Consider the following 57291-nt stretch of genomic DNA (forward strand, 5'->3'; position numbering starts at 1 on the left):
TGGGTGTGAAAAATCCGGTTCGGGAAGATGTCGTTTTTTAGTTAACCCATCGGACTACGCTCGCACGCGAAAAAACCACACACACAGCGGGCCTCCACTGCGCAAAAAAATACTTCTTGTAACTACCGTTGTAGGAAATGGGTTGTTGGTTATTGCGAAAATTCCTATTCGTTCATTTGGCTATGCCAGTGTATTGCTTTCAGCACGCACTCCACCGTCTTATTCGTCGTCGTCCAATCTTCTCTTTGCTCAGCACTTCTGCCGAGAGGGAAGGCAACTCAAACCGATGACGATAAGGAAGTGGCAAATGAATGCACCTGTGCACCCCTTGTATACCAACGAAGTTTCTCCTGAATTTCTCCGCAGTCTTGACGCCCCAAATTTCACTGAAGAGCGACTTGCGCACTTTTGCGACGAAGCTTTGGCAGTTGTTCGCCAGGGGCAGGCATACATGGAAGCTCATCCCGCTCACGCCATTTACCGAATCGCGACTGAGGGCAGTCAAACCCGCGATGGCGGGGTGATCAAGCAGGGAGTTGCTCACCTGGAGTTCACATTAGAGAGCGGCCAGAAAGTACGGGCGGCACAGAAAGGCGACTACGTCGTGTACGCCGATGGGCGTACGGCGCAGATCGTCACGGGCGCGGGACAAGGAAATAGCGATGTGGCGCTGGTCGGCAGTCGTCTTTGCAATGGAGACGAGATCATCAACACCTTGCAAGGCGGTTGTTTGTTGGTGGGACGTGAAGGTGTAGCGATGGCCGAGGATTTTCTGCCCTCCATCAAGCAGGAAGAACATCAATGAACGAGGGACATTTCATTGGTCTGGATGACAAGACTACCTGTGGTGGCAAAGTCCTGGATGGTCATACCGGCGTCATGATGTTCGGTATCGCCCATGCCCGCGAAGGTGATCGAGTCAGCTGTGGCAAGGATGGCAAGACTTACAAGATCGTGGGTGGCATTTCGTACATGATCAGTCATGGCAAAGCCTTGGCGGGCACGCTGGACAGTCATAGCGATTGCCCCTGCAAAGCCCGGCTGATCCCTTCGATGGTCACGGCGACCTATCGCAGCGCCAATTCTGCACCGCGAACGGGCAGGAGCGTTGTGCAACCCGTTTCCAGTGCGGCAACCAGTCAACCGGCCGCGCCACGCCAGCCTGGTTTCGCCCCTTCGAACCCTCCAGCGCCTGCGATATTCGCCCGCGCGGAACCTCAAGAACCGGGCTTCTATGTGGTGCCCAAAAGCATGACCCGCGAGGCCATGGAGGCCACACTGTTCGCCACACCCGATGCCGTCGTGATGCGCAAGTTTCGAGCGCTCAATCCTGAGCGAGGCGATATCAAGGCCGGTTCGCTGATCGTGCTCGGCGACCCGAACAACCACTCCTGCACCTATCAGGAAGCGCAACTGATGCAGGCCGCGCAGCAGGTCAAGTTGGCCCTCGATCCCCTGACGCCGGACGAAGCCGAATTCATGTTCCGCCACGGTGCTGAAATCGCCAGTTTTACCGGCCGTACCTCGACCTGGCTTGGCGTCAGCGCGGTGGTGATGGAAAAACACCTGACCCGATTGCGCGACACCCTGCAAGCCATGGAGCGCCTGCATCAGGACAGCTATCGTCAGCATGGCCACCTGCGGTCGCCGCAGTTCTTCGCCGAGCGCCAGCGGCTGCTCGCCCAACTCGATGCTCATCTGCTGAACTCCACTCGCCTGCGTGGCCAGACTACCTTGGGCGATCACCCGAAGCTGAAGACGGCGCTCGGCATTTCCAGTCGCAGCCTGGTGCACCATTGGGACAAGGCCGGGGCGCCGGGGCAGATACCAGGGTATTCCACTCATGTGAATGCAATCAGTCGGGCTGCCAAGTACATGAGCACCGGTGGTTACATCGGGATTGGCATTGGCGGAGTTTCGTCGTTGCTGGCTATTCAGGAGGTTTGTGTTGGTGACTCTGGAACTGCGTGCGAGAAGGTCAGGTTTACGGAGGGAGGAAAGTTTGTTGGGTCCACCTTTGGTGGCGTTGCGGGTGCAGAGATAGGTAAATATGTCAGTGGACCTATCTGTCTGGCACTTGGAGTATCTACCGGAGTTGGAGGAGTTGTCTGCGTCGCGACCTTGATAGGTGCTGGAGCATGGGTGGGTACGACTTATATGGGGGATGGAGGTGAGTTAATGGGTGAAATTTTATACGAGAAAACCCATCCATGATGGGAAAGGGTTTTTGGATGTCTTGGCTAGCTTTTTGGCTTCTAGCCGGTCCGATCTTGCTGGCCATTGCGAGCACTGCATACAGTCTGTACCTCAGATGGCGTTACCTTGATGCCATGCTGGAGGCCTTAAAAAATAGTCGTTATGTCCACACCTGGGGGCCAGGTTTGCGGCAGCAGGGGTGGTTTGGGGGCCTCTTGCTAATAGCAAAAATCGCCGGGATGGTGACTATGCCAAGGGTTTCAATCCGCATTGGCGAGCTGGACCCCGAGGATATTAAAAACTTTCCCCCACATCTAAAGCGTCTTTTGAAAATCAAAGCGGTAATGCTGGTAGGCATTGCTGTTTGGGGATTCATTGCGTATGGGCTGATGAAGTTGGAGTGATATTTGGGGCTATCACCTCAAGCTTAAAACAGCCCTCGGCATTTCCCGTCATAGCCAAATGGACCTCTGTGACAAGGCCGGGACACTGGGCAAGATAAGTTAAAGCAGGACTGCGAAATTCGAACGGCACCGGAAGGTGCCGTTTTTTCACCGCTATGAAAAATCAACGCCCCCTAAAGATGGCTCACTCCATTTCCGGACTCAACGTCCCCAACCACGCCACCAACCCCACAATCAAAAACGCCGCGGCCATTTCCACCACCACACTGCGCCGAAGCGCATGGGCTGCCACGCGATACTGGCCCTCCCGCAACGACCGCTCCAGCAAGGGACCAAGATGAAAGCGGTTCAGCGCCGCCAACGCCAGCATCCCGGCAAACAACAGCACTTTGATCGCCAGCAGAACTCCGTACTGGCTGAGTAAAACCTCATCGAGTTTCGGCCCGACGATGAACAGGTAGTTCACCACGCCCGTGACGGTGATGATCAGAACGACCAGCGCGCCGACAAGCTCAAATCGCCTGACTGCGCGAGCCAACAAGCGTATGTGTGCTTCGGTTTGCAGGGCCCGGGGTTGCGCCATCAACGCAAACGCCAGCAGCGCACCGAGCCAGGCGCCGGCGGCCAACAGGTGCAGGATGTCCGTTGTAAAGTGCCAGAAACGGCGGCTGCCTTCGTCCATGGCACCATGCCCGCTCCAGGCCAGGCTGGCGAGGGCGATGCCGCCGGCCGTGGCAGCGATCACCAGGTTGATGCCGGGGGCGCGAGGGTTGAGCATCAACGCCAAACCCGCGACTGCTAACGCAATCATCCGCACGGCCCAGGCCAACCCCATGTCTGTCTCGGACAGCATCATTTCGAGGTGAGGGCGCAACTCGGTGACGTCTGATTCGCCGCTCATGGCGCGGACCATCAGCACCATGCCGGCGATGGACAGCAGTGCGCCGAGCCCGACTGTTGCCGTCGACAATCGGTGAAAGGGCAACACGGTGCCGGATAGCCGTTCCTGCCCCTTGAGGCTGTAGAGCCCGAACAGCGCCACGCCAAACAACAGCATCAAATCCACATACAACACAAACCGCAGCACGACGTTGGCCGAGTCGCTCATCGATCATTTCACTTTGAAGGTGACGTTGCCGGTGATCGGGTGGGTGTCCGACGACACCGCACGCCATTCGACCTTGTAGGTGCCGGCAGCCAGGGGGGCTGTCGGGGTGATGAACATGGTTTTCGGATCGCTGCCGCCGCTGACCTTGGCCTTGACCGGCATCGGGGCGTGGGCCATGCCGGCCATTTCGGTCATCAGCAGTTTGGCGCCGGAAAACTGGGTGACGAGGTTTTCCGAAAAGTGCAGTTCGATCTTCTCGGGTGGCGCACCTTCCGCGCCATCCGCTGGGGTGGAGGCGAGCAGTTTGGGGTGTGCCTGAGCGAGGGTGCTCATGAGCAGGCCGCTGAGCAACGCGATAACGACGGCGGTGGGTTTGATGATGCGCATGCAAGGTCCTTTACCGCTTGAAGCGGTTGTTGTTGATTTTAGGTGAGTCTGTTCAGAACCACATCCGAATACCGAGCACCAGGCGGGTTTCGCTGCGGTCCTCGTCTTCGTCGTTGGCGTAGTCGGCGGTGTTGCCGTAGGTGCGGTTCCAGGTCACGCCGAGGTAGGGCGCGAATTCCCGGCGGATTTCGTAGCGCAGGCGCAAACCCGCCTCGGTGTTGGACAGCCCCGAGCCGATGCCCCGTTGCGGATCGTTTTTGCCGTAGGCGTTGAGTTCGACGGTCGGCTGCAGGATCAGCCGATTGGTCAGCAGGATGTCGTAGTCGCCTTCCAGCCGCACGGCGCTCTGACCGCCTTCGCCGATGAAGGCCGTGGCTTCGGCCTCGAAGTTGTACAGCGCCATGCCCTGCACGCCGAACGCGGCCCAGGTTTGCGGGGCGCCGGGTTTGAAGTCCTGGCGCACGCCGCTGACGACGTCCCACCACGGGGAAATGGCGTGGCCCCACAGGGCCTGGATTTCCGCGTCCTCGGTCACGCCGTTGGTGCGTTCGCCTTCGGAGCGCAGCCACAGGCGATCAATGTCGCCACCGACCCAACCGGACAAATTCCAGGCCAGGGTGCTGCCGTCATCGGCGTCCTGCCATTCCAGTTTGTCGGCGAGGAAGAATGAATTGAGCGTGCTGTCATGTACGTGGTGGCCGGCGGGATCGGCATACACCGCCGCGCGATCGGCGTCGGTCAGCACCGGGATCGGCGTACGGCTTTCGCTGGGGGCGGCGGGCTGCATCTGGCCCTCGTCCATGGTTTGCATCTGATTGTCGTCCATGCCCTGCATCTGGCTGTGGTTCATCTGGCTGTGATCCATGCCTTGCATGTCATCGCTGGCGGCCATCGCCGTCGAGGTCGCGAGGGCCAAAAAAAACGGGGTGAATCGAATCATTGGGTGCACCTCATTCTTCCACGCGAACTTCACGGAACATGCCCATTTCCATGTGGTACAGGAGATGGCAGTGGTAGGCCCAGCGGCCGAGCGCATCGGCAGTGACCCGATAGGTGCGCCGGGAGCCCGGTGGCATGTCGATGGTGTGTTTGCGCACCATGAACTGGCCGTTCTCGTCTTCGAGGTCGCTCCACATGCCGTGCAGGTGGATGGGGTGCATCATCATTGTGTCGTTGACCAGCACGATTCGCAGGCGCTCGCCGTATTTGAGGCGCAGGGGCTCTGCATCGGAGAACTTCACACCGTTGAACGACCAGGCGAATTTTTCCATGTGGCCGGTCAGGTGCAGCTCTATGGTGCGGCCGGGTTCGCGGCCGTCCGGGTCTTCGAAGGTGCTGCGCAGGTCGGAGTAGGTGAGCACGCGGCGCCCGTTGTTGCGCAGGCCCATGCCGGGATCGTCGAGTTTCGGTGAGGTGGACATGGCTTGCATGTCCACCAGCGGGTTGTCGGTTTCCGAGGCCGGGTGGGACTGCATGCCGGGCATGTTGCTGTGATCCATGCCTGCCATGCTGCCGTGGTCCATGCCGCCCATGCCCATGTCCTCCATGGTCACCAGGGGGCGCGGATCCAGTGGCGGCAGTGGCGCAACCTGTCCCGCTTTCAGCGCCAGGGTGCCCCGTGCGTAGCCGGTGCGATCCATTGCCTGGGCGAACAGGGTGTAGGCCGCTTCGGTCGGCTCGACGATAACGTCGAAGGTTTCCGCCACGGCAATGCGAAACTCGTCGACGCTCACCGGTTTGACGTGCAGGCCATCGGCGGCGACCACGGTCATTTTCAGGCCGGGGATGCGCACGTCGAAGTAGCTCATGGCCGAGCCGTTGATGAAGCGCAGCCGCAGCTTTTCCCCCGGGCGGAACACCCCGGTCCAGTTCGAATCCGGCGCCTGGCCGTTCAACAGGTAGGTGTAAGTGGCGCCGCCGACGTCCGCCAGGTCGGTGGGGTTCATCTTCATCTCGGCCCACATCTTGCGGTCGGCGACGGTCGGCCCCCAGCCTTTTTCGCTGACGTCGTGGATGAAGTCGCCCACGGTGCGTTTGTTGAAGTTGTAGTAATCGGACTGTTTTTTCAGGGTCTTCATCAGGCCGACCGGGTCTTCATCGGTCCAGTCGCTGAGCATCACCACGTAGTCGCGGTCGTACTGGAACGGCTCCGGGTCCTTGGCGTCGATCACCAGCGGGCCGTAGACCCCGGATTGTTCCTGGAACCCCGAATGGCTGTGATACCAGTAGGTACCGTTCTGGCGCACGGTGAACTGGTAGACGTACATGCCGCCGGGCTCGATGCCCTTGAAGCTCAGCCCCGGCACGCCGTCCATGTTCGCCGGCAGCAAGATGCCGTGCCAGTGAATGGAGGTGTTGTCCTTGAGTCTGTTGCGCACCCGCAGCGTCACCGTATCGCCTTCACGCCAGCGCAACAGCGGGCCGGGGATGCCGCCGTTGATGGTCATCGCGGTGCGCGGGCTGCCGCTGAAGTTGACCGGGGATTCACCGATGAACAGCTCGAAATCATTACCGGCCAGCACCTGGGGTTCGCCGGGGCTGCTGATCGCCCAGACCGGCGTGCGCCATAACCCGAGGCCGCCGAAGAGCCCGCCGATGGCCAGGCCTTTGACGAAGGTGCGTCTTGAAGTGTGGGAGTGCATGCCGTGTGTTCCGCCCGTCAGCCTGTTGAACTTGTCGACTAGTCTAGCGGGCGGTGCTTTCAGCAGGCTGAGGCGAAGATTACAGTTTTGACAGGTTGGGCGTCGTTTTCTGGCTTGAAGTGGACTTTTCCCTCGAGGCCACGGTGTCGCCGCCGCAGTTGATGTAGGACGACGACTTCAGCCAGCGTTGGTCCGGGTAGTAGGAAAACAGCAACTGCCCGTCCTTCATCGAATCAATCAGCCGATGGGCAATCGCCGGTCTGACGGCGGGGCAACCCAGGCTGCGGCCGATACGGCCATTGGCGCGGGCCAGCACCGGGCTGACATAGGGCGCGCCGTGAATGACGATGGCCCGGTCAAAGGCGTTGTCGTTGAAGCCGGGCTCCAGGCCTTCCATGCGCAACGAGTAACCGTTCTGGCCGAGGTAGCTTTGCTGGGTGCGGAACAGGCCGAGGCTGGTGGCGTGGCTTTCGTTGCGGTTGGAAAACAGCGTGGCCATGTTTTCACCGCTGTTGCGACCATGGGCGACGAGTTCGTGAAACAGCAACTTGCGCCGCTTAAGATCGAAGACCCACAGGCGTTGTTCGGTCGAGGGCAGGGAGTAATCGATCACCGCCAGTCGTTGGGCGGGGGCGACACCCTGGGCGCGGCTGCATTGGGTGGCGCGAACGGCCAGGGCAATCACTTTGGCGTCGGCGCCGGGTGCTGCTTTGACCAGCGCGTTTTCAAGCGAATCGGCGTAGGCTGACGTTACTGAAAGGCACGTCAGTAAAATGGCAAATAAAAGGCCAAAGCGGTTTAGCGCCATAGTCGGGTCTCATCATGATAATTTCGAGTCTAGCAGCGAGTGGAAAGCTAGCCGTTTGAAACGGAGGATTAAGGATTATCCATGGTGCAATTAACAAGGTCATTCGTCATAAGCCGCATATTTTTTATGGGCTTTCTGATCAGCGGTGCGGCGTTTGGGCAAACTTCGCCGATTGAGCCGGTATCTGCGCCGAGCAGCACAATCGATGCCGCGGCGCCCGACGACGCGGTCGGCCAAGCGATTCAGGCGACGCTCGAACCGCTGCGCTCGGCCTTTCCGCCGTTGCTCACCTCCAGGCGCCATCAGCGTGTGGATGTCAGCCGGGTGGTGCTGGATTTCTATATGCATCGCAACTATCGCGCCGCGTGGACGGACGATCGTGACGTGGCGCAATTGCTCAAGAGCCTCGAAGACACCCGGATCGACGGCCTGAACCCATCGGATTTCCGCATAGCCGAACTGGCCCAGGCCCATGAATCGCTGGTGGCGGCCATGCCATCCACGGCGCAACGGGCGATGTTCGACATGGCGGCGACCCGCACCTTCATCACCGCGCTGCTGCAACTGCGACGGGGCAAGGTCGATCCGTCGCGGCTGGACATTCACTGGAATTTCGAACCTGCCGGCGGCGATGCCCACGAAGACATTAACAATCTGTTTGCCGCCCTCGATGCCCACGACGTGGCGCGTGCATTCGCCGATGCACCGCCTCAGGAAGAGATTTACCGCAATTTGCGTGAAGGCCTGGCCCGGTTGCGTCAGGTCCAGGATGCGGGCGGCTGGCCGAAAGTCACCGAAGGTCAATCGCTCAAGCCCGGTATGGACGGGGTGGCGGTCTCACAACTGCGTGCGCGCCTGGTGGCGGGCGGTTACCTGGACCCGCACCTGTCGAAAAAAGCCGGCTACGACGATAAGGTCATTGCCGCGGTGAAGAAATATCAGGCCGAGCAATACCTGGGGGCCGATGGCGTGGCGGGGGCGGCGACGCTGGCGGCACTGAACGTGCCGGTCGCGGCGCGGATCGATCAGGTGCGGGTCAACATGGAGCGCGCCCGGTGGCTGTTGTACAAGCTTCAGGGCACCTTCGTGATCGTCGATATCGCCGGCTATAAGGTGGCGATGTACCGCGACGGTCTGCCGATCTGGCGTTCGCGGGTGCAAGTCGGTAAACCGGTGCGCAGTACGCCGGTATTCCAGGCCGAAATCACCTACATCACGTTCAACCCGACCTGGACCGTGCCGCCGACCATTCTCAAGCAGGACGTGATTCCAAAAGTCCAGAACGATCCGGGCTATCTGGCGGCCAACCGGATTCGCGTGCTTGATCGCGAAGGCAATGTGCTCGATCCGTCGAGTGTCGACTGGAGCAACCCGCGGGGCATCCACCTGCGTCAGGATGCTGGCCCCGACAGTTCGCTGGGGCAGGTGGTCATCCGTTTCCCCAACGACTATGCGATTTACCTGCATGACACGCCGCACCGCGAACTGTTTGCCAAAACGGTCCGGGCCACCAGTTCAGGCTGCATCCGCGTGGAAAACCCGCTGCAACTGGTCGAGTTGTTGTTCAACGACCCGGTGCGCTGGAACAGCGCCGGCATCCAGAAGCAATTGGCCAATGGCCGGACCGAGAACGTCCTGCTGCCGGTGAAAGTGCCAGTGTTGTTGGCTTACTGGACCGTGGACTTGAGCAATGACGGGCGGGTGACGTTCAAGCCCGACATTTATGATTACGATGCCCGGGTACTGCAGGGCTTGAGTCAGCCTACGAAGTTGCCGGCCCTGGACTTGCGTCGTGCAGAGATACCGCTGGTGGTGACGGGGCAGAACCAACAGTAACGAATAACACCGGGCATTGTGGATTTGCGGTGGGTGCCCTTTTTACAGCGCCAACCCTTGTTGCACCACCACAAGCAGATCGGTTTCAGTCAGCGCCACCGCATCTGCCTGCGCGGTGGCTTGCTCGATCGTTTGTAGCCACCAGTGTGTTTCACCGTGTTCATCCACGGTGCGCAACAGGGCGAGTTCATTGCCTGCGGTGTGGATTTCGACCCGCCCCTCGCCATCGGTGGTGAAGCGTGCAACCGGGTCAAAGGTAATGCTGTGCTCGTTGCCGGTGATCACCAACTGGTCGATGGCGTAGTCGTAAGCGTCGCCACCGGGGTGACTCTCGAACACGTGGGTGGGGTTGCGCCGCAGGACCAGGCCCGCTTCGGTCAAGGGCAGCAGCCAGGTTTCTATCCGCTGATACAGTTCGTAGACCAGGCCCGGCCAGCCATCGATCGCCTGATCCGCGCTGGTCAGCCGTGTCTGTTTCAATTTTGCAGCGAGCTCGTCTGCTTTGTTCATGTCGATTCCCTGTATTGAGGTCTGTCTAATCGTAGCTCGTTGATGCGCAGGCAGTGTTTGCCCTGGGTCATGTTCGCAGCTCAGGCAGGGCAGGCGTGATACCGCTGGGCAAGTGGCCACCCATTTGTCCTGGATAACCCCGTAAACTACGCCCCACGAAGACTGAGGGCTTTGGGTTGTTGCCCATGCCTTGCCCCCGACAGGATGAATTTTTGCCCACGCGCTTTAACGACCTGGACCACACCCCTGGCATCGCATTGAAACGCATACCGCTGCGCAAGGCCGCGGTATTGTTCATTGCGACGGTGTGCCTGTGCCTGTGCGGTTTGCTCTACCTGCAACTGGAACAGTCCCGTCGCCACGACCTGAGCCTTGCGCAAGTGGCGTCTTCGAACCTGACGCGGGCCATGGCGCAGCAAGCCGAAGATACCTTCATGAAGGCCGACCTGGTGCTGACCAGCCTGGTGGACTGGATTCAGGTCGATGGTTTCGGCCCGGACCAGCGGCCACGCTTGCAGCAGACCTTCGCCCGGCGGGTGCTGGCGCTGGATCAATTGCACGGCATCCTGCTGTTCGACCAGAAGGGCCAGTGGGTGGTGACCTCGTTTGAAAACCTGCCCCGGGGTCCCGGCGTCGCCGATCGCGAGTACTTCAAGTATCACCAGCAGAACGTATCGTCGGTGGCGCATATCGGCCCGGCCATCCGCAGTCGGGAAAACGGCGAGTGGATCATTCCGGTTTCCAGGCGGGTCAACGACAGGAACGGGCACTTCCAGGGCGTATTGCTGGCCGGCATCAAGATGTCGTACTTCGACCAGTTCTTCAAAAGCTTCAGCCTCGACGACAACGGCTCGATGTTTCTCGGCCTGACCGATGGCACGTTGTTGGCGCGCCGGCCTTTTGTAGAGGCGCAGATCGGCGTTTCGCTGGCCCAGAGCGAGATCTTCCAGAAGTTCCTGCCGCTGGCCACCTCCGGCAATGCGATGTTCGCGTCCACCATTGATGGTGTGACGCGCATGTACGGTTACCGACAGCTGGAGGGCTATCCGCTGGTGGTCGCTGCTGCGTCGTCCACGGAGTCTATTCTCGCGGGCTGGTACGACACGGCGTTTCGCTCCAGTCTCATCGTTGCCGTGGTGCTGCTGGGTGTGGGGCTGTTCGGGTGGGTGTTCCTGCATCAGGTGCGTGTTGGCGAGCGGGTCGAGTCGGATTTGCGCAGGGCCCAGCAAGCGCTGGAACTGATCGCCACCCACGACAGCCTGACCGGGCTGGCCAACCGCCGACTGTTCGAGCGGGCGCTGGACGTCGAGTTTGGGCGCGGCGCCCGGCAGGCCAGCCCGTTGAGCCTGATCATGCTCGATATCGATTACTTCAAGCGTTACAACGACACCTACGGCCACGTGGTGGGGGATCACTGCCTGGCCGAAGTGGCGCGCGCGCTGAAAAGTTGCTGCCAGCGCAAGGCCGATCTGGCGGTGCGTTACGGCGGCGAAGAGTTTGCGGTGCTGCTGCCGGACACCGACATCCATGGCGCCATGACGATTGCCGAGCATATCCGCCGCAGCGTCATCGACAGGCACATCAGTCACACCGGCTCGCCCAACGGCTACGTGACGGTCAGCCTCGGTTGCTATTCGTTTGTGCCGTCGGGGCGTGACAGCATGGATGTGTTTGTCGAGCGGGCGGATGCGGCGCTGTATCAGGCCAAGCATTCGGGGCGAAACCGCGTGGCAACCTTGTCGATGGCCGGTGGTGTCGAGGCGTTGATGCGCTCCGACCGCTGAAGTGCCGTTGCTGCCGATGGTCTGTCTCCCGGACCAGGCTCGATTGATCGTATAGAGTTCGGTTAGCGCTGCCGAACCCGCCGGCGGTCAAGCCGATGCAAGCCTCGGGCGACCAAGACCCTCAACGACTGCAGGTCATTGGCGGCTTTGGCCTGTCCAGCTACCCGTTCCGCCGCCAGCTCCGCCGGTTCCGCCACCGGGCGCACCGGTGCCACCGCCCGCGCCACTGCCCGGACCATTGACGCCGGTAGTGCCGCTTGAGGAGCTGGGGCCGCGACTGCTGCTGTTTCCCGAGGGGGCACTGGGGCGGTTGTTGTCTGGCAGCAGGGTTGAATTGCGGGTTGCGCCGGGTGCCGTACCGGGCGTGCCAAGGCTATCGCCGGACGCCGCAAAGGTGGCCAGGGACGTTGCCGACAAGCATCCGGCCAAGAGCAACGAAGTCATTCTGATGTTCATCATGGTCGTCTCCCGGAGTGAGTCGTTACCTGATGTTGGTGTGACGGGGCACGCGGTTGGTGCTGACCGGATGACGAGCGGCTGTCTCAGCGCCGGCCATCATCTTCCAGCTTACGCTCAAGGGTCTACGCCCCCGAGATTGGTGACGCAACCTCCGAAACGTGCTGCTGTCACACGTCAGGCATCTCGCCCTCAGGAGTGTCCATTCATGAAGAAACTGCGGATTGCCACGTTCAACGTCAATGGCCTGCGCGCACGGCTGCCGAATCTGCTGGCCTGGCTTGAGCGGGAAAAACCGGACATCGCCTGCCTGCAGGAGTTGAAGGCGGTGGACAGCGCATTCCCGGCGGCTGAACTTGAGGCGGCCGGCTACGGCGCCATCTGGCAGGGGCAGGCGTCCTGGAACGGCGTGGCGATCCTGGCGCGGGATGCGCAGCCGCTGGAAAGCCGACGCGGATTGCCCGGCGATGACAGCGACAACCACAGTCGTTATCTGGAAGCCGCTGTCCACGGGGTTCTGGTGGGTTGTCTGTATCTGCCCAACGGCAACCCGCAACCGGGGCCGAAATTCGAGTACAAGCTGGCGTGGTTCGAACGGCTTATCCGTCATGCGCAGACACTTCAAGGCAGCGAACATCCGGTGGTGCTGGCGGGCGACTACAACGTGGTGCCCACCGACCTGGACATCTACAACCCGCGCTCCTGGCTCAAGGACGCCTTGCTGCAACCGGAAAGTCGCGAGTGCTACCAGCGGTTGCTGGACCAGGGCTGGACCGATTCGTTGCGGCACTTGCATCCGCAGGACCGGCTCTACACGTTCTGGGATTATTTTCGCCAGCATTGGCAGAAAAACTCGGGGCTGCGCATTGATCATCTGCTGCTCAACCCGGCCCTGAGTCCGTATCTGCAAGACGCCGGGGTGGATGCGTGGGTGCGCAACGAGCCCCATGCCAGCGACCACGCGCCGACCTGGATTCAATTGGGCTCGCACAAGCGGCGTTGAGTTTTTTCATGCCGGGTGATTGGCTAAATCAATTGTCGGCGACAGTGCTTGATCCCGTATACATAGCGGCCACTGGCGGAACAATCCGCCGCTTGCGTGCAAAAGGATTGAACGATGAGCGAGCCACGCCTGACCGACCTTGTCTTGTATCTGCGACGCCTGGGCTTCGATGCACCTCCGGCACCGACCCTGGAAACCTTGCGCCAGCTGCAATTGCGCCATACCGGCGTTTTCCCGTTTGAAAACCTCACCACGTTATCCGGCGAACCGGTGCTGATCGACTTGCCGTCCATCGAGCAGAAGGTCTTGCACGATGGTCGTGGCGGGTACTGCTACGAACTCAACAACCTGTTCCTGGCCTTGCTTCAGGATTTGGGTTTTGACGCCCGTGCCATCAGCGGCCGGGTGGTGATGGGCCAGCCGGAGGGTGCCTGGACGGCCCGGACCCATCGCCTGAGCCTGGTCATCATCAATGACGTGCGCTACATCACCGACGTCGGCTTCGGCGGCATGGTGCCGACCGCGCCCCTGCTGCTTGATACTCGCGCCGAACAACCCACCCCGCACGAGTCGTATCGCATCGACCTGCACGTCGATGGTTTTACCCTGCGCGCCAACGTCGCGGGCGAATGGCGAGCGATGTACATCTTCGACCTGCAACGCCAGGAAGACATCGATTTCGCTGTGGGCAACTGGTACGTCTCGACCCACCCCGAGTCGACTTTCGTCAAGCAGTTGATGGTGGCGCGCACCGGGGAGGGATGGCGGCGCACGCTCAACAACGGCAGCTTCGCGATTCACCGGATTGACCATGACAGCGAGCGGCGGGAGGTGACGGATGTTCAGGAACTGATTGGCCTGCTGGGCAGCGAGTTCGGCATTCGCGTATCGGAACAGGCGCAATTGGCGCGGACGCTGGAACGATTGATCACTGCACCCCGGTAGCTGGCTGATCCTGGATATCACCAAGGGCTGATCCGATTGATCGGCCCTTGGTGTTTCAGGGCCGGAGTCCCGGCTCCATCACCCGCTGGATTTCGCGCAAGGCCTCTGCCAGTTTCTGCTCCAGGCCCTTGAGTTCGGCAGGGGTCAGGGGTTGCTTCAGGTGCGCGCGCTTGCCTTCGTTGAGCAAGGCTCGGCGCAAGGTATTGTTGATCGCCGTCTGGTAGCCGTACCCCTCGTTTTCCGCCAGAGCCCGGGCGGCTTCGATGACAGCGTCATCGAGCATGATGGTTATGCGGGTCTTGCCTTTGGCGGGCACCACGGCCCCGCGCCTGGCGTTGCTGAAATCGTATTCGTCTTTCATCGGTCATGCCTCCAGGTACTGGCGGCGCTCGCTTTTGGTGGCGACGCGCGCGGAAATAATTCGAACGAAATCCGGATCGCGGTGGGTATACACGACAACCAGCAAACGGCCTTTGGCATCCAGCCCCAGGGTGATCCAGCGTTGTTCATCATGGTGGTTGTCCTCGATGGTCAGCGCTCGTTCGTCATGGAATACCGGTTCAGTCTCTGCGAGGCTGATGCCTTGGTGCTTGAGTTTGTTGGCTGCGTTCTTTGCCTTGTGGAACTGAATTTCGAATGGCTTCATTATGCATACTTTATATGTATATAGAAGGGGCAGACCTTACCGATGGTCGCCAGGAATTCAAAAGACTAGTCAGCACCCGGTGGTGGGCGGCGAGGGATGTATTTCGAGGTTTTTGGCGGGGCCGGGAAGGTGGGGATCGGGCGGAAATGGACAAGTATCCATTTTGTGACCGACAAGTTGTATACAACTCTATAGACATTTGTCCTATGTCTTGCATACAGTGTGCGCATAACAAAAACCAGGGAACCCCCTACCATGAAAACGCCCCATGTTTCACACCAACGGCCCGAGGACGAAAACCTAGGGATCGGCGCGAATATGGCTTATGGCCTGCAACATGTTCTGACCATGTATGGCGGTATCGTCGCTGTGCCATTGATCATCGGCCAGGCGGCCGGGCTCTCGCCAGCGGACATCGGTTTGTTGATTGCTGCTTCATTGTTTGCGGGGGGGCTGGCAACGCTGCTGCAAACCCTGGGTCTACCGTTTTTTGGTTGTCAATTGCCGCTGGTGCAGGGCGTATCTTTCTCTGGCGTCGCGACCATGGTGGCGATTGTCAGCAGTGGCGGGGAGGGCGGGTTTCAATCGGTGCTGGGGGCGGTGATAGCGGCGTCCCTGATCGGGTTACTGATAACCCCGGTGTTCTCGCGTATCACCAAGTTCTTCCCGCCGCTGGTGACCGGCATCGTGATTACCACCATCGGCCTGACGCTGATGCCGGTAGCCGCGCGCTGGGCAATGGGCGGCAACAGCCATGCGCCGGACTTCGGCAGCATGGCGAACATCGGTCTGGCGGCGGTAACGCTGGTGCTGGTGCTGTTGCTGAGCAAAATCGGCAGCGCGACCATCTCCCGCCTGTCGATTCTGCTGGCCATGGTCGTCGGTACGGTGATCGCGGTGTTCCTCGGTATGGCGGATTTCTCCTCCGTGACCCAGGGCCCGATGTTCGGCTTCCCGACGCCGTTCCACTTCGGCATGCCGACCTTCCACTTCGCTGCGATCCTGTCGATGTGCATCGTGGTGATGGTGACGCTGGTGGAGACCTCGGCGGACATTCTTGCCGTCGGCGAAATCATCGGCACCAAGGTTGACTCCAAGCGCCTGGGCAACGGCCTGCGCGCCGACATGCTGTCGAGCATGTTCGCGCCGATCTTCGGTTCCTTCACCCAGAGCGCCTTCGCCCAGAACGTCGGCCTGGTGGCGGTCACCGGCATCAAGAGCCGCTACGTGGTGGCCACTGGCGGTCTGTTCCTGGTGCTCCTCGGCCTGCTGCCGTTCATGGGCCGGGTCATCGCCGCCGTACCGACCTCCGTACTGGGTGGCGCCGGCATCGTGCTGTTCGGCACCGTCGCGGCCAGCGGCATTCGGACCTTGTCCAAGGTCGACTACCGCAACAACGTCAACCTGATCATCGTTGCCACCTCGATCGGCTTCGGCATGATCCCGATCGCGGCACCGAGCTTCTACGATCAATTCCCGAGCTGGTTCGCAACCATTTTCCATTCGGGCATCAGTTCGTCGGCGATCATGGCCATCGTGCTGAACCTGACCTTCAACCACCTCACCGCCGGTAACTCCGACCAGCAATCGGTGTTTGCGGCCGGTACCGAGCGAGTGCTGCGTTATCAGGATCTGGCGGCGTTGCGTGAAGGGGACTACTTCAGCGACGGTAAACTGCACGATTGCGACGGCAAGGAGATTCCGGTGGTTGAGGTGGGCCACGAGCATGGCGAGCCACGGGCGGCGCACGTGAAAAGCAGTGAGCATGTCTGACGCTCACGGCGACTGAAAGGGCCGATCTGTTGAATAGACAGATCGGCTTTTTGCTGTCGGTTTGTGACTATAAAACTAATCGGTCACAAGTTGTCAGTCTTTGATAGGGTGAGTAAGCTGTACTCATGAATCAGCCATCAAAATCTTCCTCTTCGCCTAGCCTCCGTGGCCCGGCCGATCACGACATTCGAGACCAGATTGTCGCAGCGGCCAATGAACATTTCAGTCAGTACGGCTACGGCAAAACCACGGTTTCCGACCTGGCTAAGGCCATCGGGTTTTCAAAGGCCTACATCTACAAATTTTTTGATTCCAAGCAGGCGATCGGTGAAGCCATCTGCGCAAATTGTCTGGCAGAAATCGTCGCGGCTGTGGAGCAGGCAATCAATGTAGAAGACCTGTCGCCGACGGAGCGCTTTCGACGCTTGGTCAAGACGGTGATCGCCACAGGTGTGAATCTGTTCTTCAACGACCGAAAACTGTATGACATTGCAGCGTTCGCGGCGTCGGAAAGCTGGCCCAGTACGCAGGCTTATGACGCGCAGATCAAACGCTTCGTGGCGCAAATCGTGCGAGAGGGGCGAGAGATTGGCGAATTTGAACGCAAGACTCCGCTGGATGAGACAGTAGAAGCGATACATCTCGCGCTGCGACCATTCGTCAACCCTTTACTGCTGCAGTACAACCTCGATTTCGTCGAGGAGGCGCCCACGCTCACCTCCAATCTCATCTTGCGTAGCCTCATGCCTTGACCTTCGGCTAAAGGTTTACGACATACCCGGGTAAGCACCAGATCATCAAAACGGCTTTTAACTTTGCCCTTCTTCCCATCCATCGAAGGGCATTTTATTTATCTGTTTTGTGATTATTTATTGAGTTGGTCACTTCGCTCCTATCAGGTCATCGTGTCGCAACAGGCTGGGCTTCAGGAGGTTGCCAGCCACCACCTAGCGACTTGAATGCCGCAACCGCCGCTCGTGCCGATTCCGTTCGTGCTTGAGCTCGGGCATCAGAAGCCTGCAGCAACGTCTCGTCAGCGTGCAGGACATCGATCAGGCTGGCCGTGCCTTTCTCATAGGCAATGAACGACGATTGGCGAGCCTGTGTCAGAGACGCCTCTCCAACAGTGAGGGTGGTTGCTTGAGCTTCCCGATTCACCAGTGAGGAGAGCGCGTTCTCGACATCCTCGGTGGCACGCAGTACGGACTGACGGTAAGCGGCCAGGGTTTCGGTCTCCTGTCCCTTGGCTTGGTCGATTTGGGCGTTTATGCGACCGAAGTCGAAGAGTCTCCAGCGCAGTCCCAATACGCCCGCCGACTGGCTGGCGCCGCCGGTAAAAAGGTTGCCTGCGGAGACAGCCGTGGCACTACCCAGCAATGCGCCAAGGGAGAATTTCGGGTAGTACTCAGCAATCGCCTCTCCGATGCGTGCGTTTGAGGCTGCAAGATGGCGCTCAGCCACAATGAGATCTGGCCTGCGGCGCAGCAAATCGGCCGGCGTTCCCATTGCCTTTATCTGCGGCGCTACCGGAATGCTCCCCGCACTTGCCAATTGCGTGCGGTGAGTGCCTGGCGGCGTGCCGAGCATGACATCCAGCGCATTCATCGCAGCATCCAGTCCGGTCTGCAGGGCCGGCACTGTTGCTTGGACCTGCGATAGCGCCCCCTCGGTCTGGCGAACCTGATAGTTGGCGGCGAGCCCCTTGCTGTAGAGCAATTGGACTTTCTCTAACAAATCCTGCTGCGTTTTGACTTGCCTATTCGCAATGTCCAGCCGGGTCTGCAGTCCGCGGATAGTGATGTAGATATCAGCGGTCTGCGCGGCGATGGCCAATCTTGTGGCAGCGACGCCCGCCTGGGAAGCCTGGTACTCGGCAAGAGCAGCCTCGTGTCCGCGGCGCAATCCGCCAAAGACATCTGCTTCCCAGCTGGCATCGAGGTTGGCCTCGTAGGAACTTGCGTACCGATCATTGCCAGGTGTTGAGTTCAACACCTGGCCGAGCGGCGTCTCGATTGACTGGTAGGAGCGCGCGGCCTGTGCGCTGATGTTCCCTGAGGGGAGTAAAGCGGCATTTGCAGCACCTAGTCCGGCCCGCGCCTGTGTGACTCGCGCCGATGCCTGCGCCAGGTCCAGATTCTGCTCAAGCGCCTTGGAGATGAAGTCGGTGAGCACTGGATCACCAAAGCCTTCCCACCAGGCTACAAGGCTGGCCGGCGTCGCTCCACGCCGCTGCTCGACAGAAGACTGACCCAAGTAACGATCCGAAAGCGGAGCGTCTGGACGATGGTAGTCCGGACCGACCGCGCAACCTGCCAATAAGCCGGCGCTGACCAAAAGAGCGATGGGGCGGAGGGGAGGCATTGAGATTCCTTCAATAGAGGATATTTGTGACCATATTACGCAATAGTCACAACCTGTCAATTGAGGTGATTTGAGCGAATTTTGGGTTTTCTCGTTGGTGGCTCCGTTTATGTGTTGAGCTTGAGACGCTGAATGTTTCATGGTTTGTGACCATTGACACTTATGGTCACTAGACTGAGAATGGGGCACTCGTCCTATTTTCAAGTAAGGGAACCTATGCGCCGGCTTCGACCTTTCCCCATTGCCGCTTGCTTGTTACCTCTCGTCCTGACGGCATGCGGCGACTCATCCACCGTTGAAGATCCACGCACGCATGCTCCTCTGGTCAGGTCCGCAGCGGTTCAGGGTTCCTCCGACGCCTCACGTTCTTTCACGGGGGTCGTGGCTGCCCGCGTCCAGGGCGATCTGGGTTTTCGGGTATCAGGCAAGGTGCTTGAGCGTCTGGTTGACACCGGTCAGACCGTTAAACGTGGTCAGCCACTCATGCGCCTTGACCCAATCGACCTGGGGTTGCAGGCGCGAGCACAGCAAGAGTCAGTCATGGCCGCTCGGGCCCGAGCCAAACAGACAGCAGATGACGAGGCGCGATACCGCAGTCTGGTTGCCGCAGGCGCTATTTCTGCATCGGCCTACGACCAGATCAAAGCCGCGGCGGATACCGCAAAGGCGCAGCTTAGCGCCGCCCAAGCGCAGGCTGATGTAGCCCGTAATGCTTCTGGTTATGCGGTGCTGTTTGCGGATTCCGACGGCGTTGTGGTGGAGACGCTCGCCGAGCCCGGACAAGTTGTCGGCCCGGGGCAGCCCGTGGTTCGATTGGCGCGGGCAGGGCAGCGCGAAGCGATCGTGCACCTGCCCGAGACGTTGCGCCCCGCAGCAGGATCCACCGCGCAGGCGACGCTTTATGGCAATGCCACGGATGCTGTTACAGCGAAGCTGAGATTGCTTTCTGACTCGGCCGACCGAATGACACGTACCTTCGAGGCGCGGTATGTGCTTGAGGGCGCGCTGGCCAATGCACCGATAGGTTCGACCGTCACGCTTCGGATCGCTGAAGGCGCCACGCAAGGGCAGGGGCTGCAAGTACCGATCGCTGCTGTCTATGACCCAGGCCAAGGCACTGGCGTGTGGGTCATCGCCGGTACACCGGCGAAGGTGGCCTGGCGACCTGTACAAATCCTGGGTTTGAGCGACGATACCGTGCGAGTCGCGGGCGACCTTAAAGTCGGCGAGCAGATCGTAGCGTTAGGTGCACATCTGTTGCGCGAAGGTGAAGAGGTGAGATTGCCTCAACAGTACGACGAAAAAGTTGCCGGGGGTCGTCCATGAGCGAGGGGCGCTTCAATCTTTCCGCGATCGCCGTTCGTGAGCGTTCCATCACGGTATTTCTGATCTTCCTGATTGCCGTTGCGGGCACCCTGGCGTTCTTCCAGCTGGGGCGTGCGGAAGATCCTCCGTTTACGGTCAAGCAGTTGACGGTCATTACCGCATGGCCGGGCGCCACGGCGCAGGAGATGCAGGATCAGGTAGCAGAGCCACTTGAAAAACGCCTGCAAGAACTGAAATGGTACGACCGCACGGAAACCTACACCCGTCCTGGCCTGGCCTTCACGATGGTGTCACTGCTCGATAGTACGCCGCCCTCGCAAGTGCAGGAGGAGTTCTATCAGGCGCGTAAAAAACTCGACGACGAGGCCAGGAAGCTGCCGGCGGGTGTCATTGGGCCAATGGTCAACGACGAGTTTTCGGACGTGACATTTGCGCTTTTCGCCCTGAAAGCCAAAGGCGAGCCGCAGCGACTGTTGGTGCGAGATGCAGAGTCATTGCGCCAACAACTGTTGCATGTGCCCGGCGTGAAGAAGGTCAACATTATTGGGGAGCAGCCCGAGCGTATCTTTGTTTCCTTTTCCCATGATCGGTTGGCCACCTTGGGTGTCTCTCCTCAGGACATCTTTGCCGCGCTGAATAATCAAAACGTGCTCACGCCCGCCGGTTCGATCGAAACCAATGGGCCGCAGGTCTTCCTCCGGCTGGATGGCGCCTTCGATAAGGTGCAAAAGATTCGTGACACGCCCATTGCGGTTCAGGGGCGCACGCTCAAGCTCGCCGACGTGGCGACGATCGAGCGTGGGTATGAAGATCCGGCAACCTTTCTCGTACGCAATAATGGTGAAGAAGCCTTGTTGCTGGGGATCGTGATGCGTGAGGGCTGGAACGGCCTTGACCTCGGCAGGGCGTTGGACGCGGAGACAGTCAAGATAAATGAAGGCATGCCGCTGGGCATGACGCTCTCCAAGGTCACCGATCAATCTGTAAATATCGATTCGGCCGTCGGCGAGTTCATGGTCAAGTTTTTCGTCGCGCTGCTTGTGGTGATGCTTGTCTGCTTTCTCAGTATGGGCTGGCGTGTAGGCGTTGTGGTCGCCGCGGCTGTGCCGTTGACGTTGGCCGTGGTGTTTGTGGTGATGGCGGCCACGGGAAAGAACTTTGATCGAATTACCCTCGGTTCGTTGATTCTGGCGCTCGGACTGCTGGTGGACGACGCCATTATCGCTATCGAAATGATGGTGGTGAAAATGGAAGAGGGCTACGACCGCATCAAAGCCTCCGCGTACGCCTGGAGTCATACGGCCGCGCCGATGCTTTCCGGCACGCTAGTGACGGCAATCGGCTTTATGCCAAACGGTTTCGCGCAGTCGACAGCCGGCGAGTACACCAGCAACATGTTCTGGATCGTGGGCATTGCCCTGATTGCCTCCTGGGTGGTTGCGGTCGCTTTTACCCCTTACCTGGGGGTGAAGCTGTTGCCGAACATCAAGAAGGTCGAGGGTGGTCATGCGGCCATCTACAACACCCCTGGCTACAACCGCTTCCGCCAGGTTCTGACGCGAGTCATCGCTCGCAAATGGCTGGTGGCCGGCACTGTCATCGCTGCGTTTGTCGTGGCGATCCTCGGCATGAGCCTGGTCAAGAAGCAGTTCTTCCCGACCTCGGACCGTCCCGAGGTATTGATTGAAGTGCAAATGCCTTATGGAGCCTCCATTGAGCAGACCAGCGCGACCACCGCCAGGATAGAGGCCTGGCTGCAAAAGCAGGATGAGGTAAAGATCGTCACGGCCTATATCGGGCAAGGCGCGCCGCGCTTCTATCTGGCGATGGCGCCGGAACTCCCTGATCCGTCGTTCGCGAAGATTGTGGTGCTGACGGACAGCCAGGAAGCGCGCGAGACCCTCAAGTTCCGTATCCGCGAAGCGACGGCTGAGGGACTTGCCCCGGAAGCGCGTGTCCGGGTGACTCAGCTTGTGTTTGGTCCGTACTCGCCATTCCCTGTTGCCTACCGGGTGATGGGGCCTGATCCGTCAAAGTTGCGCGAGATTGCGAGCCAGGTACAGGGCGTGTTGCAGTCGAGCCCGATGATGAGAACCGTCAACACCGATTGGGGACCGCTGGCGCCGACGCTGCATTTTACCCTGGATCAGGATCGCCTGGAGGCGGTGGGGTTGACGTCAAATTCAGTCGCGCAGCAATTGCAGTTCCTGCTGGCCGGAGTACCGATCACCGCGGTTCGTGAGGACATTCGTTCGGTGCAGGTGGTGGGTCGCGCAGCGGGTGATATCCGGCTCGATCCCGCCAGGATAGAAGGCTTTACGCTGGTGGGTGCGGCGGGGCAGCGGATTCCGTTGTCTCAGGTCGGAGCGGTCGATGTGCGTATGGAAGATCCGATCCTGCGGCGTCGTGACCGCACGCCGACCATCACCGTGCGTGGCGACATTGCCGAAGGCTTGCAGCCGCCAGACGTCTCGGGCGTGATCATGAAGGAGCTACAGCCGGTCATCGACAAGCTGCCTGGCGGATATCGGATTGAACAGGCGGGTGCAATCGAGGAGTCGGGCAAGGCCGGTAAAGCGATGTTGCCGTTATTCCCGATCATGATTGCCATGACGCTGCTGATCATCATTGTCCAGGTGCGTTCGATCTCGGCGATGATCATGGTGTTCCTCACCTCGCCACTGGGGTTGATTGGCGTGGTGCCGACACTGCTGATCTTCCAGCAGCCGTTTGGTATCAACGCTCTGGTCGGCCTGATCGCCCTTTCGGGCATTTTGATGCGCAATACGCTGATTCTGATTGGGCAAATCCATCACAACGCGCAAGAAGGGCTGGACCCGTTTCACGCAGTGGTCGAAGCCACGGTACAGCGTGCCCGCCCGGTACTGCTGACAGCGCTGGCGGCCATCCTGGCATTCATTCCGCTGACACACTCCGTCTTCTGGGGGACGCTGGCCTACACGCTGATCGGAGGTACGTTCGTCGGAACCATCATGACACTGGTGTTCCTGCCAGCGATGTACGCCATCTGGTTCAAGATCCGTCCAGACAATACGGGTCAAACGGAGGCAGCGAATAAGCAGGCAAGCCTGGTGGACAGGACGTCACCCCGTCCTCTCGCCACTCACCTGAGCACCAAGCTCTACCCTTAAAACGGGTGGTACCCACCGGGATCCCACAGAACGCCAAAACGAAAAAACCCGCCTGAGAAGGCGGGTTTTTCGGTGGTTTCAGAGATTTTGGAAGCTTTCTCTGGAACCTTGTCTGGCTCCACGACCTGGACTCGAACCAGGGACCCAGTGATTAACAGTCACTTGCTCTACCAACTGAGCTATCGCGGAATGGCGCGTATCTTACTGATTCAAAAAGAGAAGTCAAGCATCGAATAACAATTGGCGCGAATCAGCGGGATGGGCGGTGGTTTGGTGGCGATTGACGGTTACCAGGATGGCCCCAGAGGTCTACCATGGCCACCCGGAAGTGGTGACACGCGCTGCCGGCCATTCGCCGAAAAGGTACGCGCCATGAATCATTTGACCCTCACACCTCGATACCACGGGGTGCGCCGATGAGCATCTCTCAGATCGGCCTGCCCAAAGGTGTCGGCCCCCACGCCGAAAAGTTGTTCGACGCCATCATCCAGGCCGGCACCGCTGAAGCATTGAACCGCGCTGGCGGCAAGGCCGAAGGCTTTGTCCTGGGCCTGGAAAGCACCAAGGCGATCAAGAGCCAGGTTGCGGAATCGCTGTATGTCGCCTACGACGACGCTGCCACACAGCGTGCGACCGAGCTGGCTTAACCGCCGAAAGTAATCGTGGCAAGCATCAGCTTGGCGTAGAGCGCCGTGGCCCCCAATTGCACCAGCCACAGGGCCAGGCCGCCAAGAAACACACCGGTGGCCACTTGCATCACCAGGTTGTTGCCGCGTTTGGTCGGGACGCGGGGGGTGAAGTGATCCAGGTCATCCAGGTCATCGCGGTCGGCGCGCAGGTCATCGTTTTTCATTTGAGTTCTCGGGAATGCTTCGTACACAAATCCTGTGGGAGCGGGCTTGCTCGCGAAAGCGGTGGGGCAGGTTGTACAAGTATTGAATGTACTGCCGTCTTCGCGAGCAAGCCCGCTCCCACATTTTGACTTGTGTGGAGTTTAGAGGGCTGCGTCGTTGCGTTGAGAATTATCTGAAGCAAATAAAAAAACGGGAAGCCACATGGCTTCCCGTTTTTCATTTCAAGGCGTAATCAGATGACCTGGACGATAGCGTCCGTCACAACCTTGATGTTGCTCTGGTTCAGCGCGGCCACGCAAATGCGGCCGGTGTCCAGGGCGTAGATGCCGAACTCGTTGCGCAGGCGGTGAACTTGCTCAACCGTCAGGCCGGAGTAGGAGAACATGCCGCACTGGCGACCGACGAAGCTGAAATCACGCTGAGGCGCTTTTTGTGCCAGCAGGTCGACCATCTGGGTGCGCATGCCACGAATGCGCAGGCGCATCTCGGCCAGCTCGGCTTCCCACTGGGCGCGCAGTTCCGGGCTGTTCAGTACTGCAGCGACAACGCTGGCACCGTGGGTCGGCGGGTTGGAGTAGTTGGTGCGGATCACGCGTTTGACTTGCGACAACACGCGCGCGCTTTCTTCTTTCGATTCGCTGACGATCGACAGGGCCCCAACGCGCTCGCCGTACAGCGAGAACGACTTGGAGAACGAGCTGGAAGCGAAGAAAGTCAGGCCCGATTCAGCAAACAGGCGCACGGCGGCGGCGTCTTCGTCGATGCCATCGCCAAAGCCCTGGTAGGCCATGTCGAGGAACGGCACGTGGCCTTTGGCTTTAACGACTTCCAGGACGTTCTTCCAGTCCGCCGGGCTCAGGTCCACGCCGGTCGGGTTGTGGCAGCAGGCGTGCAGCACAATGATCGAGCCGTTTGGCAGCGCGTTCAGGTCTTCCAGCATGCCGGTACGGTTCACGTCGTGGGTCGCGGCGTCGTAGTAACGGTAGTTCTGCACCGGGAAACCGGCGGTTTCGAACAGGGCGCGGTGGTTTTCCCAGCTCGGGTCGCTGATCGCCACGACGGCGTTCGGCAACAGTTGCTTGAGGAAGTCGGCACCGATTTTCAGTGCGCCGGTACCACCAACGGCCTGGGTGGTGATGACGCGGCCAGCGGCGATCAGCGGCGAGTCATTGCCGAACAGCAATTTCTGCACAGCCTGGTCGTAGGCGGCGATGCCGTCGATTGGCAGGTAGCCACGGGAAACGTGTTGAGCGGCGCGAATGGTTTCGGCTTCGACAACGGCGCGCAGGAGTGGAATTCGCCCCTCCTCGTTGCAGTAAACACCGACTCCCAGGTTGACTTTGTTGGTCCGGGTATCGGCGTTGAATGCTTCGTTGAGGCCCAGGATTGGATCGCGTGGTGCCATTTCGACAGCGGAGAACAGGCTCATTATTGCGGCGGCTCTGAATGGAGTGTGGAGGGACGTGTCGCGCTCCAGCCGAATGCACTAGAGCGGTGCACAAACGGGGAGCTAGTATAGAGGCCATCGGCGATGGCTGGCGACAGGCGAATCAGCATTTCGGGTAAGTTTTTCCTATTATTTCTCGACCGGTAGTCGAATGGCGTCGGCAAAGGTTTTGCGCGATGTAGGACGTTTGCCTTGAAAGCGCTGGCAATCGGCTCCACATTGAGCACAATCCAGTTTTTTCGGGCGACATCGGTCGTTTGCGGTCTTTCTCGTTCGTGCCGGTTTACCGGCAAGAGTGATCCAGAGGTATTTCATGTCTGAATTCCAGCTAGTCACCCGTTTCGAGCCCGCCGGCGATCAGCCGGAAGCCATCCGACTGATGGTCGAGGGCATCGAGGCCGGGTTGGCGCACCAGACGCTGCTCGGTGTGACCGGCTCGGGCAAGACCTTCAGCATCGCCAACGTGATCGCCCAGGTGCAGCGTCCGACCCTGGTGCTGGCGCCGAACAAGACCCTGGCGGCGCAGTTATACGGGGAGTTCAAGGCGTTCTTCCCGAACAACGCGGTGGAATATTTCGTTTCCTACTACGACTACTACCAGCCGGAAGCCTACGTGCCGTCCTCGGACACCTTCATCGAGAAGGATGCGTCGATCAACGACCACATCGAGCAGATGCGTCTGTCGGCGACCAAGGCGTTGCTTGAGCGCAAGGACGCGATCATCGTCACCACGGTGTCCTGCATCTACGGTCTGGGCAGTCCGGAAACCTATTTGAAGATGGTGTTGCACGTGGATCGCGGTGACCGGCTCGATCAGCGCGAACTGCTGCGACGCCTGGCCGACCTGCAGTACACCCGCAATGACATGGACTTTGCCCGTGCGACCTTCCGTGTGCGCGGCGATGTGATCGATATCCACCCGGCGGAATCCGATTTCGAGGCGATCCGCATCGAATTGTTTGACGATGAAGTGGAAAGCCTGTCGGCGTTCGACCCGCTGACCGGCGAAGTGATTCGCAAACTGCCGCGCTTCACCTTCTACCCGAAGAGCCACTACGTAACGCCCCGGGAAACCCTGATGGGCGCGGTCGAAGGCATCAAGGTCGAGTTGCAGGAGCGCCTGGAATACCTGCGCTCCAACAACAAACTGGTGGAAGCCCAGCGTCTGGAGCAGCGCACCCGTTTCGACCTGGAGATGATCCTCGAACTGGGTTACTGCAACGGCATCGAAAACTACTCGCGCTATCTGTCCGGCCGCGAAGCCGGCGCGGCGCCACCGACGCTTTACGATTACCTGCCGGCCGATGCCTTGCTGGTGATCGACGAGTCCCACGTCAGCGTGCCGCAGGTCGGTGCGATGTACAAAGGCGACCGTTCGCGTAAAGAGACCCTGGTGGAATACGGTTTCCGCCTGCCGTCGGCGCTGGACAACCGGCCGATGCGTTTCGATGAGTGGGAACGCATCAGCCCACAGACGATTTTCGTCTCGGCGACCCCGGGCAACTACGAAGCCGAACACGCTGGCCGCGTCATTGACATGGTGGTGCGCCCGACCGGGCTGGTGGACCCACAAATCGAGATTCGCCCGGCACTGACCCAGGTCGACGACTTGCTGTCGGAAATCAGCAAGCGCGTCGCTCTGGAAGAGCGGGTGCTCGTCACCACGCTGACCAAGCGCATGGCCGAGGATTTGACCGATTACCTGGCCGACCACGGCGTGCGCGTGCGTTACCTGCACTCGGACATCGACACCGTGGAACGGGTCGAGATCATCCGCGATTTGCGCCTTGGCACCTTCGATGTGCTGGTGGGCATCAACCTGCTGCGCGAAGGCCTGGACATGCCGGAAGTCTCGCTGGTGGCGATCCTCGATGCCGACAAGGAAGGCTTCCTGCGTTCCGAGCGCTCGCTGATCCAGACCATCGGCCGGGCGGCGCGTAACCTCAATGGCCGGGCGATTCTGTATGCCGACCGGATCACCGGCTCCATGGAGCGCGCGATCGGCGAAACCGAGCGCCGTCGCGACAAGCAGATCGCCTTCAACCTGGCCAATGGCATCACCCCCAAAGGCGTGTTCAAGGACGTCGCCGACATCATGGAAGGCGCCACCGTACCCGGTTCACGTAGCAAGAAGCGCAAGGGCATGGCCAAGGCTGCCGAGGAAAACGCCCGGTACGAGGCCGAATTGCGCTCGCCGGGCGAGATCGCCAAGCGTATCAAGGCCCTGGAAGAGAAGATGTACCAACTCGCCCGCGACCTGGAATTCGAAGCGGCGGCGCAGATGCGCGACGAGATTGCCAAGTTGCGCGAAAGACTTCTGACGGTCTGACACAAATTCTGTAGGAGCTGCCGAAGGCTGCGATCTTTTGATCTTGTTTTGAAAGGAACAATCTAAAGATCGCAGCCTTCGGCAGCTCCTACGGTAATTTGCGGTGAGTCAATGAGCCTCACCCGCCTTCAACCCTTCCGGCAATTTCCTGGTCAGCAACACCGCCACCATGCTGATCCCCAGCGCAATCCCGACAAAGTGAAACGCATCGTTATAGGCCATGATCGACGCCTGTTGGTGGGCGATCTCGCTGAGTTTGCCCAGGGCTGCCGTTTCGTTGCCCAGCCGGTCAGCCAGCGAGGCAATCCGTTCAGCCACCTGCGGATTACCCGGCACGATGGATTCACGCAGGTAGTCAAAGTAAACCTTGGTCCGCGCATCCAGCAGGGTGGCGAGCAGGGCGATGCCGATGGCGCCGCCGAGGTTGCGCAGGATGTTGAACAGGCTCGAGGCCGACCCCGCGTCTTGCGGAAGAATGTACGCCGTGGCGATCAACGAAATAGTGACCATGATCAGCGGCTGCCCCAGGGCACGGATGATCTGGATCTGATTGAACTGCGGCCCGGCAAAGTCCGGGTTCAGCACGCCCGAGGAGAAGCTCGCCAGACCGAATAGCCCGAAGCCCAGGGTGCACAGCCATTTCGGCGAGACGTATTTCATCAACTTGGGCACCAGCGGGATCAGGAACAGCTGCGGCACGCCCATCCACATGATCACTTCACCGATCTGCAGGGCGTTGTAGTTCTGGATCTGCGCCAGGTATAGCGGCAACAGGTAGATCGAGCCGTACAGCCCGACCCCCATCCCGAGACTGGAAATGCTCGATAGGCCAAAGTTGCGATTGCGCAGGATGCCGAGGTTGATCAGCGGATTGGGTTTGGAGGTCTGCACTATCACAAAGCTGATCAGGCTGACCAGTGCGATGCTGCCCAGGGTTACGATCAGGCTCGATTCCAGCCAGTCCTTGCGATGGCCTTCTTCCAGGAACACCTGCAAGCAACCGAGCCCGACGCCGAGGGTGAGAATGCCGGCGTAGTCGGTGCTTTTGAGCAATTCCCAGTGGGCTTCTTTCTTCTCCAGGCCGTACATCAGGCCGGCGATCATGATCAGGCCGGGCGGGATGTTGATGTAGAAGATGTATTCCCAGCCCCAGTTTTCCGTCAGCCAGCCGCCGAGGGTCGGGCCGATGGAGGGCGCGAATGTGGCGGTCATGGCGAACATGGCCATGCCTTTGGCGCGGTGGTGTTCCGGGAGCTTGATCAGGGTCAGGGTGAACGCCAGCGGAATCAGCGCGCCACCGGTAAAGCCTTGCAGGGCGCGGAACACGATCATGCTTTCCAGGCTCCACGCCATGGAGCAGAGCAGGGATGCGACCAGGAACCCGAGGGACACCCACACCGCCAGGCGTCGCGCCGACAGCAACTGCACGAGCCAGGCGGTGAGCGGGATCATGATGATTTCCGCCACCAGGTACGAGGTGGAAATCCACGAACCTTCTTCCAGGGTCGCCGACAGCGCACCCTGGATGTCCTTGAGCGAGGAATTGGTGATCTGGATGTCCAGCACCGCCATGAACGCACCGAGCATCACGCTCATCACTGCAATCCAGTCCCGCCGGGTCGGTTCGCCGACCGGGCGGATCAGTTGATCACCGGCCATCGTCAGGGGCGTCTTTGTGGCTCACTTTGGGGGTGACTTCTTCAGGGGTGTCCTTGATGTTCACCTTGGCGGTGACCGACATGCCTGGGCGGATCTTGCCGCGCAGCGGATTGTCCGCGGCGAAGGTCAGTTTTACCGGAATCCGTTGTACGACTTTGGTGAAGTTGCCCGTGGCATTGTCCGGTGGCAACAGGCTGAACTGCGCACCCGAGGCGGCGAACAGGCTGTCGACCCGGGCTTTGATCGGGGTGTCGCTGTAGGCGTCGAAGGTCAGTTCGGCTTCCTGGCCGGGTTGCATGTGGCCAATCTGGGTTTCCTTGAAATTGGCCTGAATCCAGATGTCTTCGTCCGGCACGATCGACAACAGGTAAGCGCCGGCCTGCACGTATTGGCCTTCGCGGGCTGCACGCTGACCGATCAGGCCGCTGATGGGCGCGTGGATTTCGCTGCGGGTCAGGTTCAGTTCGGCCTGGGCCAGGTCGGTTCTGGCGTTGGCGATCTGCGCGTCGAGGCGTTTGATTTCCGCATTCAGTGCATTGACCTGCTGGCGCTGGCCTTGCGCGTCGGCCTGGGCCTTGGCCACTTGCGAGCGGGCGATGTGGTTGTCGGCGGAGAGGGTGGTCACCCGTTCTTCCGAAATAAAGCCTGGTTTGCGCAAGGTCTCGGCGCGGGTCAGGTCGATTTGCGAGCGACCCAGGCTGGCCTGGCTGGACGCGACTTGCGCTTCGCTGGCGGCAATCAGGCTGGCCTGCTGGGTCAGTTTGCTCTGGGCTTGCAGGCGCTCGGCCTCGCGGGTGGCCAGGGCGGCATTGGCGCGGTCGACCGCGAGGCGGAAGTCGTCGCCTTCGAGTTTGACCAGCAACTGGCCTTTCTCGACATGCTGGTTGTCCTGCACCAGCACCTTATCGATACGCGCGCCCAATTGGCTCGACACGCGGGTGATCTCGCCCTGGACATAAGCGTTGTCGGTGCTTTCATAAAAGCGCCCCTTGAACAGCCAATGGGCAAACAGGCCCCCGGCAATCAACAGGACAATCAGCAGGAACGAGAAGAGGCGACGCTTGAGTTGGGCAGGCATGGGGCAAACTGTAGTCGAGAAATTGTAAGAGAAGTTATCAGCAGGCAAATCTGGCATACAGCCGATAAGCGGTAAATGCCATCGGCTGATATTCGGCCATTCACCTCCCTATACGGGCGTTACAGACGCAACCTTGGCTTAAATGCCCTGTTCACTGGAGCCGGGCGGGTGTCGCCTGTTACCATTCGCGCCTTGTTTGAACTTCGCTTTTATTCTTTTCGAGACATGCCATGACCACCGTCCGCACTCGCATCGCGCCATCGCCTACCGGGGATCCCCACGTAGGTACCGCCTACATCGCCTTGTTCAACTATTGCTTTGCCAAGCAACACGGCGGTGAGTTCATCCTGCGGATCGAAGACACTGACCAGTTGCGTTCGACCCGCGAGTCCGAACAGCAGATTTTCGACGCCTTGCGCTGGCTGGGCATCGACTGGAGCGAAGGCCCGGATGTCGGCGGCCCGCACGGTCCGTACCGTCAAAGCGAGCGCGGCGACATTTACCAGAAGTATTGCCAGCAGCTTGTAGAACTCGGTCATGCTTTCCCGTGCTTCTGCACCGCCGAAGAGCTGGACCAGATGCGCGCCGAGCAGATGGCTCGCGGTGAAACCCCGCGTTACGACGGCCGCGCGCTGCTGCTGTCCAAGGAAGAAGTCGACCGTCGCCTGGCCGCTGGCGAGCCCCACGTTATCCGCATGAAAGTACCGAGCGAAGGCGTCTGCGTGGTGCCGGACATGCTGCGTGGCGACGTTGAAATCCCGTGGGACCGCATGGACATGCAAGTTCTGATGAAGACCGACGGCCTGCCGACGTACTTCCTGGCCAACGTGGTCGACGACCACCTGATGGGCATCACCCACGTATTGCGTGGCGAAGAGTGGTTGCCATCGGCACCGAAGCTGATCCTGCTGTACGAGTACTTCGGCTGGGAACAACCGGAGCTGTGCTACATGCCGCTGCTGCGTAACCCGGACAAGAGCAAGCTGTCCAAGCGCAAGAACCCGACCTCGGTGACCTTCTACGAGCGCATGGGCTTCATGCCCGAAGCGATGCTCAACTACCTGGGCCGCATGGGCTGGTCGATGCCGGACGAACGCGAGAAGTTCTCGTTGCAGGAAATGGTCGACAACTTCGACCTCAAGCGTGTGTCCCTCGGCGGGCCGATCTTCGATATCGAGAAACTGTCGTGGCTCAACGGCCAGTGGCTGCGTGACCTGCCGGTGGAAGAGTTCGCCGCGCGCGTGCAGAAGTGGGCGTTCAACTCCGAATACATGATGAAGATCGCACCGCACGTGCAGGGCCGGGTCGAAACCTTCAGCCAGGTGGCACCGCTGGCCGGGTTCTTCTTTGCCGGTGGCGTGAACCCCGATGCCAAGCTGTTCGAATCCAAGAAACTGTCGGGCGATCAGGTTCGGCAGTTGATGCAGTTGATCCTGTGGAAGCTCGAAAGCCTGCGTCAGTGGGAGAAGGACAGCATCACCGCGACCATTCAGGCGGTGGTCGAATCCCTGGAGCTGAAGCTGCGTGACGCCATGCCGCTGATGTTCGCTGCGATCACCGGCCAGGCCAGCTCTGTGTCGGTGCTCGATGCGATGGAAATCCTCGGGCCGGACCTGACCCGTTTCCGTCTGCGCCAGGCCATTGACCTGCTGGGCGGCGTGTCGAAGAAAGAAAACAAGGAATGGGAAAAGCTGCTGGGCGCCATCGCCTAAGCGCATTTGACCTTGTGCAGGAGCTGCCGAAGGCTGCGATCTTTTGATCTTGCTTTCTGGTTGCTCCGAAAAGATCGCAGGCTTCGCCAGCTCCTACGGGCCTGCGCTCTTTCCCCAAACCCCGGATTTCCGGGGGGAGGGCGGTAAGTGGTTGTTATGTCGGCAAAAAATTTTAATTTTTTTGAAAAATAAGTTTGACAGGCTTTCGATACGCCCTTAAGATTCGCCCCGTCCTCAGCGATGACATCAACGATGAGGGGCTATAGCTCAGCTGGGAGAGCGCTTGCATGGCATGCAAGAGGTCGACGGTTCGATCCCGTCTAGCTCCACCAATTTACACTTCGAGGCCTGGCCACACCGGCCTTGAAGCGATCAACACTCAGCGTTGATCAGTTGTATAGAAGGGTTTGCGTCCCCTTCGTCTAGTGGCCTAGGACACCGCCCTTTCACGGCGGTAACAGGGGTTCGAGTCCCCTAGGGGACGCCAGTTTTACAGAAGCGATGTTGCAAGATGTCGCCCCGCCGCGAGGCGAAAAATCCGGGGCTATAGCTCAGCTGGGAGAGCGCCTGCATGGCATGCAGGAGGTCAGCGGTTCGATCCCGCTTAGCTCCACCAATTTTACAGTTCAAGGTCTGGCCACACCGGCCTTGAATCGATCAGCACTCAGCACTGATCAGTTGTATAGAAGGGTTTGTGTCCCCTTCGTCTAGTGGCCTAGGACACCGCCCTTTCACGGCGGTAACAGGGGTTCGAGTCCCCTAGGGGACGCCACGATTACCCGCTCTGCGGGATTTTATAAGGGTCATTCAATTATTGAATGGCCCTTTTGTTTGTCTGGCGTTTGGCCAAATTCCTCCTTTTCCCAAAAAAACTGTTCTTCAGACCAGCGGTCACACCCATGACTTGCTAAAATTTATTATGAGAATAATATTTCAATCGTAATATTCGGAGGCAACGATGAACGATAAAAAAGCTCAAACCCGCGAGCGCATCCTCAAGGCTGCCAGCGCAGCGCTGATTCAGCGCGGCCCGGCCGAGCCAAGCGTGGGCGAAGTGATGGGCGCGGCGGGCCTGACGGTCGGCGGCTTCTACGCCCACTTCGAAAGCAAGGACGCGATGATGCTCGAGGCGTTCAGGCAATTGCTCGGTCACCGCCGTGACCTGATTGCCGACATGGACTCGGAGTTGACGGGTGAAGAGCGCCGGGCGCTGGTGGCGGCGTTTTATTTGTCGCGCAAGCACCGTGATTCCTCCGAATCGGCCTGTCCGATCCCGGCATCGGTCGGCGAACTGGGGCGGTTGCCGGAAGCATTTCGTGTTGCGCTCAATGAGCATGTGGAGCTGATGGTCGCGCAGTTGGCGGCCAGCCCCGAAGAAACCGAAAAAGCCCTGGCCGACATGGCCTTGATGGTGGGTGGGCTGGCTCTGGCGCGAGCGCTGGGGCCGGGAGAGTTGTCCGATCGATTACTGCGCGCCGCCAAATCGGCAGTGCGCTGACCTGAAGGCTGCGGCCTGAGGAGAATGCGATGAGCGCGTTAAAGTGGGTTCGTGGCGTTAATGGCACCTTGGGCTGGTTTGCCCCGAAACTGGTCGCAAGCAAAATGCGACAGGCGTTCATGACGCCACGGGATCTGCCGCTGCGTGACTGGGAGCTGCCACTGTTGGCCAGGTCCGAGCGAATCACCCTGCGTTTCGGCCTCTCGGCCTTGCGCTGGGGCCAGGGCCCGGCAGTCTTGCTGATGCATGGTTGGGAAGGGCGGCCCACGCAGTTTGCCAGCCTCATCACCGCGCTGGTCGATGCCGGTTACTCGGTCGTGGCTCTCGATGGTCCGGCCCACGGTCGCTCGCCGGGCAGCGAAGCGAATGTGGTGCTGTTCGCCCGCGCCATGCTTGAAGCGGCCGCCGAACTGCCCCCCCTGCAAGCGGTCATCGGCCACTCCATGGGCGGCGCCAGTGCGATGCTCGCGGTCCAGTTGGGCTTGCGCACCGAAACCCTGGTCACCATTGCCGCTCCGGCGCGAATTCTCGGCGTGTTGCGTGGCTTTGCCCGCTATGTCGGGCTGCCACCGAAGGCCCGCTCGGCGTTCATTCGCCAGGTCGAGCAAGACGTTGGCATGCGAGCCGCGATGCTGGATGTCGCGCACTATCAACTCGACATGCCTGGCCTGATTGTCCACGCCGAAGACGACAACTTCGTCCTGGTGAAGGAATCCCAGCTGATTCACGAAGCCTGGTTCGACAGTCGCTTGTTGCGTTTGAAGGACGGTGGTCATCAGCGAGTGTTGGCTGACCCGCAGGTGATTGATGGCGTGTTATCACTGCTGGCCGGGCGCAGTCTGCAATCGCGCCAATCCGCCTGAGCTTCCGTTACACTGCCCCGGTCGAAATTATCTGACCAGGGAGTCGGGCATGGGCTGGGATCGGGAAACGCCGTTCATCATTGATCTGCAAGTGAGCGCCGAGGACATTGACGGGTTGGGGCATGCGAACAACGCGGTCTACGTGACCTGGCTCGAACGCTGTGCCTGGCGCCACTCCCAGCGCCTTGGCCTGGACCTGGTCGAATATCGGCGGCTGGACCGGGCCATGGCGGTGGTGCGACACGAGATCGATTACCTGGCGGCAGCCTATGAGGACGATGAGTTGCAATTGGCGACCTGGATCGTCGATTGGGATCAGCGCCTGAAAATGACCCGGCACTTCCAGTTGATCCGCCCCAGCGACAACACCACGTTATTGCGCGCGCAGACCACGTTTGTCTGCATCGAACTGTCCACCGGCAAACCCAAGCGCATGCCGACTGAATTCATCGAGGGCTATGGCCCGGCGATCCGGGCGCAGGAGTTGGTACAACCCTGACTTTCTGTGGGAGCGGCGGTGCGGCGGTCCGACTTGCTCGCTCCCACAATGGATCTGCGATGTTCTGCAGATTTTCTCTGAACCCAGTAAACTGCCGCACGTTTTTCCTCGAGTGTGTTTTTCATGCAAATTGCTTTGGCGCCCATGGAGGGGTTGGTCGACGACATCCTGCGCGATGTGCTGACCCGCGTGGGTGGTATTGACTGGTGCGTGACCGAGTTCATTCGGGTCAACGACCAGTTGCTGACACCTGCCTATTTCCACAAGTTCGGCCCGGAGTTGCTCAACGGTGCCCGGACGGCCTCCGGTGTGCCGCTGCGTGTGCAACTGCTCGGTTCCGACCCCGTGTGCCTGGCGGAAAATGCCGCGCTGGCCTGCGAGCTGGGTTCCGAAGTGATCGACCTGAACTTCGGTTGCCCGGCCAAGACCGTCAACAAATCCCGTGGTGGCGCGGTATTGCTCAAGGAGCCCGAGCTGCTCAACCAGATCGTCGAGCACGTCCGTCGTGCCGTCCCCGCGCACATTCCAGTCACCGCCAAGATGCGCCTGGGCTTCGACAGCCCGGACGGTTCGCTGGTATGTGCCACGGCCCTGGCCGAAGGCGGCGCCGAGCACATCGTGGTGCATGCGCGGACCAAGGTCGACGGCTACAAGCCGCCAGCGCACTGGGAGTGGATCCCTCGCGTGCAGGACGTGGTCAAGGTGCCGGTGTTCGCCAACGGCGACATCTGGAGCGTCGAAGACTGGCGGCGCTGCCGCGAGATCAGCGGCGTGGAAGACATCATGCTCGGTCGCGGCCTGGTTTCGCGTCCGGATCTCGCCCGGCAGATCGCCGCGGCGCGGGCCGGTGAGGAGGTGGTCGAGATGACCTGGGCCGAGCTGCTGCCGCTGATCCAGGACTTCTGGCTGCAAGCCAAGGCGCAGATGACGCCACGCCAGTCGCCGGGTCGCCTGAAGCAATGGCTGGCGATGCTGACCCGCAATTATCCCGAGGCGGTGGAACTGTTCACCGTGCTGCGTCGTGAGACCGAGCTGGATAACGTCTCGCGTTTGCTGGGGCTGCCGGTGGCAGAGGCGGCCTGAAACTTTTTACAAAAAAAGCAGAAAATAATCTCTTGAAATGCAATCAGCGATCCCTATCTAAGGATTACGCGATGCCGAATTCGGGTCGCGGAGACAAAAAACCTTGCTGATTGTTTTCAGGAGATTTGCATCATGGCTACTACATTATCCCTGGCCCCACTGTTCCGTTCCTCGGTAGGTTTCGACCGTTTCAACGACCTGTTCGAGACCGCCCTGCGCAACGAACCAGGCAGCAGCTATCCACCCTATAACGTGGAGAAACACGGCGACGATCAATACCGCATCGTCATTGCCGCAGCCGGTTTCCAGGAAGAAGATCTGGAACTCGAAGTCGAGAAGGGTGTGCTGACCATCAGTGGCGGTAAACGCGACGCGAACGAAGACGTCACTTATCTGTATCAGGGCATTGCGCAACGTGCCTTCAAACTGTCCTTCCGTCTGGCGGATCACATCGAGATCAAGGCTGCCGGCCTGAGCAACGGTCTTTTGAGCATCGACCTGCTGCGGGTGATTCCGGAAGAGGCGAAAGCCAAGCGCATCCCGATCAACGGCACGCAGAAGAAGGCTCTGCAACACTGAGTCGAGCCCGAAGCCGGGTCGTGTGATTGATCAGGTAGCCGGCCGAAATTAAAAGACCCCGACTTGTCGGGGTCTTTTTTTGACTCAAGTCCAGCCCCATGCACTGCAAAATAATCATTGCACGCCCCGTGATCGGTGGATTCCCAATGTGATGAGGTAGCGTTCCTCGGTGGGACGCTTTTTGTCCCTGAAGCGACTGACCACCAGCATCAGTTGGTACTTGTCACCCGCTCGCCAGTAGGCTGTACCGCCTTTGTTGACATCGCGCAGTTGGGCTCGCCATTGCGGGGTGTCGGCGAACGATGGGAAGTCCTTGACCCGGATGGGTACCCAGCCGGCTTTACGCCATTGCTCTTGCAGATCCAGTATGATCTTGAAGGTGTCGTCGAGTAGTAGTGGCTCGATTTGCGGGGACATGCGGACACTGATGATCTTCTCTTTGTTATAAATAATCGTAAAAAATGTGGCTAGCGGGGTTACAAACCCGTACTCGGGATCCAGGAAAAGCAGACGGGCATCAGTCTTTGGAATGTTGAACGACACCTGTCCGGGAATAGCCGGACCGATGACAGCACTAGAGCGCTGGCGCATAAGCTCGTAAGGCTCGCCAATGAGTAGGGCGATTTCCGGCTCATCCGACAGGACTTGAATCGCCGCTGCTGTCAGGAGAGCCGCGACTGCGAGCACCACGACACCACGTCGCCACCCCACGCGATGCATCAAACTCATCGCACGCCCCGTGACTTACTAAGCTCCAGCGTGATGAGATAACGCTCTTCTGTGGGGCGTTTTTTATCCTTAAAGCGATTAACCACCAGCATCACTTGATACTTGTCGCTTGCAAGCCAGTAGGCAGTGCCGCCTTTGTTGACGTCCCGCAGTTGGGCGCGCCATTGGGGCGTATCGGCGAACGATGGAAACTCCCTGACCCGATTCGGCGTCCAGCCACCCTTGCGCCATTGCTCCTGCAGGTCCAGCACGACCTTGAGCGTATCGTCTAGCAGCAGGGGCTCGACTTGCGGAGACATATGGACAACATTGACTGACTCATCACCTTTGAAGCTAATGGTGAAGTAGCGCGCTAGTGGAGTTATAAAGCCATATTGAGGGTCAGCAAGACGAAGGCGAGCATCCGACTTTGGCAATCTACCCCAGAAATGCCCAGGGATGGCTGGATCAATGGCCGCACTGGAGCGTTCTCTCATGGTTTCCCAAGGCTCACCAATCACCAGTGCGATTTCCGGTTCACTTGCGCAAGCACGGAGAACTACGACTGCCAGGAGCGCGACAATAATCAACCAGGCTCGTTGCCAGCCTGTACGTCGAAGCCGGCTCATCTCACGCCTAGTCCAGCGGCGATATCCTTAATCGCTTGCTCTATTTGATGGCGATTGCTGCCCTTTAAAAGCTTGTCAAACTGCGCCGCAGCCCTGAGTACGAATGGCATGCGCTGACGAATGTCGGACAGATCCGCAACGGGGTTGTTGCCAAACCCAATAGTGCGTCCGTCATCAATGCGGCGGCACTGACTGGCCAGGGTTAGTTCAACGGCCTCAGCAGCACCGGACGGGATACCGATGACGTAAGAAAAATGGTTACCGAGCAGCAACGAATTGAGCCGCCAGTCGCTATACATCGCGGGTTGCAAGATATTTTTCTGTTCGTGCCAAGCCAGGTGCTCAACGCTTTCGGCGATGTTGCCAGCCTCTATGGCCTCGAAGGCTTGCAGGATTTCATCGTGTTCAGTCCCGAACTTCAGCGTTTCCTGTCCGACCGGCCACAGTACCGGATGCTCACCAGTGCCATAGATGTTCTTCCGTGAAGCCAGACAAGCCTTCAACGCCTCCAACCCCCGCTCCGCATAAAACACATGCAACGGATACACATCCAGGAACAGCGTGGTATTGCCCATGGCCAGCATCTCGTGCACGAACCGGTACATCCGTTGCGCGAGGGGCAACGCACTGTCGACACCCCAATGGGTGAAGCCCCACACCGGGTTGTCGCGGTTGGCCTGTTCGTAGTCGCGCTGGCGCTGTTCAAACTCCCGAATCGTCGCCCGCTTTTCCCGCTCGCTGGGGCTGAGCAAACCCACCAGCCCTTGCCTGGCGCTGTCCCTCAACTGCTGCATCGTCTCTTCTTCAGTCTGCATCTTGTCGATCGACTCCGCCGCGTGCAGCAGGCCGCAGCCCACCTGCTTGGAGGCAAAGGCCGCCAGCCCCGCCCACTGGAAGCGCTGATCATGACGCCACAACTGCGCGTACGCTGCGTTGATTGCCTTGTTGCGCGCTTTCGGGTCGGTGATCAGCCTGCCACCCGGCGCCACGACGTTTTCGACCCGTTGCTGGTAGCCGCGCCAGAGGTTCTCGCAGGCCGTTCCCGGCCGTTCGCTGAAGGTCGGCGTGGCAGTCTTCGCTGCCGAAGCAGGCCCGGACTGGCGAGGCGCGACCGGATTGGCAGGGGCAGGAGGAGTCGCGGGTTGAGGGACGGCCCTGGCTGTGGGGGGCGCTGGAGTAGCCTGAGAGATATAGCTGGTTATCGTAATCGAATGCTGCAGCGTGGCTTTGCAGGGACAACTGCTGACACTGTCCAACGTGCCGGCTACGGGCCTGCCGTGACTATCAATGAACGAGACACCACCCTGGATTTGAAAGAATTCGCTGCTCTTGCCGCAAGACACCCGGTCCCCTTCGCGGGCATGGGCGAAGCCAAACATCGTGATGCGGGTATCGCCCTCCAGCACCTCGCCGCCGCAGCTGGTCTTATCGCCCTTGCGAATGAAATATCCCTTGGCCATTGCATCAACTCCTGTTTTTTCGCGACTTGAGCGAGCCGCTCCAAAGGGCCCGCCAGCAAGCACATGGTGCCGGCTCCCGAGTGAAAATCGAGGCATGGCAACGTGCGGCGCACAGGGTCAGCGCCGGAGAAATAAACGTAAATAGGATGTTTCCGAGATGCGTGTAGGAAATGGGGATGAATGGCTTTTTTCAACGGTCGTACGACGATTAGGGTGATGGAGCCGCGTTTTTCCAATCAGCCCGCGTCATCGTTAGCGTGCATCGCAAGCAAGCTCGCTCCTACAAGGGGGTGTTATTTCAATAGTTTTTTAAACTCCTCCACCGGCAACGGCTGGCTGTGCAAATACCCCTGATAGAAATGGCACTCCAGCCCCTGCAGGAACTCTAGCTGCTCCGCTGTTTCCACCCCTTCGGCAATTACTTTCAAATCCAGGCTGCGGGCCATGGCGACGATGGCGCGGATGATCTCGGCGTCGTTCGGGTCGCTGGTGGCGTCGCGGATGAACGACTTGTCGATTTTCAGGGTGTCGACCGGCAAGCGCTTGAGGTAGGTCAGTGAGGAGTAGCCGGTGCCGAAGTCGTCCATGGCGAAGCTCACGCCGAGTTTTTTCAGGCGACGCATTTTGTTGATGGTGTCTTCCAGGTTCTGGATCACGATGCCTTCGGTGATTTCCAGCTTCAACAGGGAGCAGGGCAGGCCGTAGCTGGCCAGGCTGTTTTCAATTCGTTCGACGAAGTCGTTCTGGCGGAACTGGCGCGGGCTGATGTTCACGCACAGGCTGAATTTGTACGGATTCACCAGACCGTTGTCGATCAATTGCTTGAAGGCCTGGCAGGCTTCGTCGAGGATCCAGTTGCCGACTTCCAGAATCAGCCCGCTGTCTTCCAGCACCTTGATGAACTCGTTGGGTGACTGCGCGCCGAGCTCCGGATGACTCCAGCGCACCAGCGCCTCGGCACCGACGATGCGGTCGCCCCGGGCGTCGACCTGGGGTTGGTAATGCACGCGAAACTCGCCCCGGGAAAGCGCCAGGCGCAGGTCGGTTTCCATGCGCAGGCGTTCGCTCGCGGCCTTCTGCATGGTGTTGTGGTACATCTGCGCGGTATTGCGCCCCGAGTCCTTGGCGCGATAGAGCGCGATGTCGGCGCGCTTGAGCAGGTCGGTCGGGGTCGAGCCGTGATCGGGGATCAGGGCAATGCCGATGCTGGGCGTCACTTGCAGGCGCTGGCCGTCGAGGAACATCGGCTCGGACAGCAGCTCGCGGATGGTGTCGGCCACTTCGCGAACCTGATCGCTGACCTCGCTGCGCGAGCCTTCGAGGCCGCTGAGCAGGACCACGAATTCGTCACCGCCCAGGCGCGCAACGGTGTCCTCCATGCGCACGCTGGCCTCCAGGCGCGCGGTGATGATTTTCAGCACCGTATCGCCCACCGGGTGCCCGAGGGAGTCGTTGATGTGCTTGAAATGGTCGAGGTCGAGGAACATCAGTGCGCCGCGCAGGTTATGCCGTTTGAGCAGGGCGATCTGCTGGCTCAGGCGGTCCATCAGCAAGGCGCGGTTGGGCAGGTTGGTCAGTGGGTCGTGGTAGGCCAGGTGGCGGATCTGCGCTTCGGCGTTTTTCAACAGGCTGACGTCTCGCGCGGTCAGCAGCAGGCAGGCGGTCTCATTGAGGGTGATCGGTTCCACCGAGACTTCGACGGTGAGCAGTTCGCCGCGCTTGTTGCGCCCGAGCATTTCCTGGTGATGAACCCGGCCCTTGATCTGCAATTCGGCCAGCAGCGCCGAGCGTTGTTTTTCTTCGGCCCAAATTCCGACCTGATACACCGTGCGGCCCACCACTTCCTCGGCGCGGTAGCCGGTCAGGCGGCAGAAGCCGTCGTTGACCTCCAGATAGCGCCCGGTGTCGCGCTCGGTGATGGTGATGGCGTCGGGGCTGGAGTGGAAGGCCTTGGCGAATTTCTCTTCACTGGCCTTGAGCGCCGCTTCCGAGCGCTGTTGCTGGGTGATGTCGCGCAGCGTGGTGACGATGCAGGGCTGGTCGCCGACGCTGATCTGGCGGCTGGAAATCACGCAAGTCAGGGCCTGTCCGTCCTTGTGCTGGACCAGAATGGCCACGTTGTTCAGGCCTTGTTCGCGGATCACTTGTTCGATCCGTCGCAGGCTTTTCGCCGAAGCGTCCCACAGGCCGATTTCGTCGGCGCTGCGGCCGATCACATCGGCGGTGCTCCAGCCGAAGGTCTGGGTGAAGCTGGAGTTGATCTCAATGAACTGGCCGGAATCCTGGTGGGTGACGCAGATCGGATCGGGGCTGACCTGGAACAGCGTGGCGAATTTTTCTTCGGAGGCCACCAGCCGTTGTTCACGCTCCACTTGGTCGGTGATGTCGAGCAATGTGCCCGCCATGCGCACCGGCACGCCGCTGTCATCACGGTAGAGGCGGGCACGGCTTTCCAGGTAGCGCGAACTGCCGTCGGGCAATTGCACGCGGTAGGTCAATTGATAGTTGCCGGCCGGGCCTTCACGCAGGCTGCGGTAAGCGTCGCGCATGGTGTCGCGTTCTTCGCCGGGCACGCCTTCGAAGAACTCGTCGAAGGACTCGTGGAAAGGTTTGGCGTCCAGGCCGTGCAGTTGGGCGGCCCGTGCCGATCCGTAGAGCATGCCGCTGGGAATGTGCCAGTCCCAGGTGCCCAGTTGCGCCGAGTCCAGGGCCAGGTCGAGGCGTTCCTGGCTGTCCTTGAGGGCTTGTTCGGCGACTTTGCGTTCGGTGGTGTCAAGGAAAGTGCTCAGTAGATAGGGCTGGCCTTCGAGCTCGACCTTTTGCGCACTGAGGATGCCGTCGTGGATCAGGCCATTGCTGGCGCGAAACTGCACTTCCATGCTGACCAGGTCGCCTTTGGCTTTGGTGGCCTTGACCAGTTCGTCCCGTTGCTCGGGGTGTACCCACAGGCCCAGCTCCAGGGTGGTGCGGCCGATTGCATTCTGTACCGGCCAGCCGAACAGGCTTTCGAAATACTGGTTGGCTTCGGTGATCAGGCCGTCTTCCTGGCGGGTCAGCAGGACCATGTTCGGGCACAGGTGGAACAGGGTGGCGAAGCGTTTTTCCGAGCTGCTCAACGCCTGTTCGCGCTGGCGCTGGTGGGTAATCTCGCGGATCACACCGATCATCCGTGGCCGGCCGTGCTTGTCGGGCAACAGGCTGCCGCTGATTTCCAGCCAGTGCAGGCTGCCATCGGGCCAGCGGATGCGGTGGTGCATCATTTGCTCCAGCGGCGCGCCAGCGATGACCGCGTGGAACGCGCGAACGGTTTTCGCGCGATCTTCCGGGGGCAGCAGGTCGAGGTATTCCAGATCCGCTGGCAACGGTTTGCGGGGGTCGAAGCCAAACAACGCCTGCGTACCCCGGGACCAGCTGATCTGCCCGCGCTCGATATCCCAATACCAGGCACCCAGGCGCGCGCCGTTGAGCGCGGCCAACAGTTGCGAGGCACTTTCCCAGCTCTGTTCGGAGTTTTTCGGGTCAAGTGCCTGTATACGCGGCATAGGCGGAATACGATCAACAGATTTGGGCATTGGCAAGCCTTAGGCTGAATGGGCGTTTGGCACGGGAATTCGCGGCTCTATAGGAGTAGCACAACTTAGCCTTGAGTCCCTGGCGGATCGAGTTGAGCATCCAGCAGCGCCATGAAGGCCCGCGCGGCGTTCGACAGTGTCCTTTCCGTGTGCAGGATATAGCCTAGCTGGCGAGTGAGTTGTATGCCCGGCAAAGGTATGCGCGCCACCTGCTCATCGAGCATGGTGCGCGGCAAAACGCTCCAGGCCAGGCCGATCGAGACCATCATCTTGATGGTTTCCAGGTAATTGGTACTCATGGCGATGTTGGGCGTCAGGCCCTGGGCTTCAAACAGCCGCTGCACAATGTGGTGGGTGAAGGTGTTGCCGCCGGGGAAGACAGCCGGGTGTCGGGCGATGTCCGCCAGGCTGACCTTGCCGTTATTGAGCAACGAATGCTCCGGGGCAACCACGAAATCCAGCGGGTCGTCCCACACCGGGGTGGCCTGGACCAGTGCATGGGGTTCCGGTGCCAGGGTAATGACCGCCAGTTCGGCGCGGCCATGGAGAATTTCCTCGTAGGCCACTTCCGAATCGAGGAACTGAATATCCAGCGCCACCTGTGGGTAGCGTCGGGTGAACTCCCTTAATAAGGGCGGCAAACGGTGCAGGCCGATGTGGTGACTGGTGGCCAGGGTCAGACGGCCGGTCACTTCGCCCGTGAGGTTGGTCAGGGCACGGCGCGTATCATCGAGGACATTGAGAATCTGGTAGGCCCGCGGCAGCAGGGCGCGCCCGGCCTCGGTCAGGCTCACTTCACGCCCCAAACGATCGAACAGGCGCACCTTCAATTGCTGCTCCAGCCCGGCGATGCGTTTGCTGATCGCAGGCTGGGTCAGGTGCAGTCGTTCGCCGGCGCCGGAGAAGCTTCCGGTCTCGGCGATGGCAATAAAAGCATTGAGGTTGGCCAGGTCCATGGTTGTATTCCACTTGGTTATCCAAAGCATAAAAAATATGAATTTGAGTTATTTAATGTAACCCCATAGGATCAGCCTCACAAGCCAAAGGGTTATTGAGCATTTCAAGACCCGGGGCATAGAAACAAGCTGATGAGGAACCGTCTGATGGCCGGCAAAACGCTCTACGACAAGCTCTGGGATTCGCATTTGGTCAAGCAGCGCGACGATGGCTCCGCGCTGATCTACATCGATCGTCACATCATCCACGAAGTGACCTCGCCGCAAGCCTTCGAAGGCCTGCGTTTGGCCGGGCGCAAGCCATGGCGCATCGATGCCAACATCGCGACCCCGGACCACAACGTACCGACCACGCCGGAGCGCAAGGGCGGCATCGACGCCATCGTTGACCAGGTCTCGCGCCTGCAAGTCCAGACCCTCGACGACAACTGCGATGAATACGGCATCGTCGAGTTCAAGATGAACGACGTTCGCCAGGGCATCGTCCACGTCATCGGCCCGGAGCAGGGCGCGACCTTGCCGGGCATGACCGTGGTCTGCGGCGACTCCCACACCTCGACCCACGGCGCGTTCGGCGCATTGGCTCACGGTATCGGCACCTCCGAGGTCGAGCATGTGCTCGCCACCCAGTGCCTGGTCGCCAAGAAAATGAAGAACATGCGGGTAGTGGTCGAAGGCCAATTGCCGTTCGGCGTGACCGCCAAGGACATCGTGCTCGCCGTGATCGGCAAGATCGGCACCGCCGGCGGTAACGGCCATGCCATCGAATTCGCCGGCAGCGCGATTCGCGACCTGTCCGTTGAAGGCCGCATGACCATCTGCAACATGTCCATCGAAGCCGGCGCTCGCGTAGGCCTGGTGGCTGCGGACGAAAAGACCGTGGCTTACGTCAAGGGCCGTCCATTTGCTCCGAAAGGCGCGGAATGGGAACTGGCCGTTGAAGCCTGGAAAGACTTGGTGTCCGATGCCGATGCGGTGTTCGACACCGTGGTTGAGCTCGATGCGACCCAGATCAAGCCGCAAGTCAGCTGGGGCACCTCGCCTGAGATGGTGTTGGCGGTGGACCAGAACGTGCCGGATCCTGCGAAGGAAATGGACCTGGTCAAGCGCGGTTCCATCGAGCGCGCCTTGAAGTACATGGGTTTGACCGCCAACCAGGCGATCACCGACATTCAGCTCGACCGCGTGTTCATCGGTTCGTGCACCAACTCGCGGATCGAAGACCTGCGTGCCGCGGCGGTGATCGCCAAGGGCCGCAAAGTGGCCTCGACCATCAAGCAGGCCATCGTCGTGCCGGGCTCGGGTCTGGTCAAAGCCCAGGCGGAGTCGGAAGGCCTGGACAAGATTTTCCTCGAAGCCGGTTTCGAATGGCGCGAGCCGGGTTGCTCGATGTGCCTGGCGATGAACCCGGACCGTTTGGAGTCCGGCGAGCATTGCGCCTCGACCTCCAACCGTAACTTCGAAGGCCGTCAGGGCGCCGGTGGTCGTACCCACCTCGTCAGCCCGGCCATGGCCGCGGCCGCCGCTGTGAACGGTCGTTTCATCGACGTCCGTGAATTGATCTAAAGGAGCGCAGCATGAAAGCTTTTACCCAGCACACTGGTCTTGTCGCGCCTTTGGATCGTGCCAACGTCGACACCGACCAGATCATCCCGAAGCAGTTCTTGAAGTCGATCAAGCGCACGGGCTTTGGCCCGAACCTGTTCGATGAATGGCGCTACCTGGATGTGGGCCAACCTTACCAGGACAACTCCAAGCGTCCGCTGAACAAGGACTTCGTCCTCAACGCCGAACGTTACCAGGGCGCCAGCGTGTTGCTGGCCCGTGAGAACTTCGGTTGCGGCTCCAGCCGCGAGCACGCGCCGTGGGCCCTGGAAGAGTACGGTTTCCGCAGCATTATCGCGCCGAGCTATGCCGACATCTTCTTCAACAACAGCTTCAAGAACGGCTTGCTGCCGATCATCTTGAGCGATGCCGAAGTCGATGAACTGTTCCAGCAGGTCGAGGCCAATCCGGGCTACCAGTTGCAGGTCGACCTGCAAGCCCAGACCGTGACCCGCCCTGACGGCAAGGTGTTGAGCTTCGAAATCGATGCGTTCCGCAAACACTGCCTGCTCAACGGCCTGGACGATATCGGCCTGACCTTGCAGGACGGCGATGCGATTGCGACGTTTGAAGCCAGGCATCGTGCGAGCCAGCCTTGGTTGTTTCGCGACGCTTGATTGATCTGATATTTCGGTAGGTAGGGCCGGCCTCTTCGTCGGATCGCCGCCCGGAGCAAGCCCGCTCCCACATTGGATTTGTGGCGTATACAAAACCCCTGTGGGAGCGGGCTTGCTCGCGAAGACGGTAGCTCAGACGACATAAGGCTAAACCCCAAAAAGGAAGTCCCCATGACCAGCACCGCCCGACACACCCAGGTAGTCCAGAAGCAATTCGGTGAACAGGCCTCGGCCTACCTGAGCAGCGCCGTACACGCTCAAGGCACTGAATTCGCGCTGCTACAGGCCGAGCTGGCGGGGCAGGGCGATGCCCGGGTCCTGGACCTTGGGTGCGGTGCCGGTCACGTGAGTTTTCACGTAGCCTCATTGGTGAAAGAAGTGGTGGCCTACGACCTGTCCCGGCAGATGCTCGACGTGGTGACCGCTGCCGCTGTCGACCGTGGCTTGAGCAACGTGACCACGGTCAATGGTGCCGCTGAGCGCCTGCCGTTTGCCGATGGCGAATTCGATTTCGTCTTCAGCCGCTATTCGGCGCACCATTGGAGTGATCTGGGCGTGGCCCTGCGTGAGGTCCGTCGAGTCCTGAAGCCGGGCGGCGTGGCGGCGTTCGTCGACGTGTTGTCACCAGGTAGCCCGCTGTTCGACACGTACCTGCAAAGCGTCGAAGTGCTGCGCGACACCAGTCATGTGCGCGATTATTCCGCCGGCGAGTGGTTGCGCCAGGTCAGCGAGGCGGGGCTGCACACCCGCAGTACCACTCGTCAGCGCCTGCGCCTGGAGTACAACAGCTGGGTCGAGCGTATGCGCACGCCTGAAGTGATGCGCGCGGCGATCCGCGAGTTGCAGCAGTCGATGGGCAATGAAGTACGCGAATATTTCGAGATTGAGGCCGATGGTTCGTTCAGTACCGATGTACTGGTACTGATGGCTGAACGATAGAATTTTTCCGGGTGCGTCCATGGGCGCACCGACTGATGACATGAGGAAAGCATGAGCAAGCAGATTCTGATTCTCCCAGGTGACGGTATTGGCCCGGAAATCATGGCCGAAGCGGTCAAGGTGCTGGAATTGGCCAGCGACAAGTTCGCCCTGGGTTTCGAGCTCAGTCATGACGTGATCGGCGGCGCAGCCATCGACAAGCATGGCGTGCCCTTGGCCGACGAAACCCTGGAACGTGCCCGCGCGGCTGACGCCGTATTGCTGGGCGCCGTTGGCGGTCCGAAATGGGATGCGATTGAGCGTGATATCCGCCCTGAGCGCGGCCTGCTGAAGATCCGTGCGCAACTGGGCCTGTTCGGCAACCTGCGTCCGGCGATCCTGTACCCGCAATTGGCCGAGGCTTCCAGCCTGAAGCCGGAAATCGTTTCCGGGCTGGACATCCTGATCGTTCGCGAATTGACCGGCGGCATCTACTTCGGTGCGCCACGCGGTACCCGTACCCTGGAAAACGGCGAGCGTCAGTCCTATGACACCCTGCCGTACAGCGAAAGCGAAATCCGCCGCATCGCCCGTGTCGGTTTCGACATGGCCATGGTCCGTGGCAAGAAGCTGTGCTCGGTGGACAAGGCCAATGTACTGGCCTCCAGCCAACTGTGGCGTGAAGTGGTCGAACAAGTGGCCAAGGATTATCCTGAAGTCGAACTGAGCCACATGTACGTCGACAACGCCGCGATGCAGCTGGTGCGCGCGCCGAAGCAGTTTGACGTGATCGTCACCGACAACATGTTTGGCGACATCCTGTCCGACCAGGCTTCGATGCTCACCGGTTCCATCGGCATGCTGCCGTCGGCGTCCCTGGACACCAACAACAAGGGCATGTACGAGCCGTGCCACGGTTCGGCGCCGGACATCGCGGGCAAGGGCATTGCCAACCCGTTGGCGACCATTTTGTCGGTGTCGATGATGTTGCGTTACAGCTTCAACCAGCAGGCCGCGGCCGATGCCATCGAGAAAGCCGTCAGCCTGGTGCTGGATCAGGGCTTGCGCACCGGTGACATCTGGTCGGCCGGTTGCACTAAAGTCGGTACGCAGGAAATGGGTGACGCAGTAGTCGCCGCGCTGCGGAATCTGTAATCTCTCGGGCCCGCTGCCAAATTCAAGACAAGGTAGCGGTCCACATTTCAAGAAGGTGTAGTTGCGATGAAACGTGTAGGTCTGATCGGTTGGCGCGGCATGGTCGGTTCCGTGCTCATGCAGCGGATGCTGGAAGAGCAGGATTTCGATCTTATCGAGCCGGTGTTTTTCACCACTTCCAATGTCGGTGGCCAAGGCCCGTCCGTGGGCAAGGACATTGCTCCGCTCAAGGACGCTTACAGCATTGAAGAGCTGAAAACCCTCGACGTGATTCTGACCTGCCAGGGTGGCGACTACACCAGCGAAGTCTTCCCCAAGCTGCGTGAAGCCGGCTGGCAGGGTTACTGGATCGATGCCGCTTCCAGCCTGCGCATGCAGGATGACGCGGTGATCGTTCTGGATCCGGTGAACCGCAAGGTCATCGACCAGCAGCTGGATGCGGGCACCAAGAACTACATCGGCGGCAACTGCACCGTCAGCCTGATGCTGATGGGCCTTGGTGGCCTGTTCGAGGCTGGCCTGGTGGAGTGGATGAGCGCCATGACCTATCAGGCGGCATCCGGTGCCGGCGCGCAGAACATGCGTGAACTGATCAAGCAAATGGGCGCGACCCACGCCGCTGTTGCCGATCAACTGGCCGATCCGGCCAGCGCGATCCTCGACATCGACCGTCGTGTGGCTGAAGCCATGCGCAGCGACGCGTACCCGACTGAAAACTTCGGTGTACCGCTGGCCGGCAGCCTGATCCCATGGATCGACAAGGAACTGCCGAACGGTCAGAGCCGCGAAGAGTGGAAGGCCCAGGCCGAGACCAACAAGATCCTCGGTCGCTTCAAGAGCCCGATCCCGGTCGATGGCATCTGCGTGCGCATCGGCGCCATGCGCTGCCACAGCCAGGCGCTGACCATCAAGTTGAACAAAGACGTACCGATCGCTGATATCGAAGGACTGATCAGCCAGCACAACCCTTGGGTCAAGCTGGTGCCGAACAGCCGCGAAACCAGCATTCAGGAGCTGAGCCCGAACAAGGTCACCGGCACCCTGAACATCCCGGTTGGCCGTCTGCGCAAGCTGAACATGGGTTCGCAATTTGTCGGCGCGTTCACCGTCGGCGACCAGTTGCTGTGGGGCGCGGCCGAACCGCTGCGCCGCATGCTGCGGATCCTGCTCGAGCGTTGATCGTTTGATGCAATGAAAGAACCCGCGCCTTGAAAGAGGTGCGGGTTTTTTTATTGGCCGTTAAAAGATCGCAGCCTTCGGCAGCTCCTACAGGTGCTCGCATTCCTTTGTAGGAGCTGCCGAAGGCTGCGATCTTTTGTTCTAAATTGCCGAACCGCCAACCACCCGGTAAAGTGCCGCTCCCCCCGTTTCGCCAGAGGTAAAACCCATGAGCCAGACCATTGATATTGCCGTGATCGGCGCCACCGGTACTGTCGGCGAAACACTCGTGCAGATTCTCGAAGAGCGCGATTTCCCGATCGGCACCCTGCACCTGTTGGCCAGCAGCGAATCGGCCGGCAGTTCGGTACCGTTTCGCGGCAAGAACGTGCGGGTACGGGAAGTCGATGAGTTCGACTTCAGCAAGGTGCAATTAGCATTCTTTGCCGCCGGCCCGGCGGTTTCGTTGAGTTTCGCTTCCCGCGCCAGCGATGCCGGTTGCTCGGTGATCGATCTCTCCGGTGCCTTGCCGGCCGAAAAGGCGCCGCAGGTCGTGCCAGAGGCCAACGCCCAGGTGTTGGCCGGTTTGAAAAAGCCCTTTCAGGTCAGCAGCCCAAGCCCGTCGGCCACCACGCTGGCAGTGGTGCTCGCGCCACTGATGGATTTGCTCGATTTGCAGCGCATCAGCCTGACCGCGAGCCTTGCGGTATCGGCCCAGGGCCGTGAAGCCGTGAGCGAGCTCGCCCGGCAGACCGCTGAACTGCTGAATGTGCGGCCGCTGGAGCCGAAATTCTTTGATCGGCAGATGGCCTTCAACCTGTTGGCCCAGGTCGGCAAGCCGGATGAGCAAGGTCATACGTTGCTGGAAAAACGCCTGGTACGTGAGCTGCGTCAGGTCATGGCGCAGCCTTCATTGAAGATTTCCGTCACTTGCATTCAAGCCCCGGTGTTTTTTGGCGATAGCTATAGCGTGACCCTGCAGTCCGCGAGTGAAATCGACCTGGGGAAAGTCAATGCGGCCCTGGAAGATGCGCCCGGCATCGAGCTGGTGGAAGCCGGCGATTACCCGACCCCGGTGGGCGATGCAGTAGGGCAGGATGTGGTCTACGTTGGTCGGGTTCGTCATGGTATTGACGACACGTCGGAACTTAATCTGTGGCTGACGTCAGATAACGTACGCAAAGGCGCGGCGCTCAACGCTGTGCAGCTGGCCGAGTTGTTGATTAAAGACCTGCTGTAAAAGATACTTTGCAACAATTTGTCGAATGATTCCCCGCGAGCCTATGCTTGCCGGAGTACTGAAGGCAGAGCCACTCTGCGGGGCTTTGCCGGGCATCAATGAAATGATCGCGCGCGACGACCCTCGCCGTTGCGTGCAATGCCTTACGGCAGCGACTATCAATACCTTCTCGCTGGCCGAGGAATGTTCAAACTAAGGATGAGCTAATGGTTCAAGTTCGCAAACTGGTGTTAGCAATAGCGGCCGCCTCGGCGCTGTCCTCCGGTATGGCGCATGCCCTCGGGCTCGGGGAGTTGACCCTGAAATCGACGCTCAACCAGCCGTTGGTGGCAGAAATCGAGCTGCTCGATGTCAAGGATCTCACCGCTGCCGAAGTGGTGCCGAGCCTGGCTTCACCAGAGGATTTCGCCAAGGCCGGTGTCGACCGCCAGGCATTTCTCAACGACTTGACCTTCACCCCGGTGCTCAACGCCAGCGGCAAAAGCATCCTGCGCGTGACCTCCAGCAAGCCTCTGTCCGAACCCATGGTGAAGTTCCTGGTTCAGGTCATGTGGCCGAACGGCCGTTTGCTGCGCGACTACAGTGTGCTGCTCGATCCGTCCAAGTTCTCGCCGCAAACCGCTGAAGCGGCTGCGCAGCCGACGTCAACGGTTGCTGCGCCCGTCACCGGTGCGACCAAGCCGTCGCAATACACCACCACGCCGCGCGATACCCTGTGGGAAATCGCCGCGAAGGCGCGTAATGGCGGTTCGATCCAGCAAACCATGCTGGCCATCCAGGCGTTGAACCCGGATGCCTTTATCGACGGCAACATCAACCGCCTGAAAACCGGCCAGGTGCTGCGCATGCCGGACCAGGCACAGAGCGCGGGCCTGCCGCAAGCCAAGGCCATTGCTGAAGTGGCCGCGCAGAACAAGGCCTGGCGCCAGGGCCGCCGCTATGTGGCGAAACCCGGGGCAGGGCAGCAACAGCTCGACGCCACCAATCGCGCTCGCACCGAGGGTGCTCCGGCGCAGTCGGCCACCGACAAGCTGAGCCTGGTGTCTGCAGAATCCGGCAAGAACCCTGGTAAAGGGGCGGCGGGAGATGCCAAGGCCCTCAGCAACAAGCTGGCGGTGACCCAGGAAAGCCTCGACACCAGTCGTCGTGATAACGCCGAACTGAAAAGCCGCATGGCCGACCTGCAAAGCCAGGTGGACAAGCTGCAACGCTTGATCGAGCTGAAGAACAATCAATTGGCCAAGTTGCAAACCGAAGGTGCTGCGACTGCACCAGCGGCTGCGACCGCGCCGGCAATGTCGGCCGAGCTGGCTGCCAACCCGGCCACGGCACCTGCTCCGGCTGAAACTGCACCGGTTGCGCCTGTGCCCGAGGCAACTCCGGCGCCGACCGAGAAGCCTGTCGAGGCGGCACCGGCGGCATCCGACGATCAGAAATTCAATGAATTGCTGACCAATCCGGTGCTGCTGGGCCTGGTCGGTGGCGGTGCGGTGATTCTGCTGCTCCTGCTGCTGTTGCTGGCGCGTCGCCGCAAAGCCCAGCAAGAAGCCGAAAAACATCTGCGCATGGCCCGTGCCCTGGCCGAAGAACAGCCGTTCTCGGCCGATCTCGACTTGCCGGAAAGCAGCTTCGATGGCCTGGAAGTTCCGCCGCCGAGCGTGAAGCTGGCGACTGCTCCGACGCCAGCTCCCGCGCCCGCGCCGGTGATTGCACCGGTGGTGATGACCACGCCGATCGCCGCGCCTTTGGTGGCGCCGGCTGCCGAACGTTCCAGCGACGTGCTGGGCCAGGCTCAGTCGCACATCAATGCCGGTCGCCTGAACCAGGCTGCCGCGTTGCTGGAGGACGGCGTCAAGCAAGAGCCCAAGCGCAGCGACTTGCGCCTGAAGCTGATGGAAGTCTATGGCCAGCAAGGCGACCGCGATGCGTTCGTCGGCCAGGAGCGTCAGTTGGTGGCCAATGGCGACAACTTCGCCCAGGTTGAAAAGCTCAAAAGCCGCTTCCCGGCCATGGCGCTGGTGGCTGCCGGTGGCATCGCCGCAGCCGCCGTTGCTGCGGAGCTGGACGCGCAATACGTCAAGGACCTGTTGCTTGATGAGCCGCAAGCACCGGCGTCAGAGCCAGAGCCAACACCATTCGAAGATGACCTCGACAGCGCCTTCGACCTGAGCCTGGATGATCTGGACGCGATTACACCTGTGACGCCTGTGCCTGCACCGGAGCCTGAGGTGGTAGCACCAGCGGACCTGGACGAGTTCCCGCTGGACGACGATCTGAGTTTTGAGTCGGTGTTGCAGCAGCAGACTGAAATCAAGGAAAACCTCGACGATCTGTCGGACTTCGACCTCGACCTGGATCTCGGTGCGCAACCGTCGCCGGCGATGCTGGCAGAAGACGATTTCCTGCTGGATCTGGATGAGGGTGTGAAGGATTTTCCGGTTGCCGAAACCCCGGCTGTTCCTGAGGTCGCGCTGGATGACCTGGAATTGCCGGCCGATTTCGATCTGTCGCTGGCCGACGAACTGGACGAACTGGGCACGCCGGATGCGTTCGCGGCAGAGCTGGATGATGTCAACGCCGAGCTTGAGAGCCTGTCCAACAGCATCGGCGAGCCGACCTTTACCGAAGCGGATGCCGCACTGGATAGCGATGATGACTTCGACTTCCTCTCCGGCACCGACGAAGCCGCTACCAAGCTCGATCTGGCTCAGGCCTATATCGACATGGGCGACAGCGACGGTGCTCGCGACATCCTCAATGAGGTGGTAAGCGAAGGCAATGCCGAGCAGAAGAGTGAAGCCGAGGAAATGCTTTCGCGCCTGGCTTGAGTGATCGGCAGGTTGTAAAAAAAGCGGCAGCCCATTGAGGCTGCCGTTTTTGTTTGACCGATGAGTTGATGTCGTTTGCTGTGGCGCCTTCGCGGGCAAGCCCCACAGGTTTTGTGAACGCCACAGAACCCTGTGGGAGCGGGCTTGCCCGCGAAGGCGTCGGAACAGTCAATGGAGATCCCTCTGGCATCCCCGCCCGGCGGCCTTATAATGCCCGCCTTTGGTACATCATCAGGCTGTCCCTCCTTGGCAAATATAGATAACCCGGCCGCCGAAATGGCAGCCGACGGCTTTTTCCGGATCGCGCTGGGCGTCGAATACAAAGGCTCGCGCTACCGCGGCTGGCAACGCCAGGCGTCCGGGGTGCTTACCGTGCAGGAAACCCTCGAAAACGCCTTGTCCAAAGTCGCCGACTCACCCGTTTCGCTGATGTGCGCCGGGCGTACCGACGCCGGGGTGCATGCCTGCGGGCAGGTGGTGCATTTCGACACCCGGGTCGAGCGTTCGATGAAGGCCTGGACCATGGGCGCCAACATCAACCTGCCCCACGACGTCAGTGTCAGTTGGGCCAAGGTCATGCCGGCGCACTTCCATGCGCGGTTCAAGGCCATTGCCCGGCGTTATCGCTACGTGATCTACAACGATCAGATTCGCCCGGCGCACCTGAACGAGGAAGTGACCTGGAACCACCGTCCGCTGGACGTCGAACGCATGGCCGAGGCCGCCCAGTACCTGCTCGGCACCCATGATTTCAGCGCTTTTCGCGCCGGCCAGTGCCAGGCCAAGTCGCCGATCAAGGAACTGCACCACCTGCGCGTCACCCGTCACGGCAAGATGATCGTGCTGGATATTCGCGCCAGCGCGTTCTTGCATCACATGGTGCGCAACATTGCCGGCGTGCTGATGACCATTGGCGCTGGAGAACGCCCCGTGGAGTGGATGAAAGAGGTGCTGGAGAGCCGGATTCGACGGACCGGTGGCGTGACCGCGCATCCATTCGGTTTGTATCTGGTGCAGGTCGAGTACCGTGACGAGTTCGAGTTGCCCGAGCGTTACATTGGTCCACACTTTCTGACCGGCTTCTCGGAACTTGGCGGCTGACGCCCTCGAATGCTTTTGTTACCATCCGGGACTTTCCCGGATTTGTCTTGGAGTTGTGTCGACATGTCAGCCGTTCGCAGCAAGATCTGTGGGATTACCCGCATAGAGGATGCGCTGGCAGCCGTCGAGGCCGGGGCGGACGCCATCGGATTCGTGTTCTACGCCAAAAGCCCCCGTGCGGTGACGTTCCAGCAGGCGCGCTCGATCATCAAGGCGCTGCCGCCGTTCGTGACCACCGTGGGCTTGTTCGTCAATGCAAGCCGGTGCGAATTGGGCGAGCTGCTCGACGCGGTGCCCCTGGACCTGCTGCAATTTCACGGCGATGAAAGCGTGGCCGAGTGCGAAGGCTGGCACCGCCCGTACATCAAGGCGCTGCGGGTCAAGGCGGGTGATGACATCGCCGCGGCCTGCGATGCTTATGCCAGTGCCAGCGGAATTCTGCTCGACACCTATGTCGAAGGCGTTCCCGGAGGAACCGGCGAGGCATTTGACTGGTCATTGATACCGCAAGGCTTGAGCAAGCCGATCATTCTGGCGGGTGGTCTGACGCCGGATAACGTCGCCGAAGCGATTGCGCGCGTGCGGCCTTATGCCGTGGATGTCAGCGGCGGGGTAGAGGCGAGCAAGGGCATCAAGGATCACGCAAAGATCCAGGCATTTATCAAAGCGGTACGCGGTAGCACCTGTTGATGTGACGGCTGGCAGACTGCCGCCGTCCACTGCACTGTACAAAGCGGATGCACTGCACACAGCAGGCAGATCCGAGGGTTTTTGGTTGCACGCAGGTCATGTTTCGCGCTGACCGTGGCAGTCCATCGACCCTCTTCGCACACATGAATTTAGCGCTAGGGCATACACGGGGCCGCGAACCAGAGCGTTCGGGCCGCCGGTACTGGAGAAAGAAAGCATGAGCAACTGGTTAGTAGACAAACTGATCCCTTCGATCATGCGTTCCGAGGTCAAGAAGAGCTCGGTGCCTGAAGGTCTTTGGCACAAATGCCCGTCTTGCGAGGCTGTGCTGTATCGTCCGGAGCTGGAAAAGACCCTGGACGTTTGCCCCAAGTGCAACCATCACATGCGTATCGGCGCCCGTGCCCGTATCGACATCTTCCTCGATGTTGAAGGCCGTGCCGAGCTGGGTGCGGACCTTGAGCCGGTTGACCGTCTGAAATTCCGCGACGGCAAGAAATACAAGGACCGCCTGACCGCTGCACAAAAGCAGACCGGCGAAAAAGATGCGCTGGTTTCCATGAGCGGTACTTTGCTGGGCATGCCGGTGGTGGTTTCGGCGTTCGAGTTTTCCTTCATGGGCGGTTCGATGGGCGCCATCGTCGGCGAGCGTTTCGTGCGCGCCGCCAACTATGCCCTGGAAAAACGTTGCCCGATGATCTGCTTCGCCGCTTCCGGCGGTGCGCGGATGCAGGAAGCGCTGATTTCCCTGATGCAGATGGCCAAGACCTCCGCGGTGCTGGCTCGTCTTCGCGAAGAAGGCATCCCGTTCATCTCCGTGTTGACCGATCCGGTCTACGGCGGCGTTTCCGCCAGTCTGGCGATGCTGGGCGACGTGATTGTCGGCGAGCCGAAGGCATTGATCGGTTTTGCCGGTCCGCGCGTGATCGAGCAGACCGTGCGTGAAAAACTGCCGGAAGGCTTCCAGCGCAGCGAGTTCCTGCTGGAGCACGGCGCCATCGACATGATCATCGACCGTCAGGAACTGCGTCCGCGCCTGGGCAACCTGCTGGCGCAAATGATGGGCCTGCCGACGCCGAAGTTCGTGGCTACACCCATCGAGCCGATCGTGGTTCCACCGGTACCTGCCAACCTATGACCCAACGTACCCTTGGCGAATGGCTCGCCTACCTTGAACAGTTGCACCCTTCGGCCATCGACATGGGCCTGGAGCGGTCGCAGCAGGTAGCGTCCCGCATGGGATTGGGCAAGCCGGCGCCTCGGGTGATCACGGTCACCGGGACCAACGGCAAGGGTTCCACCTGTGCGTTCGTGGCGTCCTTGCTGCGGGCCCAGGGCTTGAAAGTGGGGGTCTACAACTCCCCGCACCTGCTGCGGTACAACGAGCGGGTAACGGTCAATGGCATCGAAGCCACGGACACCGAGCTGTGCGAAGCCTTTGCCGCGGTAGAGGCCGGGCGCGGCGACACTTCCCTGACCTACTTCGAAATGGGCACCCTGGCGGCATTCTGGCTATTCCAGCGCTCCGGGCTCGATGCAGTGGTGCTGGAAGTCGGACTGGGCGGTCGTCTGGATACGGTCAACGTGGTGGATGCCGACATGGCGCTGGTCACCAGTATCGGCGTCGATCATGCGGATTACCTGGGTGATACCCGGGAGTCCGTGGCCTTCGAGAAGGCCGGTATTTTCCGTCAGGGCGCGCCTGCGCTCTGCGGC

49 protein-coding genes and 5 tRNA genes (1 of these 54 cut by a window edge) are annotated in these 57291 nt (G+C 60.2%); 34 read left to right on the plus strand and 20 right to left on the minus strand.

Annotated elements, in window-relative coordinates; all coding sequences use genetic code 11:
• The first annotated feature begins 307 nt into the window (after positions 1–307).
• The 3 genes from ACM6G4_RS23595 to ACM6G4_RS23605 are packed head-to-tail and all read left to right on the plus strand — an operon-like array spanning position 308 to position 2600.
• Positions 308–805, plus strand: a complete 498-nt coding sequence (locus tag ACM6G4_RS23595; RefSeq protein ID WP_223542389.1) for a hypothetical protein — start codon at positions 308–310, stop codon at positions 803–805.
• Positions 802–2214 carry a PAAR domain-containing protein gene (locus ACM6G4_RS23600; RefSeq protein WP_056722095.1) on the plus strand — a complete coding sequence of 471 codons (1413 nt, stop codon included), beginning with the start codon at positions 802–804 and terminating at the stop codon, positions 2212–2214. Before ACM6G4_RS23595 ends, ACM6G4_RS23600 begins: the two co-directional genes overlap by 4 nt.
• A 17-nt stretch (positions 2215–2231) precedes the next feature.
• Positions 2232–2600, plus strand: a complete 369-nt coding sequence (locus ACM6G4_RS23605; RefSeq protein WP_223542390.1) for a hypothetical protein — start codon at positions 2232–2234, stop codon at positions 2598–2600.
• Positions 2601–2784: 184 nt separating this feature from the next.
• Here the strand turns inward: ACM6G4_RS23605 and copD are convergent, their stop codons facing one another.
• The 5 genes from copD to ACM6G4_RS23630 all read right to left on the minus strand — a co-directional run bounded on the left by copD (position 2785) and on the right by ACM6G4_RS23630 (position 7545).
• A complete protein-coding gene (gene copD / locus ACM6G4_RS23610) occupies positions 2785–3708 on the minus strand; it encodes a copper homeostasis membrane protein CopD (RefSeq protein ID WP_414914729.1) in 924 nt (307 codons plus the stop codon).
• A gap of 3 nt (positions 3709–3711) precedes the next feature.
• On the minus strand, positions 3712–4095 hold the full coding sequence (gene copC, locus ACM6G4_RS23615; protein WP_056722101.1) for a copper homeostasis periplasmic binding protein CopC: 384 nt from the start codon (positions 4093–4095) through the stop codon (positions 3712–3714).
• Positions 4096–4147: 52 nt separating this feature from the next.
• Positions 4148–5035 carry a copper resistance protein B gene (locus ACM6G4_RS23620; protein WP_414914730.1) on the minus strand — a complete coding sequence of 296 codons (888 nt, stop codon included), beginning with the start codon at positions 5033–5035 and terminating at the stop codon, positions 4148–4150.
• Positions 5036–5045: 10 nt separating this feature from the next.
• Positions 5046–6737: a copper resistance system multicopper oxidase gene (locus ACM6G4_RS23625; protein WP_223542393.1), complete on the minus strand. Its 1692-nt coding sequence runs from the start codon at positions 6735–6737 to the stop codon at positions 5046–5048.
• A gap of 79 nt (positions 6738–6816) precedes the next feature.
• Positions 6817–7545 carry a murein L,D-transpeptidase catalytic domain family protein gene (locus tag ACM6G4_RS23630; RefSeq protein WP_056722106.1) on the minus strand — a complete coding sequence of 243 codons (729 nt, stop codon included), beginning with the start codon at positions 7543–7545 and terminating at the stop codon, positions 6817–6819.
• A gap of 81 nt (positions 7546–7626) precedes the next feature.
• On the opposite strand from ACM6G4_RS23630, the gene ACM6G4_RS23635 reads away from it, so the two are divergent.
• Complete coding sequence (locus ACM6G4_RS23635; protein WP_414914731.1) at positions 7627–9381, plus strand: L,D-transpeptidase family protein; 1755 nt, start codon at positions 7627–7629, stop codon at positions 9379–9381.
• 42 nt (positions 9382–9423) lie between these two features.
• Here the strand turns inward: ACM6G4_RS23635 and ACM6G4_RS23640 are convergent, their stop codons facing one another.
• A complete protein-coding gene (locus ACM6G4_RS23640; RefSeq protein ID WP_056722110.1) occupies positions 9424–9891 on the minus strand; it encodes a hypothetical protein in 468 nt (155 codons plus the stop codon).
• A gap of 185 nt (positions 9892–10076) precedes the next feature.
• Here ACM6G4_RS23640 and ACM6G4_RS23645 point away from each other — a divergent pair, with 185 nt between their 5' ends.
• Entirely contained in the window at positions 10077–11675 is a 1599-nt protein-coding gene (locus ACM6G4_RS23645) for a diguanylate cyclase (protein ID WP_414914732.1), read from the plus strand.
• A gap of 135 nt (positions 11676–11810) precedes the next feature.
• Here ACM6G4_RS23645 and ACM6G4_RS23650 read toward each other — a convergent pair whose 3' ends face one another.
• Positions 11811–12134 carry a hypothetical protein gene (locus tag ACM6G4_RS23650; RefSeq protein WP_223542397.1) on the minus strand — a complete coding sequence of 108 codons (324 nt, stop codon included), beginning with the start codon at positions 12132–12134 and terminating at the stop codon, positions 11811–11813.
• A gap of 205 nt (positions 12135–12339) precedes the next feature.
• On the opposite strand from ACM6G4_RS23650, the gene ACM6G4_RS23655 reads away from it, so the two are divergent.
• Both ACM6G4_RS23655 and ACM6G4_RS23660 read left to right on the plus strand, forming a co-directional pair.
• Complete coding sequence (locus ACM6G4_RS23655) at positions 12340–13134, plus strand: exodeoxyribonuclease III (protein ID WP_056722114.1); 795 nt, start codon at positions 12340–12342, stop codon at positions 13132–13134.
• Positions 13135–13248: 114 nt separating this feature from the next.
• On the plus strand, positions 13249–14079 hold the full coding sequence (locus tag ACM6G4_RS23660; RefSeq protein ID WP_414914733.1) for an arylamine N-acetyltransferase family protein: 831 nt from the start codon (positions 13249–13251) through the stop codon (positions 14077–14079).
• A 55-nt stretch (positions 14080–14134) separates the two neighbouring features.
• Here ACM6G4_RS23660 and ACM6G4_RS23665 read toward each other — a convergent pair whose 3' ends face one another.
• Together ACM6G4_RS23665 and ACM6G4_RS23670 are read right to left on the minus strand one after the other, a co-directional pair.
• Positions 14135–14440, minus strand: coding sequence for a BrnA antitoxin family protein (locus ACM6G4_RS23665; RefSeq protein ID WP_414914734.1), 306 nt, complete (start codon positions 14438–14440; stop codon positions 14135–14137).
• 3 nt (positions 14441–14443) lie between these two features.
• Complete coding sequence (locus ACM6G4_RS23670; protein WP_056722121.1) at positions 14444–14725, minus strand: BrnT family toxin; 282 nt, start codon at positions 14723–14725, stop codon at positions 14444–14446.
• 255 nt (positions 14726–14980) lie between these two features.
• On the opposite strand from ACM6G4_RS23670, the gene ACM6G4_RS23675 reads away from it, so the two are divergent.
• Together ACM6G4_RS23675 and ACM6G4_RS23680 are read left to right on the plus strand one after the other, a co-directional pair.
• Positions 14981–16498, plus strand: coding sequence for a nucleobase:cation symporter-2 family protein (locus tag ACM6G4_RS23675; RefSeq protein WP_414914735.1), 1518 nt, complete (start codon positions 14981–14983; stop codon positions 16496–16498).
• Positions 16499–16623: 125 nt separating this feature from the next.
• The gene (locus ACM6G4_RS23680) at positions 16624–17250 is read left to right on the plus strand and encodes a TetR/AcrR family transcriptional regulator (RefSeq protein ID WP_056722125.1); all 627 of its coding nucleotides are present in this window, start codon (positions 16624–16626) and stop codon (positions 17248–17250) included.
• Positions 17251–17398: 148 nt separating this feature from the next.
• Here ACM6G4_RS23680 and ACM6G4_RS23685 read toward each other — a convergent pair whose 3' ends face one another.
• Complete coding sequence (locus ACM6G4_RS23685) at positions 17399–18859, minus strand: efflux transporter outer membrane subunit (RefSeq protein WP_056722128.1); 1461 nt, start codon at positions 18857–18859, stop codon at positions 17399–17401.
• Between the two features lie 216 nt (positions 18860–19075).
• Here ACM6G4_RS23685 and ACM6G4_RS23690 point away from each other — a divergent pair, with 216 nt between their 5' ends.
• Together ACM6G4_RS23690 and ACM6G4_RS23695 are read left to right on the plus strand one after the other, a co-directional pair.
• Positions 19076–20185: an efflux RND transporter periplasmic adaptor subunit gene (locus tag ACM6G4_RS23690; RefSeq protein WP_414914736.1), complete on the plus strand. Its 1110-nt coding sequence runs from the start codon at positions 19076–19078 to the stop codon at positions 20183–20185.
• Positions 20182–23337 (plus strand): efflux RND transporter permease subunit, encoded by a 3156-nt coding sequence (locus ACM6G4_RS23695; RefSeq protein WP_414914737.1) that lies wholly within the window; start codon positions 20182–20184, stop codon positions 23335–23337. The genes ACM6G4_RS23690 and ACM6G4_RS23695 overlap by 4 nt, the downstream gene beginning before the upstream one ends.
• Positions 23338–23450: 113 nt before the next feature.
• Here the strand turns inward: ACM6G4_RS23695 and ACM6G4_RS23700 are convergent.
• Positions 23451–23526: transfer RNA gene (locus ACM6G4_RS23700), tRNA-Asn, on the minus strand.
• Between the two features lie 227 nt (positions 23527–23753).
• Between ACM6G4_RS23700 and ACM6G4_RS23705 the strand changes: the two genes are divergently transcribed.
• Positions 23754–23984 (plus strand): hypothetical protein, encoded by a 231-nt coding sequence (locus ACM6G4_RS23705; protein WP_414914738.1) that lies wholly within the window; start codon positions 23754–23756, stop codon positions 23982–23984.
• Here ACM6G4_RS23705 and ACM6G4_RS23710 read toward each other — a convergent pair.
• The gene (locus tag ACM6G4_RS23710) at positions 23981–24190 is read right to left on the minus strand and encodes a hypothetical protein (protein WP_414914739.1); all 210 of its coding nucleotides are present in this window, start codon (positions 24188–24190) and stop codon (positions 23981–23983) included. The genes ACM6G4_RS23705 and ACM6G4_RS23710 overlap by 4 nt on opposite strands.
• Before the next feature lie 233 nt (positions 24191–24423).
• On the minus strand, positions 24424–25620 hold the full coding sequence (locus ACM6G4_RS23715; protein WP_008050829.1) for an amino acid aminotransferase: 1197 nt from the start codon (positions 25618–25620) through the stop codon (positions 24424–24426).
• 331 nt (positions 25621–25951) lie between these two features.
• Between ACM6G4_RS23715 and uvrB the strand changes: the two genes are divergently transcribed.
• Positions 25952–27967 (plus strand): excinuclease ABC subunit UvrB, encoded by a 2016-nt coding sequence (gene uvrB / locus ACM6G4_RS23720; protein WP_056722145.1) that lies wholly within the window; start codon positions 25952–25954, stop codon positions 27965–27967.
• A gap of 108 nt (positions 27968–28075) precedes the next feature.
• Here the strand turns inward: uvrB and ACM6G4_RS23725 are convergent, their stop codons facing one another.
• On the minus strand, positions 28076–29566 hold the full coding sequence (locus ACM6G4_RS23725; RefSeq protein ID WP_409079157.1) for an MDR family MFS transporter: 1491 nt from the start codon (positions 29564–29566) through the stop codon (positions 28076–28078).
• A gap of 49 nt (positions 29567–29615) precedes the next feature.
• Positions 29616–30704 (minus strand): HlyD family secretion protein, encoded by a 1089-nt coding sequence (locus ACM6G4_RS23730; RefSeq protein WP_056722149.1) that lies wholly within the window; start codon positions 30702–30704, stop codon positions 29616–29618.
• Between the two features lie 230 nt (positions 30705–30934).
• Here ACM6G4_RS23730 and gltX point away from each other — a divergent pair, with 230 nt between their 5' ends.
• The 10 genes from gltX to ACM6G4_RS23780 all read left to right on the plus strand — a co-directional run bounded on the left by gltX (position 30935) and on the right by ACM6G4_RS23780 (position 36938).
• Positions 30935–32416, plus strand: a complete 1482-nt coding sequence (gltX, locus tag ACM6G4_RS23735) for a glutamate--tRNA ligase (RefSeq protein WP_056722150.1) — start codon at positions 30935–30937, stop codon at positions 32414–32416.
• Between the two features lie 256 nt (positions 32417–32672).
• Positions 32673–32748: transfer RNA gene (locus tag ACM6G4_RS23740), tRNA-Ala, on the plus strand.
• A 79-nt stretch (positions 32749–32827) separates the two neighbouring features.
• A tRNA-Glu gene (locus ACM6G4_RS23745) sits at positions 32828–32903 on the plus strand.
• Positions 32904–32956: 53 nt separating this feature from the next.
• A tRNA-Ala gene (locus ACM6G4_RS23750) sits at positions 32957–33032 on the plus strand.
• 80 nt (positions 33033–33112) lie between these two features.
• Positions 33113–33188: transfer RNA gene (locus ACM6G4_RS23755), tRNA-Glu, on the plus strand.
• A gap of 186 nt (positions 33189–33374) precedes the next feature.
• Positions 33375–33914 carry a TetR/AcrR family transcriptional regulator gene (locus tag ACM6G4_RS23760; RefSeq protein WP_056722152.1) on the plus strand — a complete coding sequence of 180 codons (540 nt, stop codon included), beginning with the start codon at positions 33375–33377 and terminating at the stop codon, positions 33912–33914.
• Between the two features lie 29 nt (positions 33915–33943).
• A complete protein-coding gene (locus ACM6G4_RS23765) occupies positions 33944–34777 on the plus strand; it encodes an alpha/beta fold hydrolase (protein WP_056722154.1) in 834 nt (277 codons plus the stop codon).
• A gap of 49 nt (positions 34778–34826) precedes the next feature.
• Entirely contained in the window at positions 34827–35276 is a 450-nt protein-coding gene (locus ACM6G4_RS23770; RefSeq protein ID WP_056722156.1) for an acyl-CoA thioesterase, read from the plus strand.
• A 123-nt stretch (positions 35277–35399) separates the two neighbouring features.
• Positions 35400–36359, plus strand: a complete 960-nt coding sequence (locus ACM6G4_RS23775; protein ID WP_008050845.1) for a tRNA dihydrouridine synthase — start codon at positions 35400–35402, stop codon at positions 36357–36359.
• 132 nt (positions 36360–36491) lie between these two features.
• Entirely contained in the window at positions 36492–36938 is a 447-nt protein-coding gene (locus ACM6G4_RS23780) for an Hsp20 family protein (protein ID WP_056722160.1), read from the plus strand.
• 114 nt (positions 36939–37052) lie between these two features.
• On the opposite strand, the gene ACM6G4_RS23785 is transcribed toward ACM6G4_RS23780, so the two are convergent.
• From ACM6G4_RS23785 to ACM6G4_RS23805, 5 genes are all read right to left on the minus strand, one after another.
• Positions 37053–37667, minus strand: a complete 615-nt coding sequence (locus tag ACM6G4_RS23785) for a hypothetical protein (RefSeq protein ID WP_223542284.1) — start codon at positions 37665–37667, stop codon at positions 37053–37055.
• Positions 37664–38275, minus strand: coding sequence for a hypothetical protein (locus tag ACM6G4_RS23790; protein WP_223542283.1), 612 nt, complete (start codon positions 38273–38275; stop codon positions 37664–37666). The genes ACM6G4_RS23785 and ACM6G4_RS23790 overlap by 4 nt, the downstream gene beginning before the upstream one ends.
• Positions 38272–39735: a PAAR domain-containing protein gene (locus ACM6G4_RS23795; RefSeq protein WP_414914740.1), complete on the minus strand. Its 1464-nt coding sequence runs from the start codon at positions 39733–39735 to the stop codon at positions 38272–38274. Before ACM6G4_RS23795 ends, ACM6G4_RS23790 begins: the two co-directional genes overlap by 4 nt.
• Before the next feature lie 293 nt (positions 39736–40028).
• Positions 40029–43307 carry an EAL and GGDEF domain-containing protein gene (locus ACM6G4_RS23800; protein ID WP_414914741.1) on the minus strand — a complete coding sequence of 1093 codons (3279 nt, stop codon included), beginning with the start codon at positions 43305–43307 and terminating at the stop codon, positions 40029–40031.
• A gap of 65 nt (positions 43308–43372) precedes the next feature.
• A complete protein-coding gene (locus ACM6G4_RS23805) occupies positions 43373–44263 on the minus strand; it encodes a LysR family transcriptional regulator (RefSeq protein ID WP_056722165.1) in 891 nt (296 codons plus the stop codon).
• Positions 44264–44410: 147 nt separating this feature from the next.
• Here ACM6G4_RS23805 and leuC point away from each other — a divergent pair, with 147 nt between their 5' ends.
• The 11 genes from leuC to folC form a co-directional block, all read left to right on the plus strand.
• A complete protein-coding gene (gene leuC, locus ACM6G4_RS23810) occupies positions 44411–45829 on the plus strand; it encodes a 3-isopropylmalate dehydratase large subunit (protein ID WP_056722167.1) in 1419 nt (472 codons plus the stop codon).
• Positions 45830–45840: 11 nt separating this feature from the next.
• Positions 45841–46485, plus strand: a complete 645-nt coding sequence (gene leuD, locus ACM6G4_RS23815; RefSeq protein WP_056722170.1) for a 3-isopropylmalate dehydratase small subunit — start codon at positions 45841–45843, stop codon at positions 46483–46485.
• Between the two features lie 171 nt (positions 46486–46656).
• The gene (locus ACM6G4_RS23820) at positions 46657–47424 is read left to right on the plus strand and encodes a class I SAM-dependent methyltransferase (protein WP_414914742.1); all 768 of its coding nucleotides are present in this window, start codon (positions 46657–46659) and stop codon (positions 47422–47424) included.
• Positions 47425–47475: 51 nt separating this feature from the next.
• On the plus strand, positions 47476–48558 hold the full coding sequence (gene leuB, locus ACM6G4_RS23825) for a 3-isopropylmalate dehydrogenase (protein WP_056722174.1): 1083 nt from the start codon (positions 47476–47478) through the stop codon (positions 48556–48558).
• Between the two features lie 66 nt (positions 48559–48624).
• Positions 48625–49737: an aspartate-semialdehyde dehydrogenase gene (gene asd / locus ACM6G4_RS23830; protein ID WP_007975660.1), complete on the plus strand. Its 1113-nt coding sequence runs from the start codon at positions 48625–48627 to the stop codon at positions 49735–49737.
• 208 nt (positions 49738–49945) lie between these two features.
• Positions 49946–50956: an aspartate-semialdehyde dehydrogenase gene (locus ACM6G4_RS23835; protein ID WP_414914743.1), complete on the plus strand. Its 1011-nt coding sequence runs from the start codon at positions 49946–49948 to the stop codon at positions 50954–50956.
• Between the two features lie 206 nt (positions 50957–51162).
• Entirely contained in the window at positions 51163–53784 is a 2622-nt protein-coding gene (locus ACM6G4_RS23840; protein WP_414914744.1) for a FimV/HubP family polar landmark protein, read from the plus strand.
• Between the two features lie 276 nt (positions 53785–54060).
• Positions 54061–54885 carry a tRNA pseudouridine(38-40) synthase TruA gene (gene truA, locus ACM6G4_RS23845; protein ID WP_056722181.1) on the plus strand — a complete coding sequence of 275 codons (825 nt, stop codon included), beginning with the start codon at positions 54061–54063 and terminating at the stop codon, positions 54883–54885.
• Positions 54886–54948: 63 nt separating this feature from the next.
• Positions 54949–55575 carry a phosphoribosylanthranilate isomerase gene (locus ACM6G4_RS23850; RefSeq protein WP_056722182.1) on the plus strand — a complete coding sequence of 209 codons (627 nt, stop codon included), beginning with the start codon at positions 54949–54951 and terminating at the stop codon, positions 55573–55575.
• 217 nt (positions 55576–55792) lie between these two features.
• Complete coding sequence (gene accD, locus ACM6G4_RS23855; RefSeq protein ID WP_056722184.1) at positions 55793–56713, plus strand: acetyl-CoA carboxylase, carboxyltransferase subunit beta; 921 nt, start codon at positions 55793–55795, stop codon at positions 56711–56713.
• Positions 56710–57291, plus strand: the start of a protein-coding gene (folC, locus tag ACM6G4_RS23860; protein ID WP_414914745.1) for a bifunctional tetrahydrofolate synthase/dihydrofolate synthase. Its footprint extends 726 nt past the window's final position; only the first 582 of its 1308 coding nucleotides appear in the window; its start codon is at positions 56710–56712; its stop codon lies off the right edge, out of view. Before accD ends, folC begins: the two co-directional genes overlap by 4 nt.

It is taken from the genome of Pseudomonas sp. IT-P258, assembly GCF_949767825.1.
Lineage (GTDB): Bacteria > Pseudomonadota > Gammaproteobacteria > Pseudomonadales > Pseudomonadaceae > Aquipseudomonas > Aquipseudomonas monachiensis.

Coding starts and splice junctions, on each gene's coding strand:
- ACM6G4_RS23595 (WP_223542389.1), top strand. CDS start 308: ATGAATGCACCTGTGCACCCCTTGTATACCAACGAAGTTTCTCCTGAA.
- ACM6G4_RS23600 (WP_056722095.1), top strand. CDS start 802: ATGAACGAGGGACATTTCATTGGTCTGGATGACAAGACTACCTGTGGT.
- ACM6G4_RS23605 (WP_223542390.1), top strand. CDS start 2,232: ATGTCTTGGCTAGCTTTTTGGCTTCTAGCCGGTCCGATCTTGCTGGCC.
- copD (WP_414914729.1), bottom strand. CDS start 3,708: ATGAGCGACTCGGCCAACGTCGTGCTGCGGTTTGTGTTGTATGTGGAT.
- copC (WP_056722101.1), bottom strand. CDS start 4,095: ATGCGCATCATCAAACCCACCGCCGTCGTTATCGCGTTGCTCAGCGGC.
- ACM6G4_RS23620 (WP_414914730.1), bottom strand. CDS start 5,035: ATGATTCGATTCACCCCGTTTTTTTTGGCCCTCGCGACCTCGACGGCG.
- ACM6G4_RS23625 (WP_223542393.1), bottom strand. CDS start 6,737: ATGCACTCCCACACTTCAAGACGCACCTTCGTCAAAGGCCTGGCCATC.
- ACM6G4_RS23630 (WP_056722106.1), bottom strand. CDS start 7,545: ATGGCGCTAAACCGCTTTGGCCTTTTATTTGCCATTTTACTGACGTGC.
- ACM6G4_RS23635 (WP_414914731.1), top strand. CDS start 7,627: ATGGTGCAATTAACAAGGTCATTCGTCATAAGCCGCATATTTTTTATG.
- ACM6G4_RS23640 (WP_056722110.1), bottom strand. CDS start 9,891: ATGAACAAAGCAGACGAGCTCGCTGCAAAATTGAAACAGACACGGCTG.
- ACM6G4_RS23645 (WP_414914732.1), top strand. CDS start 10,077: ATGCCTTGCCCCCGACAGGATGAATTTTTGCCCACGCGCTTTAACGAC.
- ACM6G4_RS23650 (WP_223542397.1), bottom strand. CDS start 12,134: ATGATGAACATCAGAATGACTTCGTTGCTCTTGGCCGGATGCTTGTCG.
- ACM6G4_RS23655 (WP_056722114.1), top strand. CDS start 12,340: ATGAAGAAACTGCGGATTGCCACGTTCAACGTCAATGGCCTGCGCGCA.
- ACM6G4_RS23660 (WP_414914733.1), top strand. CDS start 13,249: ATGAGCGAGCCACGCCTGACCGACCTTGTCTTGTATCTGCGACGCCTG.
- ACM6G4_RS23665 (WP_414914734.1), bottom strand. CDS start 14,440: ATGAAAGACGAATACGATTTCAGCAACGCCAGGCGCGGGGCCGTGGTG.
- ACM6G4_RS23670 (WP_056722121.1), bottom strand. CDS start 14,725: ATGAAGCCATTCGAAATTCAGTTCCACAAGGCAAAGAACGCAGCCAAC.
- ACM6G4_RS23675 (WP_414914735.1), top strand. CDS start 14,981: ATGAAAACGCCCCATGTTTCACACCAACGGCCCGAGGACGAAAACCTA.
- ACM6G4_RS23680 (WP_056722125.1), top strand. CDS start 16,624: ATGAATCAGCCATCAAAATCTTCCTCTTCGCCTAGCCTCCGTGGCCCG.
- ACM6G4_RS23685 (WP_056722128.1), bottom strand. CDS start 18,859: ATGCCTCCCCTCCGCCCCATCGCTCTTTTGGTCAGCGCCGGCTTATTG.
- ACM6G4_RS23690 (WP_414914736.1), top strand. CDS start 19,076: ATGCGCCGGCTTCGACCTTTCCCCATTGCCGCTTGCTTGTTACCTCTC.
- ACM6G4_RS23695 (WP_414914737.1), top strand. CDS start 20,182: ATGAGCGAGGGGCGCTTCAATCTTTCCGCGATCGCCGTTCGTGAGCGT.
- ACM6G4_RS23705 (WP_414914738.1), top strand. CDS start 23,754: ATGAGCATCTCTCAGATCGGCCTGCCCAAAGGTGTCGGCCCCCACGCC.
- ACM6G4_RS23710 (WP_414914739.1), bottom strand. CDS start 24,190: ATGAAAAACGATGACCTGCGCGCCGACCGCGATGACCTGGATGACCTG.
- ACM6G4_RS23715 (WP_008050829.1), bottom strand. CDS start 25,620: ATGAGCCTGTTCTCCGCTGTCGAAATGGCACCACGCGATCCAATCCTG.
- uvrB (WP_056722145.1), top strand. CDS start 25,952: ATGTCTGAATTCCAGCTAGTCACCCGTTTCGAGCCCGCCGGCGATCAG.
- ACM6G4_RS23730 (WP_056722149.1), bottom strand. CDS start 30,704: ATGCCTGCCCAACTCAAGCGTCGCCTCTTCTCGTTCCTGCTGATTGTC.
- gltX (WP_056722150.1), top strand. CDS start 30,935: ATGACCACCGTCCGCACTCGCATCGCGCCATCGCCTACCGGGGATCCC.
- ACM6G4_RS23760 (WP_056722152.1), top strand. CDS start 33,375: ATGAACGATAAAAAAGCTCAAACCCGCGAGCGCATCCTCAAGGCTGCC.
- ACM6G4_RS23765 (WP_056722154.1), top strand. CDS start 33,944: ATGAGCGCGTTAAAGTGGGTTCGTGGCGTTAATGGCACCTTGGGCTGG.
- ACM6G4_RS23770 (WP_056722156.1), top strand. CDS start 34,827: ATGGGCTGGGATCGGGAAACGCCGTTCATCATTGATCTGCAAGTGAGC.
- ACM6G4_RS23775 (WP_008050845.1), top strand. CDS start 35,400: ATGCAAATTGCTTTGGCGCCCATGGAGGGGTTGGTCGACGACATCCTG.
- ACM6G4_RS23780 (WP_056722160.1), top strand. CDS start 36,492: ATGGCTACTACATTATCCCTGGCCCCACTGTTCCGTTCCTCGGTAGGT.
- ACM6G4_RS23785 (WP_223542284.1), bottom strand. CDS start 37,667: ATGAGTTTGATGCATCGCGTGGGGTGGCGACGTGGTGTCGTGGTGCTC.
- ACM6G4_RS23790 (WP_223542283.1), bottom strand. CDS start 38,275: ATGAGCCGGCTTCGACGTACAGGCTGGCAACGAGCCTGGTTGATTATT.
- ACM6G4_RS23795 (WP_414914740.1), bottom strand. CDS start 39,735: ATGGCCAAGGGATATTTCATTCGCAAGGGCGATAAGACCAGCTGCGGC.
- ACM6G4_RS23800 (WP_414914741.1), bottom strand. CDS start 43,307: ATGCCCAAATCTGTTGATCGTATTCCGCCTATGCCGCGTATACAGGCA.
- ACM6G4_RS23805 (WP_056722165.1), bottom strand. CDS start 44,263: ATGGACCTGGCCAACCTCAATGCTTTTATTGCCATCGCCGAGACCGGA.
- leuC (WP_056722167.1), top strand. CDS start 44,411: ATGGCCGGCAAAACGCTCTACGACAAGCTCTGGGATTCGCATTTGGTC.
- leuD (WP_056722170.1), top strand. CDS start 45,841: ATGAAAGCTTTTACCCAGCACACTGGTCTTGTCGCGCCTTTGGATCGT.
- ACM6G4_RS23820 (WP_414914742.1), top strand. CDS start 46,657: ATGACCAGCACCGCCCGACACACCCAGGTAGTCCAGAAGCAATTCGGT.
- leuB (WP_056722174.1), top strand. CDS start 47,476: ATGAGCAAGCAGATTCTGATTCTCCCAGGTGACGGTATTGGCCCGGAA.
- asd (WP_007975660.1), top strand. CDS start 48,625: ATGAAACGTGTAGGTCTGATCGGTTGGCGCGGCATGGTCGGTTCCGTG.
- ACM6G4_RS23835 (WP_414914743.1), top strand. CDS start 49,946: ATGAGCCAGACCATTGATATTGCCGTGATCGGCGCCACCGGTACTGTC.
- ACM6G4_RS23840 (WP_414914744.1), top strand. CDS start 51,163: ATGGTTCAAGTTCGCAAACTGGTGTTAGCAATAGCGGCCGCCTCGGCG.
- truA (WP_056722181.1), top strand. CDS start 54,061: ATGGCAGCCGACGGCTTTTTCCGGATCGCGCTGGGCGTCGAATACAAA.
- ACM6G4_RS23850 (WP_056722182.1), top strand. CDS start 54,949: ATGTCAGCCGTTCGCAGCAAGATCTGTGGGATTACCCGCATAGAGGAT.
- accD (WP_056722184.1), top strand. CDS start 55,793: ATGAGCAACTGGTTAGTAGACAAACTGATCCCTTCGATCATGCGTTCC.